Annotated in this window: 50 protein-coding genes and 3 tRNA genes (2 of these 53 only partly in view); 35 read left to right on the top strand and 18 right to left on the bottom strand. The window is 61.6% G+C overall.

Annotation, left to right across the window (positions count from 1 at the left end):
• The 3 genes from H3S97_RS01720 to H3S97_RS01710 all read left to right on the top strand — a co-directional run.
• Window positions 1-990, top strand: partial view of an ABC transporter ATP-binding protein gene (locus H3S97_RS01720; protein ID WP_198219444.1) — the 3' portion only. The gene continues 1,023 nt to the left of window position 1, outside the view; the window shows 990 of its 2,013 coding nt (coding positions 1,024-2,013); the start codon falls outside the window, past its left edge; its stop codon occupies window positions 988-990.
• Window positions 991-1,274: 284 nt separating this feature from the next.
• Complete coding sequence (locus H3S97_RS01715; RefSeq protein ID WP_198219443.1) at window positions 1,275-4,640, top strand: DUF5107 domain-containing protein; 3,366 nt, start codon at window positions 1,275-1,277, stop codon at window positions 4,638-4,640.
• A complete protein-coding gene (locus H3S97_RS01710) occupies window positions 4,637-7,315 on the top strand; it encodes a glycoside hydrolase family 2 protein (protein WP_198219442.1) in 2,679 nt (892 codons plus the stop codon). The genes H3S97_RS01715 and H3S97_RS01710 overlap by 4 nt, the downstream gene beginning before the upstream one ends.
• Before the next feature lie 89 nt (window positions 7,316-7,404).
• On the opposite strand, the gene gdhA is transcribed toward H3S97_RS01710, so the two are convergent.
• Complete coding sequence (gene gdhA, locus H3S97_RS01705; protein ID WP_198219441.1) at window positions 7,405-8,751, bottom strand: NADP-specific glutamate dehydrogenase; 1,347 nt, start codon at window positions 8,749-8,751, stop codon at window positions 7,405-7,407.
• A 384-nt stretch (window positions 8,752-9,135) separates the two neighbouring features.
• Between gdhA and H3S97_RS01700 the strand changes: the two genes are divergently transcribed.
• The 9 genes from H3S97_RS01700 (at window position 9,136) to H3S97_RS01660 (ending at window position 14,205) form a co-directional block, all read left to right on the top strand.
• Window positions 9,136-9,597: an Hsp20/alpha crystallin family protein gene (locus H3S97_RS01700; RefSeq protein ID WP_198182924.1), complete on the top strand. Its 462-nt coding sequence runs from the start codon at window positions 9,136-9,138 to the stop codon at window positions 9,595-9,597.
• A gap of 184 nt (window positions 9,598-9,781) precedes the next feature.
• On the top strand, window positions 9,782-10,000 hold the full coding sequence (gene infA, locus H3S97_RS01695; RefSeq protein WP_198187441.1) for a translation initiation factor IF-1: 219 nt from the start codon (window positions 9,782-9,784) through the stop codon (window positions 9,998-10,000).
• 25 nt (window positions 10,001-10,025) lie between these two features.
• Complete coding sequence (gene rpmJ, locus H3S97_RS01690; protein WP_015022330.1) at window positions 10,026-10,139, top strand: 50S ribosomal protein L36; 114 nt, start codon at window positions 10,026-10,028, stop codon at window positions 10,137-10,139.
• Window positions 10,140-10,271: 132 nt separating this feature from the next.
• Window positions 10,272-10,649: a 30S ribosomal protein S13 gene (rpsM, locus tag H3S97_RS01685; RefSeq protein ID WP_015022329.1), complete on the top strand. Its 378-nt coding sequence runs from the start codon at window positions 10,272-10,274 to the stop codon at window positions 10,647-10,649.
• Window positions 10,650-10,729: 80 nt separating this feature from the next.
• Window positions 10,730-11,128: a 30S ribosomal protein S11 gene (gene rpsK, locus H3S97_RS01680; RefSeq protein WP_015022328.1), complete on the top strand. Its 399-nt coding sequence runs from the start codon at window positions 10,730-10,732 to the stop codon at window positions 11,126-11,128.
• Window positions 11,129-11,203: 75 nt separating this feature from the next.
• Window positions 11,204-12,199 (top strand): DNA-directed RNA polymerase subunit alpha, encoded by a 996-nt coding sequence (locus H3S97_RS01675; protein ID WP_015022327.1) that lies wholly within the window; start codon window positions 11,204-11,206, stop codon window positions 12,197-12,199.
• 126 nt (window positions 12,200-12,325) lie between these two features.
• Entirely contained in the window at window positions 12,326-12,970 is a 645-nt protein-coding gene (gene rplQ, locus H3S97_RS01670; protein WP_198177326.1) for a 50S ribosomal protein L17, read from the top strand.
• A 78-nt stretch (window positions 12,971-13,048) separates the two neighbouring features.
• Entirely contained in the window at window positions 13,049-14,011 is a 963-nt protein-coding gene (locus H3S97_RS01665; RefSeq protein WP_232356205.1) for a tRNA pseudouridine synthase A, read from the top strand.
• A gap of 108 nt (window positions 14,012-14,119) precedes the next feature.
• Window positions 14,120-14,205: transfer RNA gene (locus H3S97_RS01660), tRNA-Ser, on the top strand.
• A gap of 183 nt (window positions 14,206-14,388) precedes the next feature.
• Here H3S97_RS01660 and H3S97_RS01655 read toward each other — a convergent pair.
• A complete protein-coding gene (locus H3S97_RS01655) occupies window positions 14,389-14,679 on the bottom strand; it encodes a hypothetical protein (RefSeq protein ID WP_198219440.1) in 291 nt (96 codons plus the stop codon).
• A 103-nt stretch (window positions 14,680-14,782) separates the two neighbouring features.
• A complete protein-coding gene (locus tag H3S97_RS01650) occupies window positions 14,783-15,595 on the bottom strand; it encodes a hypothetical protein (protein WP_198219439.1) in 813 nt (270 codons plus the stop codon).
• A gap of 140 nt (window positions 15,596-15,735) precedes the next feature.
• Here H3S97_RS01650 and nusA point away from each other — a divergent pair, with 140 nt between their 5' ends.
• The 5 genes from nusA (at window position 15,736) to ribF (ending at window position 22,677) form a co-directional block, all read left to right on the top strand.
• Window positions 15,736-16,794 carry a transcription termination factor NusA gene (nusA, locus tag H3S97_RS01645; RefSeq protein ID WP_198219438.1) on the top strand — a complete coding sequence of 353 codons (1,059 nt, stop codon included), beginning with the start codon at window positions 15,736-15,738 and terminating at the stop codon, window positions 16,792-16,794.
• A gap of 183 nt (window positions 16,795-16,977) precedes the next feature.
• Window positions 16,978-19,749: a translation initiation factor IF-2 gene (infB, locus tag H3S97_RS01640; RefSeq protein ID WP_198219437.1), complete on the top strand. Its 2,772-nt coding sequence runs from the start codon at window positions 16,978-16,980 to the stop codon at window positions 19,747-19,749.
• A gap of 129 nt (window positions 19,750-19,878) precedes the next feature.
• Entirely contained in the window at window positions 19,879-20,382 is a 504-nt protein-coding gene (gene rbfA, locus H3S97_RS01635; RefSeq protein ID WP_198219436.1) for a 30S ribosome-binding factor RbfA, read from the top strand.
• Window positions 20,321-21,424: a tRNA pseudouridine(55) synthase TruB gene (gene truB / locus H3S97_RS01630; RefSeq protein ID WP_232356204.1), complete on the top strand. Its 1,104-nt coding sequence runs from the start codon at window positions 20,321-20,323 to the stop codon at window positions 21,422-21,424. The genes rbfA and truB overlap by 62 nt, the downstream gene beginning before the upstream one ends.
• A gap of 119 nt (window positions 21,425-21,543) precedes the next feature.
• Entirely contained in the window at window positions 21,544-22,677 is a 1,134-nt protein-coding gene (gene ribF, locus H3S97_RS01625) for a bifunctional riboflavin kinase/FMN adenylyltransferase (protein WP_198219434.1), read from the top strand.
• Between the two features lie 21 nt (window positions 22,678-22,698).
• On the opposite strand, the gene H3S97_RS01620 is transcribed toward ribF, so the two are convergent.
• The 4 genes from H3S97_RS01620 to radA form a co-directional block, all read right to left on the bottom strand.
• Window positions 22,699-23,466, bottom strand: a complete 768-nt coding sequence (locus H3S97_RS01620; protein WP_198177332.1) for an amino acid ABC transporter ATP-binding protein — start codon at window positions 23,464-23,466, stop codon at window positions 22,699-22,701.
• A complete protein-coding gene (locus H3S97_RS01615; RefSeq protein ID WP_198177333.1) occupies window positions 23,463-24,320 on the bottom strand; it encodes an amino acid ABC transporter permease in 858 nt (285 codons plus the stop codon). Before H3S97_RS01615 ends, H3S97_RS01620 begins: the two co-directional genes overlap by 4 nt.
• Window positions 24,321-24,345: 25 nt before the next feature.
• Complete coding sequence (locus H3S97_RS01610; RefSeq protein ID WP_198177334.1) at window positions 24,346-25,209, bottom strand: ABC transporter substrate-binding protein; 864 nt, start codon at window positions 25,207-25,209, stop codon at window positions 24,346-24,348.
• Window positions 25,210-25,334: 125 nt separating this feature from the next.
• On the bottom strand, window positions 25,335-26,744 hold the full coding sequence (radA, locus tag H3S97_RS01605) for a DNA repair protein RadA (protein ID WP_198219433.1): 1,410 nt from the start codon (window positions 26,742-26,744) through the stop codon (window positions 25,335-25,337).
• 90 nt (window positions 26,745-26,834) lie between these two features.
• Here radA and H3S97_RS01600 point away from each other — a divergent pair, with 90 nt between their 5' ends.
• Window positions 26,835-27,485: a hypothetical protein gene (locus tag H3S97_RS01600; RefSeq protein WP_198219432.1), complete on the top strand. Its 651-nt coding sequence runs from the start codon at window positions 26,835-26,837 to the stop codon at window positions 27,483-27,485.
• A 67-nt stretch (window positions 27,486-27,552) separates the two neighbouring features.
• On the top strand, window positions 27,553-27,642 hold the full coding sequence (locus H3S97_RS01595) for a 30S ribosomal protein bS22 (RefSeq protein WP_004268639.1): 90 nt from the start codon (window positions 27,553-27,555) through the stop codon (window positions 27,640-27,642).
• A gap of 135 nt (window positions 27,643-27,777) precedes the next feature.
• Here the strand turns inward: H3S97_RS01595 and rpiA are convergent, their stop codons facing one another.
• The 4 genes from rpiA to H3S97_RS01575 form a co-directional block, all read right to left on the bottom strand.
• The gene (rpiA, locus tag H3S97_RS01590; RefSeq protein ID WP_198177337.1) at window positions 27,778-28,476 is read right to left on the bottom strand and encodes a ribose-5-phosphate isomerase RpiA; all 699 of its coding nucleotides are present in this window, start codon (window positions 28,474-28,476) and stop codon (window positions 27,778-27,780) included.
• A 107-nt stretch (window positions 28,477-28,583) separates the two neighbouring features.
• Complete coding sequence (locus H3S97_RS01585; protein ID WP_198219431.1) at window positions 28,584-29,579, bottom strand: ribonuclease H family protein; 996 nt, start codon at window positions 29,577-29,579, stop codon at window positions 28,584-28,586.
• 91 nt (window positions 29,580-29,670) lie between these two features.
• Entirely contained in the window at window positions 29,671-31,344 is a 1,674-nt protein-coding gene (gene pgm / locus H3S97_RS01580; protein WP_198219430.1) for a phosphoglucomutase (alpha-D-glucose-1,6-bisphosphate-dependent), read from the bottom strand.
• Between the two features lie 62 nt (window positions 31,345-31,406).
• Complete coding sequence (locus H3S97_RS01575; protein ID WP_198219429.1) at window positions 31,407-32,501, bottom strand: diacylglycerol/lipid kinase family protein; 1,095 nt, start codon at window positions 32,499-32,501, stop codon at window positions 31,407-31,409.
• 220 nt (window positions 32,502-32,721) lie between these two features.
• Here H3S97_RS01575 and H3S97_RS01570 point away from each other — a divergent pair, with 220 nt between their 5' ends.
• The 7 genes from H3S97_RS01570 to H3S97_RS01540 all read left to right on the top strand — a co-directional run bounded on the left by H3S97_RS01570 (window position 32,722) and on the right by H3S97_RS01540 (window position 38,886).
• Window positions 32,722-33,399 (top strand): serine dehydratase beta chain, encoded by a 678-nt coding sequence (locus H3S97_RS01570; protein WP_198219428.1) that lies wholly within the window; start codon window positions 32,722-32,724, stop codon window positions 33,397-33,399.
• 12 nt (window positions 33,400-33,411) lie between these two features.
• On the top strand, window positions 33,412-34,287 hold the full coding sequence (sdaAA, locus tag H3S97_RS01565; RefSeq protein ID WP_198219427.1) for an L-serine ammonia-lyase, iron-sulfur-dependent, subunit alpha: 876 nt from the start codon (window positions 33,412-33,414) through the stop codon (window positions 34,285-34,287).
• Window positions 34,288-34,457: 170 nt separating this feature from the next.
• A complete protein-coding gene (gene serS / locus H3S97_RS01560) occupies window positions 34,458-35,744 on the top strand; it encodes a serine--tRNA ligase (RefSeq protein WP_198219426.1) in 1,287 nt (428 codons plus the stop codon).
• 93 nt (window positions 35,745-35,837) lie between these two features.
• Window positions 35,838-35,922, top strand: a tRNA-Ser gene (locus tag H3S97_RS01555).
• Window positions 35,923-36,034: 112 nt separating this feature from the next.
• Window positions 36,035-36,589, top strand: a complete 555-nt coding sequence (locus H3S97_RS01550; RefSeq protein WP_198219425.1) for a hypothetical protein — start codon at window positions 36,035-36,037, stop codon at window positions 36,587-36,589.
• A 178-nt stretch (window positions 36,590-36,767) separates the two neighbouring features.
• On the top strand, window positions 36,768-37,199 hold the full coding sequence (locus tag H3S97_RS01545; RefSeq protein ID WP_198219424.1) for a YbaK/EbsC family protein: 432 nt from the start codon (window positions 36,768-36,770) through the stop codon (window positions 37,197-37,199).
• Between the two features lie 127 nt (window positions 37,200-37,326).
• Window positions 37,327-38,886, top strand: a complete 1,560-nt coding sequence (locus H3S97_RS01540; RefSeq protein ID WP_232356247.1) for a ClC family H(+)/Cl(-) exchange transporter — start codon at window positions 37,327-37,329, stop codon at window positions 38,884-38,886.
• 28 nt (window positions 38,887-38,914) lie between these two features.
• Here H3S97_RS01540 and H3S97_RS01535 read toward each other — a convergent pair whose 3' ends face one another.
• Window positions 38,915-39,526: a Type 1 glutamine amidotransferase-like domain-containing protein gene (locus H3S97_RS01535; protein ID WP_198219422.1), complete on the bottom strand. Its 612-nt coding sequence runs from the start codon at window positions 39,524-39,526 to the stop codon at window positions 38,915-38,917.
• 204 nt (window positions 39,527-39,730) lie between these two features.
• Between H3S97_RS01535 and H3S97_RS01530 the strand changes: the two genes are divergently transcribed.
• Window positions 39,731-40,408: an HAD family hydrolase gene (locus H3S97_RS01530; protein ID WP_198219421.1), complete on the top strand. Its 678-nt coding sequence runs from the start codon at window positions 39,731-39,733 to the stop codon at window positions 40,406-40,408.
• 8 nt (window positions 40,409-40,416) lie between these two features.
• Here H3S97_RS01530 and H3S97_RS01525 read toward each other — a convergent pair whose 3' ends face one another.
• Together H3S97_RS01525 and H3S97_RS01520 are read right to left on the bottom strand one after the other, a co-directional pair.
• The gene (locus H3S97_RS01525; RefSeq protein ID WP_198177349.1) at window positions 40,417-41,118 is read right to left on the bottom strand and encodes a LuxR C-terminal-related transcriptional regulator; all 702 of its coding nucleotides are present in this window, start codon (window positions 41,116-41,118) and stop codon (window positions 40,417-40,419) included.
• Between the two features lie 99 nt (window positions 41,119-41,217).
• Complete coding sequence (locus H3S97_RS01520) at window positions 41,218-42,531, bottom strand: ATP-binding protein (RefSeq protein ID WP_232340467.1); 1,314 nt, start codon at window positions 42,529-42,531, stop codon at window positions 41,218-41,220.
• A gap of 113 nt (window positions 42,532-42,644) precedes the next feature.
• On the opposite strand from H3S97_RS01520, the gene H3S97_RS01515 reads away from it, so the two are divergent.
• Complete coding sequence (locus H3S97_RS01515; protein ID WP_198180396.1) at window positions 42,645-44,570, top strand: PspC domain-containing protein; 1,926 nt, start codon at window positions 42,645-42,647, stop codon at window positions 44,568-44,570.
• Window positions 44,571-44,916: 346 nt separating this feature from the next.
• Here H3S97_RS01515 and H3S97_RS01510 read toward each other — a convergent pair whose 3' ends face one another.
• From H3S97_RS01510 to H3S97_RS01500, 3 genes are read right to left on the bottom strand one after another with little or no spacing between them, the layout of a single operon-like run.
• On the bottom strand, window positions 44,917-46,473 hold the full coding sequence (locus H3S97_RS01510) for an alpha/beta hydrolase family protein (protein WP_198180394.1): 1,557 nt from the start codon (window positions 46,471-46,473) through the stop codon (window positions 44,917-44,919).
• Between the two features lie 44 nt (window positions 46,474-46,517).
• Complete coding sequence (locus H3S97_RS01505) at window positions 46,518-47,174, bottom strand: DUF4125 family protein (protein WP_198180392.1); 657 nt, start codon at window positions 47,172-47,174, stop codon at window positions 46,518-46,520.
• A 12-nt stretch (window positions 47,175-47,186) separates the two neighbouring features.
• Window positions 47,187-49,220 (bottom strand): DUF4037 domain-containing protein, encoded by a 2,034-nt coding sequence (locus tag H3S97_RS01500; protein ID WP_198180390.1) that lies wholly within the window; start codon window positions 49,218-49,220, stop codon window positions 47,187-47,189.
• 404 nt (window positions 49,221-49,624) lie between these two features.
• Between H3S97_RS01500 and H3S97_RS01495 the strand changes: the two genes are divergently transcribed.
• The 4 genes from H3S97_RS01495 to H3S97_RS01480 all read left to right on the top strand — a co-directional run bounded on the left by H3S97_RS01495 (window position 49,625) and on the right by H3S97_RS01480 (window position 54,088).
• On the top strand, window positions 49,625-51,199 hold the full coding sequence (locus H3S97_RS01495; RefSeq protein WP_198219420.1) for a PTS transporter subunit IIC: 1,575 nt from the start codon (window positions 49,625-49,627) through the stop codon (window positions 51,197-51,199).
• 115 nt (window positions 51,200-51,314) lie between these two features.
• On the top strand, window positions 51,315-52,316 hold the full coding sequence (locus tag H3S97_RS01490; protein WP_198219419.1) for a LacI family DNA-binding transcriptional regulator: 1,002 nt from the start codon (window positions 51,315-51,317) through the stop codon (window positions 52,314-52,316).
• Window positions 52,317-52,328: 12 nt separating this feature from the next.
• Window positions 52,329-53,012: a ribulose-phosphate 3-epimerase gene (gene rpe, locus H3S97_RS01485; RefSeq protein ID WP_045935676.1), complete on the top strand. Its 684-nt coding sequence runs from the start codon at window positions 52,329-52,331 to the stop codon at window positions 53,010-53,012.
• 176 nt (window positions 53,013-53,188) lie between these two features.
• Window positions 53,189-54,088: a ribokinase gene (locus H3S97_RS01480; protein WP_045935675.1), complete on the top strand. Its 900-nt coding sequence runs from the start codon at window positions 53,189-53,191 to the stop codon at window positions 54,086-54,088.
• 122 nt (window positions 54,089-54,210) lie between these two features.
• Here H3S97_RS01480 and H3S97_RS01475 read toward each other — a convergent pair.
• Window positions 54,211-54,284, bottom strand: a tRNA-Pro gene (locus H3S97_RS01475).
• Window positions 54,285-54,412: 128 nt separating this feature from the next.
• Between H3S97_RS01475 and lysS the strand changes: the two genes are divergently transcribed.
• The 3 genes from lysS to menA (H3S97_RS01460) form a co-directional block, all read left to right on the top strand.
• On the top strand, window positions 54,413-56,041 hold the full coding sequence (gene lysS / locus H3S97_RS01470) for a lysine--tRNA ligase (protein ID WP_198219418.1): 1,629 nt from the start codon (window positions 54,413-54,415) through the stop codon (window positions 56,039-56,041).
• Window positions 56,042-56,062: 21 nt separating this feature from the next.
• Complete coding sequence (menA, locus tag H3S97_RS01465; RefSeq protein ID WP_198219417.1) at window positions 56,063-57,043, top strand: 1,4-dihydroxy-2-naphthoate octaprenyltransferase; 981 nt, start codon at window positions 56,063-56,065, stop codon at window positions 57,041-57,043.
• Window positions 57,044-57,109: 66 nt separating this feature from the next.
• On the top strand, window positions 57,110-57,671 hold the 5' portion of the coding sequence (gene menA / locus H3S97_RS01460) for a 1,4-dihydroxy-2-naphthoate octaprenyltransferase (protein WP_198219416.1). It continues 386 nt past the right edge of the window; the window shows 562 of its 948 coding nt (coding positions 1-562); the start codon lies at window positions 57,110-57,112; the stop codon falls past the right edge of the window.

The following is a 57,671-nucleotide window of genomic DNA, read 5'->3' as shown; positions in this document are numbered from 1 at the left end:
ATCTTCGACCTGATGGACCAGCCTGCCGAGTCCGACCAGGGTACGGTCAGATTGGTCAGTGTCGAACTGGCCTCGGACGGACGGACCATGACCCCAGTCGATCACGAAACAGGGCACTGGGCTTGGAAGCGCGAGGCGGATGACGACGGCAGGCGCTCGTTGGAGGCCGCCATGAAGCTTCCCGGCGATGCCCGTGATGTGGCCCTGAAGGCCAAGGATCAGGCCATCACCTCCCCTGACGGGAGATACACCCTCCTCCAGGGGGATGTGCGATTCACCGACGTCAGCTTCGGATACGACCCGAGCAAGCCTGTCCTGCACGATATCACCTGGTTCGCCAAGCCCGGGCAGAAGGTGGCGCTGGTCGGTGCCACAGGTGCCGGCAAGACCACAATCACCAACCTGATCAACCGTTTCTACGACATCCAGCAGGGGCAGATCCTCTATGACGGGATCGATGTGAGGAATATCCGCAAGCCTGACCTCCGCCGCTCCCTGGGCATCGTCCTTCAGGATGTCAACCTCTTCACGGGTACCGTCCTGGACAACATCCGCTATGGTCGCCTGGATGCTACGGACCAGGAGTGCATCGAAGCTGCCAGGATGACCAACGCCGACAGCTTCATCCGCATGCTTCCCCAGGGTTACCAGACCGTTCTTGAAGGTGATGGAAGCGGATTGTCCCAGGGTCAGCGCCAGCTGATTTCCATTGCCAGGGCGGCGGTGGCGGATCCTCCGGCCATGATTCTGGACGAAGCCACTTCCTCAATCGACACCCGAACGGAGGAGGTGGTCCAGCAGGGCATGGACGCGCTGATGCGCGGCAGGACGGTCTTCGTCATCGCCCATAGGCTCTCCACGGTTCGCAACTCCGATGTGATCATGGTCCTGGACCACGGGCGAATCATCGAGCGCGGCAATCACGATGAGCTGATAGCCAAACACGGCGAGTACTACCAGCTCTACACCGGAGCCCTGGAACTGGAGTAGGGTTCTCCGGGATTGCCGAAGGTCAAAGGAAGGCGCCGAAAGGTATGACCCGGCGCAAGGCGAATGCCAGCCTAGGGGGTCGGTCCTTGATGGGCCGACCCCCTTTCATGTGTATGTCCCCGTTCATTCTCAGCTGTCGCCCCGAGCTGAACAAGTGCCGGTCAGTCATAGGACTCAGTAGCAATTTTTTAATATTTTCAAACAATTTATGCAGTTCTGAGGGCCGATTCCGACTATAGACTGAGAGCAAATATATACAGTTTTGCTGAGCAGACAAGGGGCTGATGACCATGGGCGTCACAGTGAAAGTCACAGAGCTGACGATTCCAACCTACGGAATCGGAAAACCGGACAAGAATCCGCAATTTATTGAAAATCGAGTCTACCAGGGTTCTTCGGGTCGGGTCTATCCCTACCCGGTCATCGAGACCATCTCGGATGAATGCAAGGATCAGGACTACAAGGCGGTCATTCTGGAGAACGAATACCTGGAGGTGACCGTCCTGCCTGAGCTGGGCGGACGCATCCAGTATGCCCGGGACAAGACCAACGACTATGACTTCGTCTACCGCAACCGGGTCATCAAACCTGCCCTGGTGGGCCTGACCGGCCCTTGGATTTCCGGCGGCATCGAGTTCAACTGGCCGCAGCACCACCGGCCCAGCACCTTCCTCCCGGTGGACTGCACGCTCAAGGACCTACCGGACGGTGGCAAGGCGGTGGTCTGCCATGATACCGACCGCATATACGGCACCCAGGTCACCACGACCATCGCCCTGCATCCCGGGCTCAGCGTCATCGAAATCTCGGCCCGGCTCTACAACGGCACGCCTTTGCCGCAGTCCTTCCTCTGGTGGGCCAACCCGGCCGTGGCGGTCAACGAGCACACCAGGACCGTCATGCCGCCAGATGTCACTGCGGTCATGGACCATGGCAAGCGCGACGTCTCCCGCTATCCCATCGCCACGGGGACCTACTACAAGCACGACTATTCCCAGGGAGTGGATATCAGCCGCTACAAGAACGTGCCGGTGCCCACCTCCTATATGGCTGCCCATTCGGACTATGACTTCGTCGGCGGCTACGATTTCTCCCGGCAGGCGGGCATTCTGCATGTGGCTGACCATCACATCTCCCCGGGCAAGAAGCAGTGGACCTGGGGCTGCGGGGACTTCGGCCACGCCTGGGATCGCAATCTGACCGATGCCGACGGCCCCTACGTGGAGCTGATGACCGGGGTCTTCACCGACAACCAGCCGGACTTCACCTGGCTCAAGCCCTACGAGGGCAAGACCTTCACCCAGTACTTCATGCCCTACAAGCAGGTGGGGCTGGTCAAGAACGCCAGCGTGGATGCGGCCCTGAACCTGGAGGTCGGCCCCGAGCAGACCTTCGGAGCTGCCGGAGAGCATGAGGGGATCGAGGCCCAGGGGCTGAAGGCCGGGCAGGGGCGAGTCACCGTCTACGCCACACGGGTTCAAAAGGATGCGCGTGTCCAAGTCGCTGCAGATGACGGATCTATCCTCTACCAGTGGCAGGGCACCCTAGGCCCCGACAATCAGGTCAGGGCCGAATTCGAGACAGGTGATCGTCCGGCCACTGCGCTGACAGCCCGGGTGGAGGACGCTCAAGGACGGCTCCTGGTCAGCTATCGTCCACAGCCGCCCGCCGGCGGAAGGATTCCCGAGCCGGCACAGGCCGCCGATCGGCCGGAACGTATCGCCACCAACGAGGAACTGCTGCTGACCGGTCTGCACCTGGAACAGTACCGCCACGCCACCTACCGGCCTGATCCCTACTACCTGGAGGGGCTCAAGCGTGACCCGGGCGATGCCCGCATCAACAACGCCTACGGCCGACTCCTGCTTCGACGCGGCGACTTCGCCGGAGCCGAGCGGCACTTCCGCACGGCCATCAAGCGGTTGACCTGGCGTAACAGCCAACCCTATGATTCCGAGGCCCATTACAATCTGGGCCTCGCCTTGAGCTATCAGGGACGAATGGACCAGGCCTACGACGCCTTCTACAAGGCTACCTGGGATGATGCGCAAAAGGAACGGGCCTTCTTCTGTCTGGCCTGCATCACGGCATGTCGCGGCCAGCTGGAGCAGGCTCTGGACTTCGTCCAGCGTGCCCTGACCCGCAACACCGACAACATCAGGGCTCGTGGGCTCAAGGCCTATCTGCTGCGTCGGCTGGGCAGGAAGGATCAGGCGGACCAAGTGGTCCGCGAGAATCTTGCCCTGGATCGGTTCGACTTCGTATCCGGCTACGAGCGGGTCTTGGCAGGCGGTGATCCGGACGAGCTGTCCAGCCTGATGCGCGGGGATTACCTCAACCTGCTGCGGACGGCACGAGACTATGCGGCATTCGGCGCCTATGAGGAGGCGCTGCAGCTGCTGGGCCAGGCCGATCAGCAGCAGCCCATGGTCCGGTATTATCAAGGCTGGTATCTGCACCTGCTGGGTCGGAAGGATCAGGCCCTTCAGGCCTTCCAAGCCGCTGAGGCCGCGCCTTCGGACTACTGCTTCCCCAATTCCCTGGATGATATCGCCCCCCTGCGCACGGCCATGACCCTGGTCGACGGTCCCAAGGCAGCCTATTATCTGGGCTGCCTCTACTACGACAAGTCTCTGACTGACCGGGCCATCAAGCTCTGGGAGCACTCCCGGCAACTGGACCCCGACTTCGCCACCGTCCACCGCAACCTGGCCATCGCCTATGGCAACAAAAGACACGATTGGCAGGCCGCCGATCAGGAAATCGAGACCGCCTGCCGGTTGGATCCCGAAGACGCCCGGGTCTTTTTGGAGCGGGATCAGCTCCATAGGCTGATGGGCTGGAGCTTTGCCCGTCGGCTGACGGAATTTGAAAAGCATCCATCGGTTGTGGCCCGCAGGGACGATCTCTATATCGAATACCTGAGTCTGCTCAACCAGACCGGCAGCTACGAACGGGCCTATCGGCTGATGAGTGGTCGGCACTTCCACCCATGGGAGGGTGGTGAGGGCAAGATCACCGCCCAATACCGAATATCCCTGACGCTGATGGCCAAGGACGCCATGGCGGTCCGGGATTGGGATCGTGCTGCGGACCTGCTGGAGCGAGCCATGACCTATCCGGAGAACCTGGGCGAAGGCAAACTGGAAGGTCAGAAGGACAACGATCTGCACTACTACCTTGGGCTGGTCAGACGATCAGCAGGTGACCAGGAAGCTGCGGATCAGGAGTTCCGTCTGGCCTGCCTGGGCTCGGGGCAGGTGGGGGAGTCGCTCTATTACAATGATCAGCCCGCCGAGATGGTCCTCTTCCAGGGGCTGGCCCACCAGGCCCTGGGCGAGCAGGGTCCGGCCAACGCCTGCTATTACCGGCTGCTGGACTTCGGCGAGCAGCACTTGGACGACCATGTGGAAAAGGACTATTTCGCAGTCTCCCTGCCCGATTTCCTGACCTTCGATGCGGACTATACCCGCATGAACCGGGTCCACTGCCTCTACCTGATGGGCCTGGCACGCATCGGTACAGGGCAGATCGATCAGGCGCGGGAGTGCCTGAAGCAGGTGCTGGAACTGGATGCCGGCCATATTCAAGCCGGGTTGTTCACTGATGAATTGGACCACAGGGCAATTCTTACCGGGAGGAAGGCATGACCAAGGTGGCATTGACCGGTGCTTGGCGTGTTGAGTCCCCGCCTGAACTGCAGGGAACCGTCCTGCTGCCAGGCACGTTGGACACCAACGGACTCGGACATGATGATCAGGAGCTGTCTGCTGACTATGGCAGTGGCAAGCCCGGCCCCATCGGCTCTCGGCTGACCAGGCGGCACACCTTCGAGGGGACTGTCAGGCTGTCCCGGCAGATTCGATGGACCCCGCAGCCGGGGCGGAGGATCTTCTTCGAGGTGGAGCGCGCTCGCCGCCTGGAGGTCAGGGTGGGCGAACGTCTGGTTGAGCCCTATCGCCCCCAGACCTTGAACACGCCGCATGTCTTCGAGCTGACCGGGCTGCTGACGGGCGATGACCTGCTGCAGGTGGATTCCGACAACGCCTATCAGGGCATGCCCCACGACGCCATTCTGGATTCCTCGACCGCCACCGACCACACCCAGACCAACTGGAACGGGCTTCTGGGAGAGATTGGCCTGCGTGTGGAGGAGGATACCTTCCTGGACAGGGTTCGTGCCTACCCCCATGGTGATGCGCTGACCATAGAGGCCGATGTGGATTCGGGACAAGGATTCCACGGTCGCCTGAGGCTCTCTTCCGATGCGCTGGCCCAGCCTCTGGAGGTCGCTGCGGACCTGGAACCCGGGCGGCGAACACTGACCTGGTCCGATCTGCAGCTTGATGCCCGGGCGGATCGCTGGGACGAATACCAGGGCTGTCTGCATGGCATGACAATCGAGCTCCTGACACCGGACGGATCCAGGGTGCTCTCGCGGGTCAGCACGGACTTCGGCATCCGTGACTTCGCCGCCGATGAGCGGGGGAGACTGGCGCTGAACGGCAGGGCCTTCTTCTTGCGTGGCGAGGCCAATTGCGCTGAGTTTCCGCAGACCGGCTTCCCGCCCATGGACGTGGGCTCCTGGATTCGTATTCTGGAGGCCTACCGGTCATACGGAGTGAATGTGGTCCGCTTCCATTCGCACTGCCCGCCCGAGGCGGCCTTCATCGCGGCGGATCGGATGGGGATGATGATGCAGCCCGAGCTCTCCCATTGGGACCACCAACATGCCTTCCAGGAGGATGTCAGTTACCGCTACTATCGCACCGAACTGGAGCAGACACTGCTCTTCCTGGCCAACCACCCCTCCTTTGTCATGCTCACCCTGGGCAACGAGCTGTCTGCGGATGCGACCGGTCACCAGCGCATGGCTCAGCTGATCGAGGATGCCCGGGGCATCGACGACACCCGGCTCTATGCCAACTCCTCCAACCCGCACTATGGTCAGCTGGGCAGTGACGACTGCAACGAGGTCTACACCTCAGAGTCCTACAAGGACCATGACCTGCGCTGCTGCTTCGCCGACATGCGTGGGTCCACCAATGCGGTGCATCCGGGCACTGCCCACAATTTCGAGGACTCCATGCAGGCAGTCCGCAAAGAGTGCACGGTTCCGGTCTATGGATTCGAGGTCGGCCAGTATGAGGTGCTGCCGGACTTCCGGGAGATCGAGGAGTTCACCGGGGTCACCCGTCCCGACAATTACGCAATGATTCGTGACAGGGTTCGTGAATCGGGCCTAGACCAGCGTACCTGGCTGGATTGGGTGGCCGCTACAGGCGAACTGTCACGAATCTGCTACCGGGAGGAGGTGGAGTCCGTCCTGCGAACCCCTTCCATGTCTGGGCTTTCGCTGCTGGGTCTTCAGGACTTTCCCGGACAAGGCACGGCTCTGGTGGGCATGATGGATGCCCATCTGCACCCCAAGCGCTTTCCCTTCGCCCGTCCTGAACGTTTCCGGTCCTTCTTCACCGATCAGTTGCCGCTGGCAGTCATGGACCGTTACGCCTATACCAACCGGGAGAAGCTTTCAGGGACGGTCAAGGTGGCCAACTACGGCCGACGCACCCTTCGGGGTGATCTGCGGCTGCGGTTGCAGGGCCCGGGGGTTGATCTGGAACATGTCTTCCGCAAGGTCACCTGTCCGGTGGGCAAGCTGACCGATCTGGGAGCCTTCGAATTGCCTCTGGACGGAGTTGAAGGCAACCAACGCTGCCGTCTGAGTCTGGAGATCGACGGCGTGGCCAACGTCTATTCGGTCTGGGTCTACCAGGACAGCCAGTCTGATCGTCCAGACGGTCTGTACGAAGCCAGGAGGTTCGACCGTCAGGCGCGTCGGGTCCTGGATCAGGGGGGCACGGTCTATCTGAGTCCCGACTCCACACCCCAGTCCCTGCCCAGATCCGTTCAGGCCCATTTCTCCACGGACTTCTGGTCGGTGGGAACGTTCAAGGAACAGAGCGGCACCATGGGGCAGTTCATTCAGGCCGACCACCCTGTTTTCGCAGATTTTCCGACCGACTCGCACACTGACTGGCAGTGGTGGCCCATGGCCACCCAGCGGGCCATCATCCTGCCCGAGCGCTATCAGTCCATCATCACCGAGATGGACAGCTACGCCTACCTGCGACCCATGACGCAGCTGCTGGAATGCCGTTGCGGCAGGGGTCGGCTTCTGCTCTCCTCCATGGGCCTGCAGAATCTGTCCGAATATCCTGAGGCCAGGGCCCTACAGGCCAGCATCTACCGGTATCTGGGCTCCAAGGACTTCAACCCGCGCCAGCGGATCGATCCCGGGGTCATCGACCAGCTGGTCGCCTGAGTCCCGCTGTCCGCCAAAGTGCAATAAGGGGTCCGACCCGCAATTTCTGCAGGTCGGGCCCCTTCTGTCCGGATGGGCTGAGTCCTATCTCAGAGGATGCCTTGGGCCACCATGGCATCGGCCACCTTGGTGAAGCCGGCCACATTGGCGCCCAGCATCAGGTCGCCCTCATGCCCGTATTCCTTGGAGGCCTGGTAGGACTTCTGGAAGATCCCGGTCATAATGTCCTTGAGCCGCTGGTCCACCTCGTCGAAGGTCCACTGCAGGCGCAGCGAGTTCTGGCTCATCTCCAGACCGGAGACTGCCACGCCGCCGGCATTGGCGGCCTTTGCGGGCCCGTAGAGCACCTTGTTATCCTGGTAGACCTGGATGGCCTCGGGGGTGGAGGGCATGTTGGCGCCCTCGCAGACCACGGTGCATCCGTTGGCCATCAGGGCCTTTGCGGATTCCCCGTCGATTTCGTTCTGCGTGGCGCAGGGCAGGGCGATGTCGCAGGGTACGGTCCAAACGCCCTTGCAGCCCTCGTGGTACTCAGCGGAGTCCACGCGGTCCGCATACTCGCGAATTCGGCCGCGGTGACCCAGCTTGATGTCCTTGACGACGTCGAGGTCAATCCCCTTGGGATCGTAGACGTATCCGTTGGAGTCGGATGCCGTCACCACCTTGGCGCCCAACTGCTGGGCCTTTTCGGTGGCGAAGATGGCCACGTTGCCCGAACCGGAGATGACGACAGTCTTGCCCTGGAAGGAATCCTTGCGCAGCGTCTGCAGGGCTTCCTGGGTGTAGTAGCACAGACCGTATCCTGTGGCCTCGGTCCTGGCCAGGGAACCGCCGAAGGTCAGGTCCTTGCCGGTCAGCACGCCCGAGTACTCGTCGCGCATTCTCTTGTACTGGCCGAACAGGTAGCCGATCTCGCGCGATCCAACGTTGATGTCGCCGGCGGGCACGTCGGTGAACTGTCCGATGTGGCGCTGCAGCTCAGTCATGAAGGCCTGGCAGAAGCGCATGACCTCGGCATCCGAGCGGCCCTTGGGGTCGAAGTCGGATCCTCCCTTGGCGCCGCCCATGGGCAGCCCCGTCAGCGAATTCTTCAGAATCTGCTCGAAGCCCAGGAACTTGATGACCGACTCGGTCACGGTCGGGTGGAAGCGCAGGCCGCCCTTGTAAGGGCCGATGGCCGAATTGAATTGAATCCGGTAGCCGCGGTTGACCTGGACATGGCCTTGGTCATCGGTCCAGGCCACACGGAACTTGACTGCACGCTCGGGCTCGACCAGGCGCTCCAGAACGCCGTTGGCCTCATACTCGGGATGCCGCTCCACCACGGGCTCCAGGCTGGAGAAAACTTCACGCACAGCCTGCAGGAATTCCGGCTGGTCGCCGTCGCGCTTCTCAACCTGCTGGTATACGCGCTTGATGTATTCGTTGGTGAGCATCTGAGCTCCTTTGATTAGGAATGGCCGGTCCGTCCGGTCCACAAACGATTGGGTCCGCCCTCAAGAGCCTACGGGGGCTGGCGGAATCTTATCCTATGGTAAATGCCTCAAAGTTACGTCACAAGAATTTTGGCCCGTAATGTCTGACATGTGGTCGTTCAAAGGCCCGAACAATGAGAGAACAAGGAAGCGCAATCAAGGCCGCTAGCGAAAGTTGAGTCTCTATGACTCAACTTTTATTCCTTGGGTGAACATCGGGCATGGAACCCGGGGTCTGCGGTTTGGACAAAGTGAAGGGCAGGGAGCCCGGGTGGACAGGTCAGGATGTCCACCTGAGGTACCGGTCCGCAGCAACCATGACTTAAAGAATCAGGAGATGTGATTATGGCTATGTTTCCCGCATTGATGAACAATTCGATCTTCGGCGACTTCTTCGACGATCCCTTCTTCAACAACTGGCGTGACGGGCGCCGGCAGGGTCAGAGCGCCAAGAACGCGCTGAACAGCCCCTTGATGAACACGGATGTACGTGAGAAGGATGGACAGTACCAGCTAGCCATCGACATGCCCGGCTTCGACAAGAAGGACATCGGTCTGCGTCTGGAGGATGGCTACCTGATTGTCTCCGCCCAGAAGAACAGTGACCAGGGCGACAAGGATGACCAGGGACGGTGGATTCGGCGTGAGCGCTACACCGGGTCCTGCTCCCGCAGCTTCTATGTGGGTGACAAGGTCCGCCAGGAGGACATTCATGCCCACTATGCCAACGGCACCCTTGAGGTGACCCTGCCCAAGACCAGCATCGAGCCGGCTGACAACACGCAGAACATCGCCATCGAGGACTGAGGAATTCGGGACCTTATCGGACCGCCTGAACGACTGCTATACTGATTGAGCGGCAGCCGTTCGGACGGCCCTTTTGTCGTGTCAACACGCTATTGCCCAATTTTGGGTCTATCAATGCTATACTTGCCATTTGGCGTGTCTTTCGGCGCGCTGTGTAACCGGCCGAGGATCGGATAGAAGGCTTATGGCAAAAGATGGTGTGATCGAGATGGAAGGGCGTGTGGTCGAGGCCCTCCCGAATGCGATGTTCCGCGTCGAGCTCGAGAACAAGCACCTGGTGCTGGCCACCATTTCCGGCAAGATGCGTAAGAATTACATCCGCATTCTGCCCCAGGATCGGGTGGTGCTCGAAATGAGTCCCTACGATCTGAACCGCGGACGGATTACGTACCGGTACAAGTAACAAGGTACACAAGCAAAGGAAAACCATGAAGGTCAGCCCTAGTGTGAAGAGAATCTGCGAGAACTGCCGCGTGATTCGTCGTCACGGCCGCGTCATGGTGATCTGCAAAAACCCACGCCACAAGCAGCGCCAGGGCTGAGCGGATTCCCAGCGGCAACGAACACCAAAGGCGCTGAGTCACAGCCGACAGGCTGAACCCCGGGTGCGCAGGCCCGGGCCGGGAGACCGGAAGACTCGGTGCACGACCTGCGTAGAACAAAAAGGAATCGCAATGGCACGTCTTGCCGGAGTCGACATCCCCAACGAGAAGCGCATAGAGATAGCCCTCACCTACATCTTCGGTGTGGGCCGTACTCGCGCCAAGGAAACACTTGCCGCGACCGGAGTGAATCCGGACACCCGCGTCAAGGATCTCACGGACGAGCAGCTCATTACGCTGCGTGATTACCTCGAGGGAAACTACAAGATCGAGGGTGATCTGCGTCGTGAGATCGACGCTGATATTCGCCGTAAGATCCAGATCAATTGCTACCAGGGCCAGCGCCACCGCCGGGGCCTGCCTGTGCGCGGCCAGCGGACCAAGACCAACGCCCGCACCCGCAAGGGACCCAAACGTACCGTCGCCGGAAAGAAGAAGGCGACCAAGTAAGGCCGTATGCGAAGCGGGGATGAGGGTCCCCGATGGTTCGCACTAGCAATCAGTTATTCGTGACAAGGAAACGAGGATCAATGGCAGCAGCAAAGCAGGCCGCGCGCAAGCCTCGTCGTCGGGATCGCAAGTCGGTTCCGGTCGGGCAGGCGCATATCAAGTCAACATTCAACAACACCATCATCTCCATCACCGATCCTTCCGGTGCTGTAGTGGCCTGGGCTTCGGGCGGCGACGTAGGCTTCAAGGGCTCCCGCAAGTCCACTCCTTACGCAGCGGGCATGGCCGCCGAATCCGCAGCCCGCAAGGCCATGGAGCATGGGGTCAAGAAGGTGGATGTCTTCGTCAAGGGCCCGGGTTCGGGCCGTGAGACCGCCATCCGCTCCCTGCAGTCCGCAGGCCTGGAGGTCGGTTCCATCTCCGATGTGACCCCACAGGCACACAATGGCGTTCGTCCTCCCAAGCGCCGTCGCGTCTGAGCACTAGAAAACCCATGAATCCACCCGCGAAGACCGGTGAGTGCACCACCGGTCGGAGCTGAAAGGATAGCAACAGTGCTTATTGCACAGCGTCCGACTCTTACTGAAGAAGTCGTCAATGCCCAGCGCTCCCGTTTTACCATCGAGCCGTTGGAGCCTGGATTCGGGTACACCCTGGGCAACTCCCTGCGTCGTACCCTGCTGAGCTCCATACCCGGTGCGGCTGTGACCTCGGTCCGCATCTCGGGTGCCCTGCACGAGTTCACCACGCTGCCAGGTGTGGAGGAGGACGTCACTGAGATCCTGCTCAACATCAAAGGCATCGTGCTGACCAGCGAGTACGACGAGCCCGTGGTCATGTATTTGCGCAAGAGCGGCAAGGGCGAGGCCACCGCCGGGGACATCACCCCGCCGGCCGGCGTCACCGTGGCCAATCCTGATTTGCATATCGCGACCCTGGCCGAGGATGGCGAGCTGGAGATCGAGTTTACGGTGGAGCGTGGGCGTGGATACGTCCAGGCCCAGCTCAACAAGCAGGACAACGATGAGATTGGCCGCATCCCGGTCGATTCTATCTACTCTCCTGTGCTCAAGGTCAGCTACAAGGTCGAGGCCACCCGTGTCGAGCAGCGCACGGATTTCGACAAGCTGATCCTGGATGTGGAGACCAAGCCCGCCATCTCGCCGCGTGACGCGGTGGCATCCGCCGGGTCGACCCTGGTTGAGCTCTTCGGCCTCTGCCGCGAACTCAACACCCAGGCTGAGGGCGTGGAGGTCGGACCCGAGCCTGTGGTGGAAGAGGCCGATCCGCAGATGTCCGTGCCGATTGAGGACCTGAACCTGACGCAGCGTTCCTACAACTGTCTCAAGCGCGAAGGAATCCATACCATCGGCGAGCTGGTCTCGCATACCGAGCAGGATCTGCTGGACATCCGCAACTTCGGCATGAAGTCGATCGATGAGGTCAAGGAGAAGCTTGAGGGCATGGGGCTGTCGCTGAAGGCCTCTCCGCTGGGCTTCGACACCAATAATCTCGAGGGAGGCACCTTCTTCTCGCCTGATGACGAGTGAAGGATAGCAGCCTTCGTATGAGCGGGCGAGGGGGAAGGGTTCCGTCGCCTGCTGACAGAAATGCCGGGAAGTCGGATGTTCGGGCGTATGCCCACCTGTCCTCCCGGACCGTAAGGAGATAATCCAATGCCAAAACCTAGCAAGGGCCCACGTCTGGCCTCCAGCCCGGCGCACGAGCGGCTGATGCTGGCCAACATGGCCACAAGCCTCTTCGCCAACGGCCGTATCACGACCACCCTGCCCAAGGCCAAGCGCCTGCGTCCGCTGGCCGAGCGGCTGATCACCTTCGCCAAGCGCGGGGATCTGTCCGCCCGTCGCCGCGTCATGCGTGTCATCCGTGACAAGTCCGTGGTCCACATCCTGTTCACCCAGATCGCCGAACAGATGCAGCAGCGTGAGGGTGGCTACACCCGCATCACCAAGATCGCGCCCCGCCGCGGAGACAACTCCCCCCAGGCTGTGATCGAGCTGGTAACCGAGCCCCTGTCGGCCAAGAAGGCCGTCGTCAAGGAGGCTGAGTCCGCTGCCAAGGTGGCCGCCAAGGACGACAACGCCGAGGTGGCCGCAGCCACCGATGCCGCCGTCGCCGAAGGCGCTGCCAAGGACGCTGTCGACCAGGCCGTCGAAGCCAATGAATCCGATCAGGACGTGGCCCAGGCCGACAAGGCCGCCGAGGATCTGGAGCAGACCGCTGACAAGGCGGATCAGACCGAGGCCCAGGCCGAGGAAGATGCCGACGTGGCCGAGGATGCCGAGAAGGCCGCTGAGTAATCGGTTATTGCATTCGATGACGGGGTCGGGGAGCATGGCTCTCCGGCCCCGTTTGTCATTGGCGCCAGGGAGGTCTTGATGGAGGATCAGGAAGGGAAGATGACCCTTGTCAGGCTGCGCTTGGATCTGGCCTACGACGGCGGTGGCTTCCATGGCTGGGCCCGGCAGCCAGGACTCCGCACGGTCCAGGGCTGCATCGAACATGCCCTGTCCTTGATCACTGGGGTGCGCAGATCACAAGGCGGGATTGCCCACAGACAAGTCGTCTGGGAGCCAAGACTGGTTGTGGCGGGAAGGACCGACACAGGTGTCCACGCATCTCATCAGGTGGCGCACCTGGACATTCCTGAAGCTGTGCTGGAGGCCTGCAGAGGACATATGGGGGTCGATGGTGTTTCGGCCCTGGAACGCCGTCTCCGGCACCTGTTGCCTGCTGACATCGTTCTACTCGGTCTCAGATTGGCCCCTACCGGCTTCGATGCCCGCTTCTCTGCCTTGGAGCGCACCTACCTGTACCGTGTCAGCCAGGGGGGTCAGCCAGGGGATCCACGTATGCGGGGCTATGTGCTGGACATGGAGGGGAGCCTGGATCTGCAAGCTATGAACGAGGCTGCAGCGGAGTGCATCGGCTTGCATGACTTCGGGTCCTTCGCCAGACCAAACCCCGGCGGCACGACCATCCGCAAGGTCCTGGCAGCACACTGGGACCAGGTTCCCACCGTGAATCTGTTCGGGGCTGATCCAGGGCGGAGCGCCGTCGGATACCTTCCTCCCTTCATGGAATCCGGGCTTACCGTCTTTCGGATCGTAGCCGATGCATTTGCCCATAACATGGTCCGCTCGTTGGTCGCAGCCTGCATTCAGGTGGGCCAGGGACGTCGGTCCGTGCAATGGTTCGCCGACAAGGTGGCCCACCCCCTGCGTGAAGGCTCCACCGGTCCCATAGATGCTCGGGGACTGACCCTGGAACATGTGGCCTACCCGCCTGATGACCAGCTTGCTGAACGGGCGCAGGCCATCCGAGCCCGCCGTACACTTTGACATCAGGGTCGTTCGCGGTGACGGTTGACTGCGCCACGCCGCTTGCCAGGTAGGGACTCTGTGGCATAATAGAAAAGTTGTTGTTCGGCAGTGTCGGGCAACGACCATGGTTGAGTGTCCGAGCGGTCTAAGGAGCACGCCTCGAAAGCGTGTGAGGGCAACTCCCTCCGCGAGTTCGAATCTCGCCTCAACCGCCCTCATTGGCCCCGGCCCGACGGTCGGGGTCTTTTATGTTTAATCCTGTTGCCGCCTTGCACACTTGTAGTGGCTCACTTGGAGCATCAAGTTTCGTAATCGCTGCCGGTATGCAGTCCATGTAAGACCGGCTTTTTGCGGGGAACTGAGAAAATGACACCCGTCGTTTGATTTATGGACTGTCAGACGGGATTGGTCCTCCGTATGCCCTCTTTGGCTACTTGGTCCGGCTTGGCCATGAGCCGCGATACCGAACAGATGAAAAGACCGTCCAATGCAGAAGGCGATGTGGTGGCCAGCACCAGGTCGCCTCCTGCATTGCACGGGTTCATACCCCCCTGCGTTCCTTGGGAATGTTCCTGTGGAACACGTTCTATAATATCACCACCTGAGCCTTTGACGCCACCCGCAATGTTTTGTGAAATTTGCAGTAAGCAATAGTGAATCTGTTTTGTTTGATGGTCGATCTTCATGATTGGTCAGGTTTTGGGCATGAGTTGCCAGGGTTGCTCGTATATGCATATGAGAAAACTTGCGAGTGCGATCAGTGCACCCTACGGATGGGCTGGCCCGGCGTCAGTGCTTTGGTGTCTGCAGCAGGGCTGACGATGTGGCCGGGTAGCCGAGGTTCATGGCCATGGACATGTGGGCTACGATCATGTCGACCAGGGCCGATGTGGCCTGCTGGTGGCTTTTCGCGTTCTGGCTGGCATCAGTTCGTATGGTGCCTGAGGAGCCGTTCAGTTTCTTCCCCACGGCCAGGAGGGTCCGGGCCGTATCCATCTCGATCAGGGCAGGGGTAGGGGTCTGTATTCCGTTGGCGGGATCGGTGCACTCATCCGGGTGCGCCAGCAGATCAGTGGTGGGATAGACCCCCTGCCGGGGATCGTGCTTGGCGTGACCAACCAGAATCTGCGCGGCCGCAGTGTGTGCATCGGCCAGGGTGAGCATCCATGCGGCATCCGTCTTACGCGCTGCGAGCACCGAAAGTTCGAACCCGGAACGATCTTCGCCTGTAATGGCCTGATCGGCCAACTCGACTGGCAGTGCCTTGGCCAGTGGATCCAGCTGCTGTGCAGCCTGGACCAGCCTCAACGTGGCTGTTTGACGATTGGCCTGTCCGCCCTGGGAGGCTGCCAAAGACTGGGCTGCGTGTACCGTGGCTTCGTCCAGGCGAGCAGGGCATTCACGTGCCGCTTGGATCCAGACCTGGGCCCGACTGTTTGCCTGATCTTTTTGAAGTCGTTCCGACTGCCGGGCTCGCGTCCATGCCTGCTCACAGGCTGTGGGACGGAGATTGTCAGGGTCGTGCTGGCTGACATGCACCGCCGAGGGCGCGCATCCTGAGATGGTGACAGCCAGCAGAAGAACTGCGATGCCGGCCCTCATTTGTCTTGCCAGGATCGCTGGCCGACGACTCGCCCATCCGTGGTGTTCAGGAACCGGCAGTGTCTGCATGAAAGGCTAGAATAGTAGGCATTGCAGACTAAAAGAAGCACGGTCTGAATAACTTCATAGGAGGTCTTGACATGGAACTGGACCTGGCTGAAATTCATCAGCTGGCACACGAACAAGGGATTGATGCCGAGACCTTGGACCAAGCACTGGGCGAGGCTCTTCTTCTGGCCTACCAGAAGTCGCCTCATGCAGCCAAACACGCACGTGTGGAGCTGGACGAACGTGCGGGGACTTTTACCATCTGGGCGCAGGACGAGATTGCTCGCGAGCCCACGCCGGAAGAACCCGAACCGGGATACGATCTGGGTGAGGAATACGACGACACACCGAAGGACTTCGATCGGCTGGCAGCCTCCACGGCCCGCCAGGTCATCCGTCAGCTTTTCCGACAGGCCGATGATGAGCGGGTCTTCGGAGCTTTCTCGGGCCAGAAGGGCCATCTGATCACCGGAATCGTGCAGCAGGATGCCAGCGATCCCGGCAATGTGCATGTGGCCGTGGACAATGTCGAGGCCATTCTGCCCCGCCGCGAGCAGGTGCCTGGAGAGCATTACCGGCACGGCCAGCGAATCCGCGTCTACGTGGTCAATGTCTCCCGTGGGCTCAAGGGGCCGGAAATCATCGTGTCACGTTCCCACCCGGAGCTGGTTCGCCGCCTCTTTGAGCGGGAGGTGCCCGAGCTGGTCTCCGGTGCGGTCTCCATCATGGCCATTGCCCGTGAGGCCGGTGCCAGAACCAAGATCGCGGTCCGTGCCAACGCCAAGGGGGTCAATCCCAAGGGCGCGCTGATCGGTCCTGCCGGCGCTCGCGTCCGTGCCGTCATGGAGAACCTGGGGCCTGAGAAGATCGACATTGTGGACTGGTCCAAGGATCCCGCCGAGTTTGTGGCTGCGGCCCTGTCCCCGGCCGTGGTCCGTCAGGTGCAGATCGTCAGCGAGCCCAACCGCACGGCCATTGCCTTCATCAAGGATGCCCAGCTCTCCCTGGCCATTGGTAAAGAGGGCCAGAACGCCCGTCTTGCCGCCAAGCTGACCGGATGGAAGATTGGCATCGAGTCCGAGGAGGCCCACCAGCAAAAACTACGTGAACTGCAGGCGCAATCGGCTTCGGCTGCTGGTGAAGACGCCTGAGAGCAAACATCCGACGACGCGAGTATGCTGGACCCGGTATCCCGAGTCCGGAGGTTCATGCCGTCGGCCCCGGCACAGAGACGAGGTAACACGATCATGGTCGCACGATGAGACAGGATATGTTCGCCGTCATGAAAGAGTGATCGCGCCGGTCATATGCGCGGTCCGGTAAGGAGAAAGTAAGTGCCCAAAGCACGCGTGTATGAGCTGGCCAAGGAATTTGGCGTAGACAGCAAGACTGTTCTGGCGAAATTGAAGGACATGGGCGAATTCGTCAAGTCCGCATCCTCCACTGTCGAGGCCCCTGTGGTTCGTCGACTCAAGAACGCTTTCCCTCAGAAGGGACAGGGCGACGCCGGTCAGGCCGCTGCACGAAATGCCCGCCCCGGCAACCCTAATCATGGAAGCGGCCAGGGTCAGCATGGCCGCCCGCAGTCCGGCGGCACCCAGCAATCCACACCTGGGCCCAAGCCCGGACAGAACCGTAGGCCCTCGGCCGGCGGCGAGGCGCCACGGGGTCAGCAGCGTCCCGGTGGCCACTTCCCCAAGCCTGGTGCCCCTCAGGGCAACCGCAACGAGCATGAGCCGCGCAACCAGTCCCGTGGACCCAAGCCTTCAGCCATGGGCAGGCCCGGTCCCCAAGGCTCACGCAACAACGGTCGTCCCGGCGGTTCCAATGCTGCGGCGACGCGTCATGGTGCACGGCCGGGAGCATCCACGCCTCGTCCAGGCAACAATCCTTTCAGCCGCAAGCAGGGGATGAAGGCCCCCATGCCTTCGGATATCCCCAGGCCGCATCCTATGGCCCGGCCCACCGTCAACGACTCCCGCAGGGGCCGGGGCGGATTCCGTAACGGTCGTGGCGGCCGTTCCGGGCAGGGCGCCCGTCCAGGGCAGTGGGGCCATAACCGTCCAGGCCAGCAGACGCATCAGGGCGGCGGCAGTCGCTTCGGCGGCGCTTCGTCGGCACCATCAGGTGGCTTCCGCGGCGGTTCAGGCCGTGGTGGTCGCGGTCGCGGCGGCGCTGCTGGAGCATTCGGTCGCCAGGGAGGCAAGTCCTCCAAGGCCCGCAAGAACCGGATGGCCAAGAGGCACGAATTCCAGGAGATGAAGGCACCCGTCATCGGCGGCGTGCGCATCCCAGCAGGCAATGGACGTACCGTCAAGCTGCGCCAGGGCGCCACCCTGGCCGACCTGGCCGACAAAATCAATGTCAACCCCGCTGCCTTGGTCACGGTGCTCTTCCACCTGGGCGAGATGGCTACGGCCACCCAGTCCCTGGATGAGGCCACCTTCCAGATTCTGGGCGACGAGATCGGGTGGAAGATCCGCATCGTCTCCGCCGAGGAGGAGGACAAGGAGCTTCTTCAGCAGTTCGACATCAACCTGGACGAAGAACGCGAGGACCAGGACGACAAGAACCTGCAGCCCAGGCCTCCGGTGGTCACGGTCATGGGCCATGTCGACCACGGCAAGACACGGCTGCTGGACACCATCCGCAAGACCAACACGACCACCCAGGAGGCTGGCGGAATCACCCAGCGCATCGGGGCCTACCAGGCCACGGTCACCCTGGACGGGGAGGATCGCAAGATCACCTTCCTGGACACCCCTGGCCACGAGGCCTTTACGGCCATGCGTGCCCGTGGTGCCGAGCTGACCGATGTGGCTGTCCTGGTGGTGGCCGCGGACGACGGCGTCATGCCGCAGACCGTGGAGGCCATCAACCATGCCCAGGCCGCCCATGTACCCATCGTGGTTGCTGTCAACAAGATCGATGTCGAGGGAGCCAATCCCCAGAAGGTGCGTGGCCAGCTGACCGAATTCGGTCTGGTATCCGAAGAGTATGGCGGCGACACCATGTTCGTCGACATCTCCGCCAAGCTGGGCACCAACGTGGACAAGCTCCTGGAGGCCGTACTGCTGACCGCCGACGCCGATCTTGACCTTCGGGCCAACCCCGATATGGACGCTCGCGGCGCCACGGTCGAGGCCCGTCTGGACAAGGGACGCGGAGCTGTGGCCACTGTGCTGGTCCAGCAGGGTACCCTGCATGTGGGCGATGCCATTGTGGCTGGATCGGCTTACGGCCGTGTGCGAGCCATGCTGGACGAGAACGGTCGGCAGATGGATGCTGCCGGTCCTTCCACACCGGTCCAGGTGCTCGGTCTTACCTCGGTGCCCACGGCCGGCGACCTCTTCCTGGTCGCGCCAGACGATCGCACCGCTCGTCAGATTGCGGAGAAGCGCGAGGCCTCGGCCCGTGCCGCTCAGCTGGCCAAGCGCCGCAAGGTGGTCTCCCTGGAGAGCCTGAAGGAGCAGTTCGCCAAGTCCGAGGTGGACATGCTCAACATCGTCATCAAGGGCGACTCCTCCGGCTCGGTCGAGGCTCTGGAAGACTCTCTGATGAAGATCGAGGTCTCCGACGAGGTCGGGATCCAGGTCATCCACCGGGGCGTGGGCGCCATCACCCAGAACGACGTCAACCTGGCCACGGTCGACAAGGCCGTCATCATCGGCTTCAATGTCCGTCCCAACAGGCAGGTCCAGGATCTGGCCGACCGCGAGGGTGTGGAGATCAAGTACTACTCGGTCATCTACAACGCCATCGAGGACATCGAGGCAGCACTCAAGGGTATGCTCAAGCCGGAGTACGAGGAGGTCACCACCTCCCACTCCGAGATTCGTGAGATCTTCCGCTCCTCCAAGTTCGGCAACATCGCTGGCGTCATGGTCCAGGACGGCACCGTCAAGCGGGGCACCAAGGCTCGCATCGCCCGCAACGGGGTGGTCACCATCAACGACCTGGAGATCTCCTCCCTGCGCCGGTTCAAGGACGACGTCAACGAGGTATCCGAAGGATACGAGGCTGGCATCAACCTGGGCTCCTTCAACGACATCGAGGTGGGCGACATCATCGAGACCTACGAGATGCAGGAAGTGGAACGCAAGTAGAGCCTGTCGACCATCCGACCGCGCGTGGGATGGTCCGTGGCGATCCGCCCCGGTCCGGGTATTCCCTGGCCGGGGCGGATGTCCATGAATGCGAAGATTGGTCATGGACGGTTCGAGAAAGGAATCATGATGGCTGGAAATCCCCGCGCTGTACGCATAGCGGCCCTGATACAACGGGTCGTGGCCTCTGCGCTGGAGTCCCAGATGCACGACAAGCGCCTGGCAGGGGTCACCGTCACTGAGGTTCGGGTCACCAACGATCTACAGATAGCCAAGATCTACTGGACCCAGCTGGGCCGGTCCGGACACGAGGCCGGGGAACGCAAGCGAGCCCAGCAAGCCCTGCGGCAGGCCTCCGGCAGGCTGCGCACCCTGGTCGGTGCCCGGGCCGGTCTGCGGCTGACGCCTACGCTGCGCTTCATCTACGATGAGGTGCCTGCCGAGGCTACCGAGATTGAGGACGTGCTGACTGCAGCCCGTCGCCGGGACGAGGCCATGGCCAAGGCACGGGTCAATGCCAGCTATGCCGGCGATCCCGATCCATATCGGCATGACGACGAAGAAGAGATCGATGAGTCCGGCCCCGTCCCTGATGAACCTGCGGCGGAGGATGTGGATGAAGCCGACCGCTGAGCTATCGGACCTGGCGGATTCTGGCCATGATGAGCCAACCTCGGGCATTATCCTTGTTGACAAGCCGAGCGGTGTGACCAGCCACGACGTGGTGGCCGCCGTCCGCTCTGGCCTCGGCATGCGTCGCGTGGGCCATGCCGGGACCCTTGATCCCATGGCCACCGGCCTGCTGGTCCTTGGATTCGGCCAGGCCACGCGGTTGTTGACGGTCATCGTGGGCCATGACAAAACCTACCGGGCCACCATGCGCCTGGGACTGGGCACGACCACGGACGATGCGGACGGGGATTTGCTCCCGGTGCGTCCAGGAGCTGCGCAGGGGGTGGACGAGCTGACAGCCCAGGGTCTGCAGGATCTGATTGATCGCTGCTTCACCGGCTGGATCGACCAGGTGCCCGATGCCTTCTCCGCCATCAAGGTCAAGGGCAGGCGGGCCTATGACCTGGCTCGTGCGGGCCAGGAGGTCAGGCTGGAACCTCGCCGCATTCGGATTGCATCCTTCTGTCTGCTCGACTTTCGCCGTGTGGATCTGCCCGACCAGGGCGCCAGGGTGGTCGATGCGGATGTGGAGGTGACCTGCTCCAGTGGCACCTACATCAGGGCCCTGGCTCGCGACCTGGGCGAGCGGCTGGATTTGGGTGGCCACCTGACCGCCTTAAGACGGATACGTGTAGGTCCGTTCGATCTGGAGGATTCCGACCTCAAATCTAAGGTTGTGGGCGGTCATGTGGTCCCCCATACATACCGGAACCGACAGGGTCAGACGATTGTCCGCAGTCGTATGGTCCCTGACCGCGACAGGGAGGGGATGTTGGATGGCTCCCTGAGTCTGGCGCAGGCGGCACGTATGAGCATGCCTGTCCTGAACCTGGATGCCGACCAGGCCGCCAGAGTGGCTAACGGAGGATTCTTGGATCTGCCTGTCGCCGGACCCACGGCCGCCCTGGCCGGGCCAGAGGACAGGCAGCGGCTGGCCGCTATCCTGGTGCCCGGTTCACGAGGTGGGGCCAAGCCGGATGTGGTCTTTCACCCCGGGGCCTGAGTGTGCCGGTTCGGGTTTGGTCTCAGGGTCTTGCCAGGGCGCGACTGTGGGAATACAGTGCTTAAGGAATTTTCGGCGCCCGGGTACGGGTGCCGTCATGGCTAAGTGATGGGAAGCGGATGAAGGTCAGCCAGGTCAGCCCGGATGAGTCGGGCATTGTCAGGTGGCCGGGAACCTTGGGGGCCCGGTCCAGCGTGATTGCCATCGGTGTCTTCGATGGTGTGCATCGGGGGCATCAGGCCCTCCTGCGCCGGGTGGTGGAGCTGGCTGCCAAGGGCCAGGACCGGCCTATGGCTCTGGTATTCGACCCCAGTCCCAAACTGATTCATAGCTACGCCGACAGCCATGACATGACTGAGCCGTCCCTGGACTTGATTCGCCATGACCCTGATCAGATCATGCCTCTGGAGGAGCGTCTGCGACTCATGGCCCAGCTGGGGCTGGATCAGGTTGTGGTAGTGCGATACACGCTGGCCTTTGCAGCCAAGTCCTATAGGTTCTTCCTCAAGCAGGTTACCGAGCAACTGGCCATGCGGACGCTGGTCCTGGGCCGCGATGCGCAGATGGGCGCAGGGCGGGTCGGTGACATCAAGGCCATTGGTGATCTGGCGGTCACTGGACTGTTCAACCTGGAAGTTGTGGACGACCAGGGCCCAGGCGATTGCACCCTGCCTGACGCTGACGGTCTGGAGCGACGTCGGGTGCGAGCCTGGAGCAGTTCCCACCTTCGGCGGTTGATTCTGGACGGCGATGTGGATGCGGCCATGGAAATTCTGGGTCGGCCGCACATGGTTCAAGGCACGGTGGTCCACGGGGAGCAGCGGGGCCGCCGCTTGGGATTTCCGACTGCCAATCTCGCTCCCGACAGCCAGGGGATGATGCCCGCGGATGGAGTCTATGCAGGCTGGCTGGTCGACCTGGGACTGCCTACGGATCCGATGGCGACGCCGGAGGGCCGGGAGGGTCGGCTGGCTCAGGGTTCGCCCTGGCGGATGCCTGCTGCCATCTCCATCGGCACCAAGGAGACCTTCCTGGCTCCGGGAGAGCAGATGCCGAGAATCCTGGAGGCCAATGCCGTCCGGCCGGATTGGGTAGACCTGTACGGTCACCGGGTACGAGTGGAGTTCCTCAGCCGTCTGCGCGGTCAGAAACGGTATGCTGGCGAGGAACCCCTCAAACGACAGCTGGCCTTGGATGCCGATCGCACCCTGGAACTGACCAAGGCTGCAGGAAGAGCGTTTTCCGCCAACTGAAAGCTGAAGGTACTTGGGAAGTCACAGCCCTCGGAAGTGGCTGAAGAACTCCCTGGTGCGCGGATTCTCCGACTCGTCCATGACCTCTTGCGGAGTTCCGTTCTCAGCAATGACACCGTCCAGCAGCAGAACCACCCGGTTGGCTGCGTGATGGGCGAAACTCATTTCGTGGGTGGCCATGAGGATGGTGGTGCCGCCGGCGGTCAGCTCCGAGACCATGGCCAGTACCTCGCCCACAAGCATGGGGTCCAGGGCTGAGGTGATCTCATCCAGCAGGAGCAGCTCCGGGTCGGTCATCAGGGCTCGGACGATGGCCACCCGCTGCTGCTGGCCGCCGGAGAGCTGGTCGGGGTATGCTCCGGCCTTCTTCCTCATGCCGATCCGGTCCAACAGTTCCAGGGCCCGCTCCCTGGCCTGGTCCTTGGGCATGCCGTGGACCTTGATGGCTCCCAGCGTCACGTTTTTCAGAACGTTCATGTGCGGGAAGAGGTTGAACTGCTGGAAGACCACGCCGATTCTGGCCCGGCAGGCATCCTGGTTGATCCTGGGATCGGTGATGTCGGTGCCACCCAGCCAGATTCTGCCGTCGTTGACGGTCTCTAGCAGGTTGATGCACTTCATCAGGGTGGATTTGCCCGACCCGGACGGGCCCAGCAGGGCCACGGTCTCATGGGGCATGATGGTCATGGAGATGCCGCGCAGGACCTTGTTGCCCCCCGGGTAGGTCTTGCGCACATCCTCCAGACGGAGCACCGGCTGGTTCTGATTGGCGCCTGCCTGTTCGCTCATACCATGCCTCCGCTCTGTTCGCGCTTGCGCAGCCGGTTGGAATACCAGTCGTTGAGAAGAATGAAGGGGACCGAAGTGGCGATGAAGAGCACCGAGGCCACCACGTAAGGGGTGAAGTTGTAGGAGGTGGCCACGATGATCTGGGCCGCCCTGACCGCGTCGACGGCACCCAGAACAGAAATCAGCCCTACGTCCTTCTGCATGGAGATGAAATCGTTCATCAGTGCCGGAGCCACCTTGCGCAGGGCCTGGGGGATGACTACCAGACGCATGGTCTGCCCCGAGGTCAGGCCCAGTGAGCGTGCCGACGCCCTCTGGGAGGGGCCGACATCCTGAAAGCCGGCCCTCAGCACCTCGGCGATGTAGGCCGAATAGGAGAGGATGATCGCCACTGTGCCCAGCAGGGCTGCCGGGATCCGGTTGAAGATGGCCAGGCCGGGGATGCCGAAGCCGATCAGGTAGAGGACCACGATCATGGGGATGCCCCTCATGATCGTGGTGTAGACCTGGGCCAGCACCCGCAGGGGAAAGAGCAGCGGGTTCCGGCTGGTGCGGATCATGGCCAGCAGGGTGCCCAGCAGGGCCACGCCGATCACCGCGAAGAAGAGAACCTCCAGATTGAGCCAGAGTCCCTGGAGGACCTTGGGGAAGGCTTGGGCGAAGTAGGCTCCGGAGAAAAACGACTGCTTGACTCGGGGCCAGCCGGGTGAGGCGTGCAGCCCCAGAGCAATCAGCAGGGCCAACACCAGTGTGCTGGCGATGCTGATTCCCACTGAGCGCAGATTCTGTCGACGGCCGTAGCGTTCCCGCTCCCGTTGGATATCGCTGACCGCGTCCTGTGCCGAGGTGGCCATGAACGACAAGGTTTCCTTTCTTCTCTCAGCCCAGGATAGGCAGGGAGGTGTAGACGTGCAGCCACTGCTTCTGCAGCTTGTCCAAGGTCCCATCCTTCTTCAGGGCGGTGACGGCCTTGGAGGCGGCCGGGGTCAGCTTGGAACCCTTGGGCAGGACTATGCCCATGCCCTCCGGGTCCTGCGAGCCCTTGATCTGCCCGAGGATCTTGGCGTTCTTGACCTGCTTGGAGTCGACCATGGTCACGGCCGAGGGGGTGTCCACGACAAGCGCGTCGATCTGATTGGCGTCCAAGGCCTGGGATGAGGCCACGTCGTCGTTGAAGGTGTCGATGTCGGGCTTGACCAGCTTGTGGGCCATCTCGTAGGAGGTAGAGCCGACCATGGCTCCTATCTTGGCGTCCTTGATCTGGGCAAGGGAGGTGGCGGAGGCGTATGGGGAGTCGTTTCTGACCACCAGAGACTGGGTGGAGTTGTAGTAGCTGGGAGTGAAGTCCACAGCCTGCCGACGTTCCGGGGTGATGGAGAACTGCTGGATGTTCAGGTCGTAGTCCTTGCTTCCCGGGGCGATGGCGGCGTCGAAGGTGGTCCTGGTCCAGGTGACGTGCGCCTTGTCGAAGCCCATTTTCTCTGCCACTGCATAGGCCACGGCCGCCTCGTATCCCTTGCCGGATTCGGGCTTGTTGTCCTGCACGTAGGGGGCGTAGGCCGGGTCCCCGGTGGCAATGGTCAGGGTGCCGGGATTGATGGTCTGCTGGGTGATGTCCTGCTTGTCTGCCGACTGCCCGCTGCTGCTCGATGAGGAGCCACAGGCCGCGCCGGCCATGAGCGTGACTGTCGTGAGTGCGGCCGCCGTCAGCCTGCGTATGGTTTTCCTGGTGAAGATGGTCATGCTGATCTGCTCCTCGCGATGGTGATGGGTGTCGGTCTTCCAGCGACTCCATCCTAGTCCGGCAGGTTAACGAGTCGGCAGGTGAGCGCCATAGGGTGCGATCGGGGGACCAGCGACCACCGGGTTCAGACCAGTCCCAGAGCCTCCAGGGCCTCGGCCAGATAGGTGACTTCGACCACCTCCAGTCCCTGGATGGGTTTTCGGCCTCCTGAATGCCGGTCGGGCGGGACCAGCGCCCGGGTGAATCCCAGACGGGCGGCCTCCTGCAGCCGGTGGTTGAGCTGAGGCACAGGCCTGACCTGCCCGGTCAGCGAAATCTCGCCCATGGCACAGGTCGTGCGCAGGATGGGCCGGGACTTGGCTGCACTGGCCAGCGCGGCCACGATGGCCAGGTCACATCCGGGTTCCTTGGCCAGTCCGCCGGCGATGGTGGACACATACAGGTCCCGTGTCAGCAGGTTGACGCGGCCGTGACGGTAGAGCACCGCGGCCAGCATGGCCAGACGGTTGGCATCGATTCCGTTGGTGTTGCGTCTGGGCGTGGGCAGAACAGATGAAGTGACCAGGGCCTGGATCTCGATGGGCAGGCTGCGGTGGCCGTCCAAGGTGAAGGTCACGCAGGTACCCTCCACCTCCTGTCCGGTTGTGGACAGGAAGAGCCCCGTGGGGTCGCTGACCTCCTCGATGCCCTGCTCGCCCATGTCGAAGCATCCCACCTCGTCGGTGGGGCCGAAACGGTTTTTGACGGCTCTCAGCAGGCGCAGTGCGGTCTGGGAGTCGCCCTCGAACTGGCAGACCACATCGACCAGATGCTCCAGGGTCCGGGGCCCGGCGATGGAGCCGTCCTTGGTCACGTGGCCGACCAGGAGGATGGGGATGTCGTGCGATTTGGCCATATCTATCAGGCTGATGGCCACCTCGCGTACCTGGGTGGAACCCCCGGAGATGCCGTCGACCTGGCTGGAGACGATGGTCTGGGCGGAGTCCACAATGGCCAGTGCCGGCTTTTCGCGCTCGATCAGCCCGAGCACCGTGGCCAGGTCGGTCGTCGAAGCCAGCAACAGCGAATCCTTGAGCGCTCCCACCCGACTGGCCCGCATCCGCACCTGGGCCTGGGACTCCTCGCCCGACAGGTAGAGCACCTTGCCTTTTTCACCACCCCGGTCGGCCACGCGGCCGGCGGTCTCCAGCAGGAGGGTGGACTTGCCTATGCCCGGCTCGCCGGCCAAGAGGATGACCGACCCGGGTACGATGCCCCCGCCCAGGACCCGGTCGAATTCCTCGAATCCTGTGGGAATGCGCTTTACCTGGTCCGTGCCCACCCGTGTGATGGGCCGAGCCAGGCCGCTCTTCGGGGGTGCAGGTGCCGTATGGCTGCCGCCGGAGGAGGACAGACCCCCGCCTGCACCTACGACACGGGCTTCGTGGAATTCCTCGATGGTTCCCCACTGGCCGCATTCCGGGCAGCGTCCGAACCACTTGCCGCCGGTCCACCCGCACTCCGTGCACACGTATTGCGTCGTCGTCTTGGCCATACCTGCACGCTATCGGGATTCAGGGACGAGGAACCGGGCTTTTACGGCATCTTCGCAGTGCCGACACCCTGCCCATGAGAGAATGGAGGCATGGCTGACAATCCTTCTGCACCCGTGTCCTCCTCCGACTCCTCCGCGCACGCCAGGCAACGCCGTCGACGGATCGGTCTGGTCATCGCCCTGGCGGCGGTGGTGGTCCTGGTGCTCCTATCGGCTTTTGTCTGGCCTCATTGGGCGGTGCGCAGCCCAGAACCCGTCGCCCAGGCCTCGGCCTCCGCATCCTCACAACCCTCGCAAGCCAGCAGCCCCAAGGCCACGGCGGTGCCCCTGCCTGATTCGGCTTCCGAGCTGCTCAAGGCCATGCCCGATACGGTGGGAGAGTTCGCCCGTGTCAAAGCGGATTCTGACAGCGAGTGGAGCACCCGTACGCCCATCGAGGAGTACAACCTGGTCTATTCCACCGGCAGGTCGGGCGGGGATGTGACCCTTCACCTGGCTCAGTGGTCCAGGAGCGAGGATGCCAAGGCGCTCTATGACAGCCAGTCCACGGGCATGTCCGGCAAGGAGCTGGCCGCGGGCAATGTTCGCAGCGGCGGCACGGTCACCGGATCCTACCTGGAGAAGGCGGATGGCGACGACGAGCACAAGGTGCTGGTCATTTGGCAGAATGATACCGTGGTCTTCCGTGCCCAGGGCCAGCGGACTGCGCTGGAGGCCTTCTACAAGGCCTTCCCGCTCTAGTCGTCCCGTAAGCGGTGTACGATAAGCAAGTTGGACACTTCCAGGTAACTAAGGATCGGAGGCTCGGATGGGTTCTGTCATCAAGAAGCGCCGCAAGCGGATGAGCAAGAAGAAGCACCGCAAACTGCTGCGCAAGACTCGTCACCAGCGCAAGTAGCTTTATGACTTCTGGCCCATCAGGGCCGACGAAGCCCCCCGCATCGAATGGACGCGGGGGGCTTCATGTATATCATCGCCGGTCGTCTTGGGCAGTCGGAAGCTTCCAGCCGGGAGGCAAGAGGTTCGCTGACGATTACTTGTTGGCGTTGGTCATGACCCGGGGTCCGTTGGGATCGCCCACGATGACCGTGTCGACCATGTTGAGGAAGAGGCCGTGTTCCACGACGCCCACGGTGGTGATCAGGTCCTGGGCCAGATCCTGCGGGTGATCAATTCGATCCAGATGCAGATCAATGATGTGGTTGTGCTCGTCGGTCAGAACCGGCTGCCCCTGGCCGTCCATCCGCAGGACTGGGTGATAGCCGCGCTCCTTGAAGCGATCCAGAATGTGGCGCTCGCCGAAGGGGATGACCTCCACTGGCAGGGGGAAACGGCCGATGGTGTCGACCACCTTGGACTCGTCCACGATCCAGACGATCCTTCGGGAGTTGACGGCCACGATTTTCTCCCAGAGCAGGGCAGCGCCGCCGCCCTTGATGCCATTGAAGTCCTTGTCGACCTCGTCGGCCCCGTCGATGGTGACATCGATGTGGTCCACCTGGTCGATGTCGACGATGCGGATTCCGTAGCCTTCAGCCTGTTCCTTGGTCCTCCGGGAGGTGGTCACGCCGGTGAACTCCAAGCCCTCTTCCTTGACGCGCCGTCCCAGTTCATCCACGAAGAACCGGACCGTGGATCCGGTGCCCAGCCCGGCGGTCATGCCATTCTCGACCAGCTTGGCTGCTTCGATGCCGGCGGCCTTCTTCAGTCTGTCCTGCTCGGTCTTGTCCATACACGCTCCTTCATGCCCGCCATGCGCTCAACAGCTGATGTCTGCGGGTCTTGTTGGTTCAGGTTCACTCCAGTGTAGACGATGGCCCCTGACGGTCCAGGAGCCGCTCAATCCTCCACTTCGATGGCGTGCAGGCGGAAAGGCGCCTCCTTGATGGTCACGTAGCCGTCAGGGTCGATGTCCGCATCTATATCGATGCTGCCGACGATATGCAGGTCCTGCCCGGTGAACATGCTGCTGCCGGATGGGGGCGGCGTGATGCGGATGCGGCCGCTGGCTCTCAGTCCCCGAGCCCCGGAGTTCCTGGTCTCCCGGTCAACCGTATCGGCGTCCGAGGTGTCCTTGGAAGCCGACGCGACTTCGTCTTCCTGACCATCGGCCATGTCGGGGTCGGGTGTGCCATTGCCTGCGGCTGCCGTTGCTTCCACAGATTCGGCCTGCTCCGCATCCACAGCCTCGGACTCGACGGCGGTTTCGGCCAGGTCCTTCTGCTCCTCCTGATCCAGGCGGGCCTTCTTGCGACCCAGCTCGTCCAGAACTTGGGGCCCTCCGTCCAGCTCATCCTTGACTGCGGGCGGTACCTGCGTGCCTTTGGCGTAGGGGGAGGCCAACAGTGAACGCCAGCCTTCGATAGGCAGACAGCCTTCCCGGTTGCCCTTGCCTGCAGCTGTGGCGTAGCCGCGGGCCAGAGTGTCCACTTTCTCGTTGAAGGTGTTGCCGGCGTGGCCCTTGACCCAGACAAACCTGACCGATCCCTGCCGGGCCTGGATCTCCCGGTCGATGGCTTCAATAAGCGGGCGATTCTTGACCGGCTTTCCCTGGGAGTTCTTCCACCCCTTCTTCTTCCACCCAGGCACCCAGGTGGTGGAGCAGTTGATGGCGTATTGTGAGTCGGTTTCGATGACCAGAGGGCGCTCGCCTGGGTGGGCGCGCAGGGCCTGCAGGACGGCGCACAGTTCGCCGATCTGATTGGTGCCGTTGCTGGCGCCGCCTGCATCCGCGTCGCCGCCCTCCTGATCGGCCCAGGCCCAGCCCATGGGGCCGTTGGGATTGCTCAGTGCGCTGCCGTCGGTCGAGACGACCAGATTCGTGTCATTGGTCATGGTTCCAGTCTAAGCAGAAAAATAGAGAACCCCCGCGCCAGTGATGACTGATGCGGGGGGGGGGGGAAAGACGGGTGATCTTGTCTGCGGTTCAGCCCAGGGCCTTGGCGACCACCTGGTCGGCGTCGTCCAGAACCTGGTCCAGGGCTTCAGGTGAAACGAAGGATTCGGCGTAGACCTTGTAGATGTTCTCGGTGCCGGAGGGGCGGGCGGCGAACCAGTTGTTCTGTGTGGTCACCTTGATGCCTCCGATTTTCGCCCCATTGCCCGGGGCCTCGGTCAGCTTGGCGGTGATGGGCTCGCCGGCCAGGGTGGAAGCCGTTACATCGTCGCCGTTCAGCTGGGCGAACTTCTGCTTCTGCTCCAAGGTGGTCGGGGTGTCCACCCGCTTGTACCAGCTCTGGCCGAAGCGCTCCACCTGCTCCTGGTGGAGCTGGGCCGGGTTCTTTCCGGTCTTGGCTGTCATCTCGGCAGCCAGGAGGTCGGGGATCAGACCGTCCTTGTCGGTCGTCCACACACGGCCGTCCCGGCGCAGGAAGCTCATCCCTGAGCTCTCCTCGCCACCGAAGGCCACCTCGCCCTTGAAGAGGGGGTCGACGAACCACTTGAATCCCACGGGCACCTCGATCAGCCTGGCGCCGATGGAGGCAGCCACGCGGTCGATCAGGGAGGAGGAGACCAGGGTCTTGCCGATGCCGGCGCCCTGGGGCCATCCGGGTCGGTTACCGGAGAAGAGGTATTCCACGCAGACGGCGATGTAATGGTTGGGGTTCATGACGCCGGTCCCAGGGCAGACGATGCCATGCCGGTCGGCATCCGGATCGGTGCCGCCCACCAGATCGTAGGAGTCCCAGGCCCCGGCGTTGAGGCGATCCACCAGCCCTTTCATGGCATAGGGGGAGCTGGGATCCATGCGAATCTTCCCGTCGTGGTCGATGGTCATGAACCGCCAGGTCGGATCCACCTCCGGGTTGACGACGCCGATGTTCAGTCCGTACTTTTCATTGATCAGCGGCCAGTAGTTGACCGAGGCGCCGCCCAGCGGGTCGATGCCCAGACGGACCCCGGAGGATCTGATCAGGTCGAAGTCGATGACATTGCCCAGGTCGGCCACGTAGTGTTCCCGGTAGTCGAAGCGCTCCACCAGCTCGGATTTGATGGCATCCTCAAAGGGAATACGCTTGACCCGCCTGTAGTCGCCCAGAAGTTCATTGGCCCGTTGCGCTATGGCGTTGGTGGTTTCGGCCGGAGCCGGACCACCTGTGGGCGGGTCATACTTGAATCCGCCGTCGGTGGGCGGGTTGTGGGAGGGGGTGACCACGATGCCGTCAGCCAGGTCCTTGCCGGAGAAGCGCTGGGTGCCGTCGGCCGCCCGATTGTGCGTCAGGATGGCCTGGGATACGGTGGGTGTGGGTGTGTAGTCATCATTGGCATCGATGCGCACCCGTACCCCGTTTGCGGTCAGGACTTCGATGGCCGTCTTCCAGGCGGGCAGGGAGAGGGCGTGGGTGTCGCGGCCCAGGTAGAGCGGTCCGGTGACCCCGTCCTTGGTCCGCTGTTCGGCTATGGCCTGGCTTATGGCCACGATGTGGGCCTCGTTGAAGGAGGTGGTCAGGGCGGAGCCACGATGCCCGGAGGTGCCGAAGGACACCCGCTGGGAGGGTGTGGAAGGGTCTGGGATGGAATCGTAATATCTGCCGATCAGATCGTCGACGTTGATCAGATCTTCTGGGCTGGCAGGCTTGCCCGCATTCTGTGCTGTCATGGCTCCCATCATGCCACCCCGGCATGAGAAAGCAGACAGAGGGGCAACAGGCTGTTTCGGTCTCAGTCGGACTGGGGTACCCGCACGTCCAGGGCCTGGCGCTCAACGCTGAGTGCTATGTGGCAAGTCTCGCCCAGAATGTCGCCGTCCACCTGAGCCAGGGCTGGTTTCTCCAGGCGAATCTCCGCCTTTGTCCCCTGCAGCTGGACAATGGTGGAGTTGGTCGACAGGGGGCTCTGATTGGACTTGCGGGTGATGGTCTGATGCATCACATCCCCGAAGAGGTTGGCCCAGCCGATCAGGCCGGCGGAGGTGTCGATGATTTCGAAGTCCAGGATGCCATCGTCGTAGGAGGCGTCGGGCATCAGGGAGAATCCTGGAATCTCCCCGCAGTTGCCGGCCATGAAGGTGCGGAAGGTCACTGAGGTGTTGGTCTGTATGACCTGGTCGGGCCGGGTTATGGCGATGTCGGCCGTGTACTTGGGTGCGAACAGATGCTTGGCGCCACTGATGAAGTAGGCCAGCCAGCTGACCGTCTTCTTCAGGTTGGGGTCGGTGTCGTCAATCATCAGGGCGTCGAAGCCGATGCCGGCGATGATCAGGAAGGCGTGACCATGGCCTTGTTCCTCACCTTCTGCGTCGAGCAGGGCCATACGGCCCACATCCACCTGGGTGGATCCGTGCGATGTGGCCACGGCCAGGGCGGCGTCCAGATCGCCTACGGGAATGCCCATGTTCCGTGCGAAAAGGTTTCCGGTACCGATGGGGATGATGCCCATGACATGGTCGCTGGAGGCCATGGCGCTGGCTACGGTGCGTACGGTCCCGTCCCCGCCCACGGCAACGACTACGTTGGCCCCACGCTCCAGTGCCATGCGTGCACAGGCTCTTCCATCCCGATCCAGCTGGGTTTCGATGAAGCTGAATTCGCGGATGCCCTTGTCCCTGCAGTATTGCTGGATGCGCTCGCGGGCGGCGGCTGCCTGGGGTTTGGAGGGGTTGATAACGAAAGCGTAGCTGAGCTGGTCGTCGTCCCGGGCCAGGATCTGCATGGCGAACTTGTGCCGTCTTTGGGCGCGGACAATCAGCACCACCGCAGTGACGGCAATGGCCGCCGCAGCCAGGATGGCGAGGATAACGACCGCTGGAATTGGCATGACTCTATTTTGCGCGCCGTGCCGACCCGAAGCCCCTGGGCGTGTCCGACGTGAACGAACCCTCTACAGCAATCACGCTGACAGTATGAGCTGATTGAGTTATGAAAATCGCAAAGTTATGATTGCACTCGGTCCATGTGGTCCCCTCGGTCTGGAGCTGCAACGGCTTCGTGCGCTGGAAGTCTGGGAAAGCCAGGGGGTATGGGGAGAGGAGGCAGGCATGGATAAGTACAAGAGCGTGTTCGACATCATAGGGCCCATCATGATCGGACCTTCAAGCTCGCATACAGCTGGGGCAGTGGCCATTGGCCGGGTTGGGCACATCCTCGCCGGGGGTGTTCCAAGCCGTGCTGATATCCATTATTACGATTCTTTCGCTCGCACACACAGCGGCCACGGCACCGACTATGCCATCATCAGCGGCCTGCTGGGTTTTGCGCCGGATGATCCCCGGGTGCCTGATGCCATCGGCATCGCCCGCAGACAGGGTATGGAGCTGACCTTTCACGAGGAGGACGAACCCAGCCCCATCGACCATCCGAACACCGCCGTCCTGGACCTGCAGGGCCCAACCGGTCGGGTGATGTATGCGGCTTGTTCCATTGGGGGCGGGACTATTGAAGTGCGGCGTATCAACTTGGACGGCTGCCTGATCACTCCCCCGGGGCTTCTGCCCATCCTGCTGGTGGAACTGGATGAATCCGAAAACGACGCCGGTCGGCGATTGGAGCGCATACGCGATCTGCTACGGGAAGAGGGCGTGACCAAACAGACCAGGTATGAGCCCGAGGGGCCGGCCGGCACGGCCGTGTACGAGTTTGATTTGGACAATCCGCTTTCCACGCAGCGGCAGAAGCAGATCGCTGGTCACTCGTCCCGGATGATTTATATCGACTAGGAGGCATGGCGCATGTTCACTTCGATCGCTGAACTCGTGAGTATGGCCGAAGAGCGCGGCTCGTCGATATCCGAAGTGGCCATCGACGAGGAGGTGCGACGTTCGCACCAGACCCGTGAGCGGATCTGGGCAAGAATGGCCAGGAACCTGCAGGTCATGCAGGCTGCCGTGGCCAGGGGGTCCCAGGGCGATGGCGTGTTTTCCAAGACAGGGCTGAGCGGTGGCCAGGCTGCGCTGCTGGAGCATTACCGGAAGACACGAACCAGCCTGAGCGGCGATGCCATGTTGCAGGCCGTCGAGGCCGCCATGGCTACCAATGAGGTCAACGCGGCCATGGGCATCATCTGCGCGACGCCTACGGCCGGCTCCTCCGGGACCCTGCCCGGAGTACTCACCGTGCTCAAGAACCGACTGAGGTTGGATGATGATGGACTGATCCGCTGCCTGTTCACTGCAGGGGCTTTCGGACTGGTCACGGCCAACAAGGCGATGATCTCCGGAGCTACAGGCGGCTGCCAGGCCGAGGTGGGCAGCGCATCCGGCATGGCTGCCGCTGCGGCAGTTGAGGGCGCAGGGGGCGATCCCGATGCCTGCGCCCAGGCCTTCGCCATAGCCATGAGCAATCTGTTGGGCCTCGTCTGCGATCCCGTGGCCGGCCTGGTGGAGGTGCCTTGCGTGAATCGGAATGCCATCGGAACAGCCAACGCTTTGATCGCTGCTGACATCGCCTTATCGGGTGGCGTCAGCAGGATTCCGCCCGATGAGGTCATCGCAGCCATGAAGTCCATCGGCGAGAGCATGCCCTCGTCACTGAGGGAGACCGGCATCGGGGGACTGGCGGGCACTCCCACCGGCAAACGGTTCCGCAAGACTGTGTTCGGCAAGTGATGCAGGGCAGCTGTATATAAAAGGCGGACGGTTCCTGTCCGCCTTCCCGTCGTGATTGCTCTTCTCGGCTGGTCGGCGGCGGTCGGACCGGTTGCGGCAGAGGTCATAAGGCTCGGAAAGGGGTGTGCGGGGCCGATTTTCGTGTCCCCTGAAAGTCATACAATTCAGATATGCTAGATATCAGGTTCATTCAGGAGCATCCGGATGTTGTCCGTGAATCACAGCGCAAACGAGGCGAATCGGTCGAACTCGTCGACGAAGTGCTGAAGGCGGACAGCGAGCGCAGGGCTGCACTCCAGGATTACGAGAGCTACAGGGCCGAGCAGAAGTCGCTCGGCAAGCGCATGGGCTCGGCGTCTCCTGATGAGAAAGCCGACCTTCTGGCCCGGACCAAGAGCCTGTCGGACAAGGTGAACGCCTGCAAGGCAGCCTCCGACGAGGCCAACGCCAGATACGCCGATCTCATGTGGAAGTTCAGCAACGTAGTGGAGCCCGAGGCGCCCGAGGGTGGGGAGGACGACTACGTGGTGGTCAAGAAGGTCGGCACCCCGCGCGACTTCGCCAAGGAGGGTTTCGAACCCAAGAACCACCTGGACCTGGGCGTGGGCGTGGCTGGCATCGACATGCGCAGGGGCGTCAAGGTCTCCGGTTCCCGCTTCTACTTCCTGCGCGGGGATGTGGCCCGGCTGGAGATTGCCATGTTGACCATGGCCGTGGACCAGGCCATGGAGCATGGATTCATCCCTACCATCACACCAACATTGGTCCGCCCTGAGGTCATGGCCGGCACCGGCTTCCTGAATGCCCATGCCGACGAGATCTATCGCCTGCGTGAGCCTGACGACCAGTATCTGGTGGGCACCTCCGAGGTCTCCCTGGCCGGCATGCATGAGGACGAGATTCTGGACCTGAGCAAGGGTCCGCTGCGTTACTGCGGCTGGTCCAGCTGCTACCGGCGGGAGGCTGGCTCCGCCGGCAAGGACACCATGGGCATCATCCGTGTCCACCAGTTCGACAAGGTTGAAATGTTCGTCTACTGCAAGCAGGAGGACTCCCGCGACCAGCACCAGCAGCTGCTGGCCATGGAGCAGGAGATGCTGGCCAAGGTGGATGTGCCTTACCGGATCATCGACACCGCCGCAGGAGACCTGGGGTCCTCGGCAGCGCGCAAGTTCGACTGTGAGGCCTGGGTGCCCACCCAGGGTCGCTACCGCGAGCTGACGTCAACCTCCAACTGCACCGAGTACCAGGCCCGCCGCCTCAACGAGCGCGAGCGGTTGGAGGACGGCTCTACGCGTCCTGTCAGCACCCTGAATGGGACCCTGGCGACCACCCGTTGGTTGGTCGCCATCCTGGAGAACCACCAGAACGCCGACGGCTCCATCGTCATTCCTGAGGCCATGCGCCCCTATGTGGGCGGCAAGGAGGTCATCGAGCCCAAGACCTGGGAGGCCTGAGCCGCCTCTGCTGGGATCGACCGACATTCCGTTGGTGGTCGGCCCAACCTTGATGTCGTATGATGAGTGACGTGCCTGATCGGCACGTCTTTTGGACAGGTGTCTGAGCGGCCGAAAGAGACGGTCTTGAAAACCGTTGTGGCGTAAGCCACCGCGGGTTCGAATCCCGCCCTGTCCGCCTGGCTGATGCCCCGGAGCTATATCCGGGGCATTCTTGTAAGCGCTGGAATCTTATGTTTTGCAGAGCGGTTTGGGCTGGAACTTGGTGCCTACAATGATGGATGGTAGCCATGCTTATCGCGCGAGCCGACCCTTGGGCGCCGGCTCTGCAAGGGAAAGGTCGGGTCGTGGATCAATTCATCGCCATTGTCTCTCTGATCGGAGATTGGTTGCTTTTCACATTCCCACTCTTCCAGGGGCTGATGGAGCTGCAGGAATATCAGGAGCTCCTGGACGACTTTGATCAGCTCAGCAAGAATTGGGATGAGGTCTCGCCCTGGTGGTGGCTGGTGCCCATCGTCAAGATTCAGCTGGAGCGCAAACGCGGGCACGAAATTCTCCGTCAGGCTACCAGGACCAGATCAGAACGTCGACGGGCGCTGAGCTTCCTCGACCAGGCGACCGCCTGGTACTTCGTGTCGGTCGCAGGCTGGCTGAAGATGATCTCCTCCTCTTATGAATTGCTTGAGAAATACGATGCCGAAGAGAACATATGGCTGCTGGTCCTTCTGATCGTTCTGCTGACCTCCGGCGGTCTCTTCAACGCTTACTATCGCATAGACAGAAAGCGGATAGGCCAGAAGGAGAAGGAGCTGAAGCCCGACTCAGAGGTGGCCAACGACTGACGAGGCGTCCATGAGACCAGGCAATGGCAGCACCGATCCTGCAGCCAGAGCAGAGCTTGACGCCTCAGCCGGTATGGATAAGGGGTCATTAGGCTCGGGGGACAGGATGGTTCCCCAGCCGGTGCGAGCGCTTCTGGATGGTTTGAGAACAAATTGGCGAGTCGCTCAACACCCGCCCTTGGACACCATTGACCAGGGCATGGAGCTGGGCATTGCTGACCTGCTGGGGCTTTCTATAGAAAACCTCTCCAAGTTCTTGCTGCTGGAGGATGCTGGAGGTCTGCTGATACTCCTGGTGGCCAAGGGCATAGAGCGGCCTGATCTGCGCCAGGTGCGGGCAGTGGTCGGATGCCGAAGGCTGCACATGGCCTCGGCCGCCACCCTGCGCCAGTGTCTGGATACGGTGCCGGGTCGGGTCTCGCTGCTGGATCTTGTGGGCCATCGCGGCCAGGTGGACACCGTCGTCCTGGACGGTAATCTGACGGCAACAGACGAACAGACAGCACTGCCTTTGGGCTCTGACTATGTGTCCGTCTGCTTGCCCGGCTCCTGCCTGGCGGATCTTGCTCGGAAGCTGGTATCCCGGGTGTTCATAATGTCTGAGAGTTGAAGCCGTCGACTCAGCCATTGCTCCTGGTCTCTGCCCTGAGAGAAGCTGGAAACCGTTGTGCGCAAAGGAGGGAAGGAGCAGGCCTGTGAGGCTGAACCTGTCTTGGAGAAAGCCGTCGGCAGATGAGATGGATCAGACCCATCGTTCCGACCCTGTGCAGGCGACCAGGCCGGGTCGAGCCAGCCGGTGGCTGGTGGCTCTCAGAGCTGCCTGTTGCGGGTTGCTGGTGGGATTGCTGGTGGTGCTCTACCGGCAGGGCATCGGTTATGGCACAAGGTTCGCTCGATGGGCCTACGCGCAGATGCGTGACCAGCCCCTGATGATTCTTCCTTGGCTGCTGGCCGCCCTGCTGGTAGGACTGGCCCTGGCCTGGATGGTCCACCGGGTTCCTATGGCCTCGGGCTCCGGCATTCCACAGGTGGAGGGCGTGGTCATCCACGGCATGCGCATGTCTGCCCTGCCTGTGCTGGGTGTACGGTTCCTGGGTGGTCTGGCCTGCGGCATGTTCGGCCTGTCTTTGGGGCGCGAAGGGCCCTCGGTGCAGATCGGCGCGGCCGGTTCCCAGCTCGTTTCCCGAGGATTGCGCCGAGACCGTGTGGAGGAGACCTGCCTGGTTACCTCCGGCGCGGCTGCCGGTCTGTCTGCGGCATTCAACGCGCCCTTGTCGGGGATGGTCTTCGCCCTGGAGGAGATCCACAGGTCTTTTTCTCCCATGATTCTTCTTTCGGCGGCCATGGCCTGCCTGAGTGCTGATTTCATCGCCAAGAACCGCTTCGGCCTGCGTCCGGTCCTGGACTTCACCGCTATGCCCCAGCTGACCATCGCCCAGTATCTGCTGATGATCCCCCTTGGGCTGGTGGCCGGCCTGGTGGGAGCTGCCATGAACCGTCTGCTGCTGGGCGCGCAGAGCCTTTACAGCCACCTGCCCTCGAAGCTGGGACCGGTGATCTCCCTATTCCTGGCCCTGCCGGTAGGATTGCTGCTGCCTGCCGTCCTGGGTGGCGGCGAGGACCTGATTGGCAAGGCGGAAGGCGTTCGCGAGGTGGCCTGGTCGGTGGCCGTCAACCTGCTGGTTCTGCTCCTGGTCAAGATGCTCTTTACGGCCAGTTCCTTCGGCAGTGGCGCCCCCGGTGGCATCTTCATGCCCATTCTGGCTGTCGGTACGCTGACCGGGTCCCTGTGCGGGATGGGTGCGGCCGCCCTGGGAATGCCCGCTCGAATCATTCCGGTCTGCGCGGTCTGTGCCATGGCAGGCACCCTGACGGCCTCGGTCAAGGCTCCTATAACGTCCATTCTGTTGACGGTGGAGATGTCTGGCTCTCTGGTTCATATGCTGCCCGTGGCCCTATGTGCTTTCACGGCCCTGATGGTGTCCGATTTGCTGCGTGTCGAGCCCATATACGAGGCTCTGCTGGAGCGTTACCGCCGGGGGCATGCTCCAGATGTCCAGGTTCCTGACAGGGTTACTGTGGAGTTCCCCATAGAGCATGGCAGCCCAGCGGCTGGTCGTCTGCTGGGGCAGGTCCCATGGCCGCACGGATGTGCTGTGGTCGGTCTGCGCAGGGGCGAGCATCGGCTGATTCCCGCAGGCGACCTGCGGCTGCTCGCGGGAGACGGTGTCATCCTGCTCTGTCCGGGCGATAGCTTGGATCAGGCCCGCCGGGTCATGGAAGGCCTCTGTCGCTAACAGGTACTTTTCTAAACTGGAGTTTTCTCTAAAGAATGGTCAGGCACTGCCCGTGGACAGCCACGGCCTGGCTGTTGCTGATGGCCACCATGGGACCATCATCGCCGTAGTGGTCCAGAATTTTCCTGGTCACCTCGGCGAAGGGCTCGGAATCAAGGTGGGGGAGGAGGCGGAAGTCCACTAGACCCAGCCCAGTAGTGGAGTCCAGATCCGGGGCGGCCGAGCGTGGATCCATGGCATCCAGGAAGCCGATATCGGGACCGGTCACCACAGCGCCAGCCGATTCGCCGATATAGGGTTTGCCCTGGTTCACCTGCTGTCTGATCAGATCCGCAGCGCCTGAGCGACGCAGCTCCTGCAACAGGAAGAAGGTGTTGCCTCCGGACAGATAAATCAGGTCGTCCTCCTCCAGGCTCCGGCGTATGGTCTCCGGATCGGCGGTCGAAACTTCCAGATCGTCAATCTGACAGCCCATGTCGGTGAAAGCCCGGCGAGCATCCTGGACATAACCATCCGAACGCTGGGGAAGGTTGGCCGTGGGGATGAAGGCCACCGTATGGTTCTTGGGCGAGCCTTCGAGGAAGGTGGGCAGCCTGCCAGCGGTAGCGGAGAATGAGGACGTGAGCAGCAGCCGACGCATGACGGCTCCTTTCGTGACGGGCGGGACTTCCGCCCAGGGCAGGTTATAAAAGGTAAGATCCGATCATTGCTGGCTTCAATATATCCATGCCATGGCCTTCGCCTGGTGATTGACCACGTTGTAGGCTCGGATGCCTAGTCTGGGGGCATGGCAAGGCAGCATCAGGAGTTTCGGCAGAAATCGGGTCAAGACGTCTCGAGTGACATGTCTGGTTATGATTTCTCCGGCAACGACAGGTTCAGCGATGACCGCCCCGATCCTGCGGCCCCCGGCGGCAGCATCATCTTCGCGTTGCCCGGGACCTTGGTGGATTGGGATCCGCGCAGAGCCCTGGTCGGGCAGTACCCTGACGGGGTGATCGATATGGTGCTGGACCCGGAGGAACCTTGGGGCTTCACCTGTGTCAGAAGACAGGTCAATCTGGGTGTGGACCCGCAGCAGGCACTGGCCGACTATGAAACCACCCACGGGCCTGCGGTCGCCTGGGTGGTTCGCGTCTGTCTGGAAAACTACACCCTGGCAGTGAACGGTCTGCTTCCCGGAGCATCGGATCTGCTGGGGGATCTGGAGCGGGCTGGCCTGACCCTTTGGGGTCTGGCGGCAGCGACCGGTCAGCTGATTGAGTCGGTATCCGAGGTACTTTCGCCGCTCTCTGCCCTGAAGGCCGTCCTGATTTCGTCAGAGGAGCATCTGGACCTTTCCGATCCGCTCTTCTATCGTCTGGCCCTGCGCCGCTTCGCCATCAGCCCCGGGCATACGATTTTCGTTGATGCGGACCCTGAACATGTGGCTATAGCTGACAGGCTAGGCATGGATGGAATTCTTGCCCAGGACATCAGCAGCCTGCGTCAGCTCCTTCGTCAGCGGGGCATCGCCTGCTGAGCGGACGTTCAGACGATGCGGCGGTCTGCAGCCCAGCGGGTCAGTTCGGTTCGGTTGGATAGCTGGAGTTTGCGCAGGACGTTGGAGACGTGGGTCTCAACCGTCTTGATGGAGATGAAAAGCTCGGAGGCCACCTCGCGGTATGTGTAGCCCCGGGCGATCAGGCGCATGACCTCCTGCTCGCGCGCGGAGAGCCGGTCCAGTTCGTCGTCTTCTGCCAGGCCGGCATCTGCGACCTCGTCCTCCTGGAAGGCGGAGAGCACGAATCCGGCCAGCTTGGGTGAGAAGACGGCGTATCCTTCGTGCACCTGGCGGATTGAAGAGACCAGATCCTTGGCGGAGATGGTCTTGGTCACGTAACCACGGGCTCCGGCACGGATGACCGAACCCACGTCCCTGGGTGAGTCGGATACGGAAAGGGCCAGAAAGACCGACCGGGGGGAGAGGGGATGGGAACGGCTCAGAATTTCGGCACCTCCACCGCCCTGGCCACCCGGCACGTGCACATCCAGCAGAACCACGTCGGGACGGGTCTGCCCGACCATGAGGATGGAGGATTCCACGTCCGCCGCCTGACCCACGATGTGAAAATGCGGCTGTAGGGTGGTGATGACGCCGGTGCGGAACATCTCATGGTCGTCGACGACGGCTACGCGGATGTTTGCGGACCCATCCTTGGCTTGATGGAGCTCTGCTGCAGTCGTGGTCATGGGCGTGGTTCAGCCCGCCTTTCCCGACGCGGGGTCCTCAAGTGTGGGTGGGATCGGACCGGCATGCGTCTGTGAATGAATGGTTCACCATGCATCCTATCATTGCTGGGCATCGGTCCCTTTTTCACGCTGACCAACCTTGCCCTCCTGATGCTGGCTGGCCTCGGACAGCGGCATGTGCATTCTGACCTCGGTGCCCCAACCAGGACGGGAGACGATCTCGACCCTGCCACCACGTCGCCGAATCCGGCCGATGATGGACTCGCGGATTCCCAGACGGTCAGCCGGAATCGCATCCACATCGAAACCCGAACCGTGGTCGCGCACGTAGACCTCAACCTGATTCCTGCGGGCCTCGCAATATAGGGAGATGGGTTCACCGCCGTGGGTGACGGCATTGACCAGGGCCTGTCGGGCCGCGTTGAGCAGGGCATCGGTCTGGGCGCAGGGCATGGCGTCCCCCACGGTGACCACCTCGATTGGCTTGCCTGAATCGTCCTCCACCTGTGCGGCTATCTGGCTCAGCCCGGTGCTGACGGACCGGTCTGAGGGGGTGCGTTCCTGGTAGAGCCAGTTACGCAGATCTCGCTCCTGGGATCGGGCCAGGGTGAAGACGGTATGCGGGTCGTCGGCATGCAGCTGAATCAGGGCCAGGGTCTGCAGAACGCCATCGTGCAGATGGGCTGCCATATCGGCCCGCTCCTCCTCGCGTTCCTTCATGGCGCGTTCATCCCCCAGCTGGCTAATGATTGAGCCGACCCAGGGCACGACCACCGCGGTTACGCCTACAAGAAGCAGGCCGGCCAGGACTATCAGGGTCAGCGCCCAATGCAATTCCTGGGTGGACAGCAGGAAGATTACCGCAGCCGACAGGATCAGGGCCAGGCTTCCGATCAGGGCCGGCAGGTGGTAGCCGGTTCCTTGGTTCTCCGGCCTCACCCAGGCCAGGACAAGTCCGGCGCAGAAAAGCAGGCAGGGGACGACAAAGGCGGGGCGCATACCGCTGCTGAGCAGAATGACCGCGGTCAGCAGGAGGATGATGCCCAGGCCTGCCAGCAGTCTGGTTACCCGCCCGGGAGTGATGCTGTGATCCTCCTTCTGACCTGGTTGCCCAGTAAGGATGCTGGGCGCCAGCGGGGCTGACCGCGGATCATGCGGTTGGACTCCCTGGGTGGGATCGCCCTGGGGAAGTGTCAACCAAAGAAAGCAGTAGACCACGCAGGTGATCATTTTGGGAGCCAGGAGAACCATGACCAGGCGTATCCAGAAGACGGGGATACCCAGGTGCAAACTGACGCCCTTGCAGACTCCGCACAGGATCCTGCCCTTGTGCGGCCTCATCAGGGGCATGCGCGCAGGGTGCAGAGGAGGCGGTTCCTTCAGCGTTTGTTCTTCCTGCATGGTTGCGTTCATGCTTCCATTATCGTTTTCGGACGGTGCCGATAAGGCAGTAAGGGGAAGAAATCAGGGTTGAATCAGGGTGTTCCCCCATAAGATTTGCGCTCGCTGGGTGTTGTAATGAAGACATGAGTAGCGACATGAACGGCAATGGCCCTGATAACGGCTGGCGGTGGAAGTCCGACAAGTTCTTCCGCGCCTGCAGGGAGTCCTATCTGATCCGCGACCAGGGATGGATCGGCGGCGTCTGCGTAGCCTTGGCCCGTCGGCTGGGCTGGAGCGTGACCCTGGTCAGAGCGCTGATGATTTTGGCGGTCTTTCTCTTCGGCACCGGTGCTGCCTTCTACGGTTTTGCCTGGTTCGTCTTGCCGGACCGGCGTGGGGTCATTATCGCCCAGGAGCTGATTCACGGGATTTGGCACGCTTCCATGGTGGGCATCATCATTTACTGGCTGCTGGCAATCCTGATTCCTGGAGTCGGAATCTTTTCCCTGGGAGTCGGAATCTTTTCCCTGGCTTTGGGTGCGTTGATCCTGTATCTGCTCATCCGGTGGAGCCGCAACAAGGCCCTGGAGTATCAAAGAGGGTACTGGGCTGGGCCGGATGCCGGCAGGCCGGTTTCGGGCGATCCGTGGGTGATGGGATCGCAGTATTCGGAACGGCCGAATGGCACAGGTTCGCAGCGGTATTCGAATCAGCCTGAGTACCCTAGCTTTTCGGGGTATGAGGGATACCAGGATTACACAGGGACGCGAAGCAATGCACAGACAGCAAGTGATGCGAGCTCGGAAGGACTCAAGGATCAGCCAGAGCATTCCGATTCGTATGGAACTTCGGAGCAACAAGGGGAGGTAGCCTCTCCTGGACCCATCTCTGAGACAGAGGATTCGGCAAACGCCGGCAGCGATTCGAATAATACGCAAGATGGGGGCAATCCCAGCGCTGGTGCAGCTCCCGGAGGTTGGACGGGGGCAGAAGGCCCTGCAGAACCTGCTGGGAACAAGAATCAGTCGTATGGATTCAGTGCCTGGCCGGGCTATGGCACAGCCGGGTCATTCTCGACAGGGCCGGGAATAGCCCGTCAGGGTCCGTCGGTTCCGCCCCGGCTGAGGCGTCGTCCCGCCGGACCTATGCTGGTCAGTCTTCTGTCGGGACTGATCCTGGTCTCCGGAGCAGGGGTCTGGTGGATGGCCACGAACCCCTATCGCGGATTGAATGCGACCTTGGCCTACGCTCTAATCTGGGCTGGAGGCGTCACGCTGGCACTTGGCGTGGTCATACTGATCCTGGGCTTGATGGGCCGCAGGTCTGGAGGGTTGACCCCCATTGCCTTGATGGCCTGCCTGGTTGTCCTGATTCTGGCTACCGGTTCGGCCATACCAGGCATTGAGCAAACCCAGAACCGCAGGGTCTTGGCCGACTACGCCACAGTTCAGGTTAACGGCAATAACCACGGGCGTTTGTTGGGGGCGGACAGTGCGGACATGAGGCGTTATCGCCGCGGCACCGCGCTGGTCGGAGACCCGCAGGATCAGGGAAGTGCCGTCATTGACCTGACTGGTTATGAGCGGGAACACGGCACCCATCGTGTTCAGATTATGGATGATGCGGTGAGCACAGTCTCAGGCTGCCCGACGGGCACCGTCCGCCTGGCTGTGGCCTATGCTGACGTTCGCCTGCTCATACCTAAGGGATGCAGCTTGTCCTATAGGGAACACGCCGACCTCTACAGGGTCTTAGGATCAGGGGCGGCTGACTGGATAACCGAGACGGAACAAGGAAACTGGATGTGGTGGGGCAATACGTCGTCATCAGCTGAACGACGCGATTGGGAGGAAGCCCTGCGAGCGTCCAAGGAGGATCAGTGGCATATGCCCGACGAGCCCGAATTGATTGTCGAAGCCAATCTCATGGCCGGTGCACGGGTCACCGTGCAAGCCCAGGGGAGTGCTACCCAGCCAAAGCGGGCGCAGCTCTACAGCGGCTTGATCAATGATTATTGGGATTACAGCTACAATCCATGGCAGTTTGGGGAGGATCAGGAAGATGACTGATACGCAGCAACCAGATGGAGACCAGCCGATGGATCGTCAGGAACGCATCACCAAGGCCATGCCGGTTGAATCCCCACCCCCGATATACCAGGTTCGGATGCAGCCGCCGGAGCCGGTCCGTCCTAGCGGGCCCAGCCTACCTACCATCATTTTTGGCGCCCTGGTTGGACTTTTGGCTCTGACCATGTTGGCTCTAGGATTGGTCTTTCTGCGTTACGGTACGGATCTGACCATAGTCGTACCCTGGCAGCGGGTTATCCCATTGATTTTTGCCGGCCTGGGCGTAGTGCTGATTGGCGCGTCTGTATTAGCCTGGCTGGCATCGGCAAGGCGCACCCGCTCTATCTCAAAAGACCAGGATATTCCAGAAGATCAGGCTGCCAAGGATGGCCAGAGACCCCAGCAGGGTCAGGGTCAGGGTCAGCCAGTGGCCAGCCCCGGCGACAGCCGGCTTGCCGTCAGCTCGGTTGAAGATAGAGGTCAGGGTGCTCGCCAGGAGCAGGATGAATACCAGACACAGAACGGACAACAGGGACCAGCATGATGCCGTCATCGAGGACAGATGCATAAGGCCAAGCGCCTTGCGGACCACAGTAAAGGCATAGGTCAGCAGGCCAGTCATAAGTCCTGCGGCTAGCAGGCCTAACGACCAGAGCCGTCCGGTCAGGCCTTTGCTGAAACCTGATTGTCGGCCGTGATCGCCTCGAGCACGCAGATGTGAGCCCAAGGCTCCAATCAGGGCAGAGACCAGGGCGGCAGCCAGCAGAATGGGGCCACTGGCCATCAGGGTCAACAGGGCGGTCAGCGAAGGTATCAACCCTGTATTCGTGTGGTCGGGCACTTGATTGAGCTGATGGGGCTGGCTGCCGGCGATCATGGGAGTGGACCACTGGTTGGCCTGGGTGCCCAGTGCCACGGCGTTGATCCAGTCTTCCAGATTATGGGTGTATCTGGGTTCCAGGGGCAACCCGGCCTTGGCAAGCCTGCTGCCGGTGCGGATCTGATGGTTGGTGGGGTAGTAGCGCAGGGTCACGTTGTCGTTGCCGCTTTCATGCGCCCTGCGGATGATCTCGCGAGCACCCTGTTCGACTGGCATGGAGACATCCATGGTGCCGAAGTTGACCATGACTGGCATCCGCAGCTGATCCAAATAGGGCAGGGAGGGAAAGTCGGCGTACTCCAGGCCCAGCAGGGACAGGTCCATGCCCATGAGCCGCGGTATCACCTTGCGGATCCCCTTGGGTGCGCCAATCAGATCCAAGTAGCTGGTGGCCGCCATGGCCATCTGCCGTCGTCCCGGGTAGACGGGGGGCGAAGTGAGGATGGAGAAGGCGATGCTTGGGTCCTTGGCGGTCATGATGGACGATATCCAGGTGCCCTCGGACTCGGCGTACAGGCCCACCTTGGTTGGATCCACACCGGGCCAGGAGCGCAGACGGTCAAGGGAACGCCCATAGTCGGCGGCCATGGCCTGATAGTCGCGGTGGAAGGTTGTGTAGGTGTCCAGACGTTTGTCAGGCACCAGGGTGGTGATGCCGGCTGAGGCCATGGCTGAAGCCAGGTCGCCGTAAACCTCGGAGGATTTGCCTGTTCCGGCGCCATGGATGAACAGGCAGGCTGGTCCGGTGCCCTTTCGGTCGCCTGGCTCTCTGATGATGGCCTGGATGCGAACCCCGCCATCCAGGGTGATGCCGATCTTCCGCTCCCTGACGGGGTGGGTGCCCTCAGGGGTGGTGGCTCCAAGGCTCGAGGCGATGGCAGTGGACCGGGTCGGGACCTGCAGATGGTCGCGGTAGGGTTCCACCTGCCAGCCCGGCGTCATGGCTTGACCCAAAAGGAGCATGACCAGCAGGATGACCACAAAGGAGGCGGCGGTGAAACCCGCCCGTTTCAGCTTTTGCACCCGTCAACTCTACCCGACCGCGCGACTGGTTGGTCAGATGGGCCTCATGATTGTGGTTCAGGTGCTCTGTCCTGGGCCTGCTCGGCTTCGTCCAGGGTCTCAAAGCCATTCATTTGCACCGTGGCCAGGATGGTTTCCTCGGTAAGGTTGCCGCCCCGGGCCGCGATCCGGTCCACCATGGACTGGTAAAGATCCAGCGTCCGTGCCGAATAAGTGCCCAGTTCGCCACGCAGATAGGTCTCAAAGGAGGTGGCCTCCGGCGTGTCCTCGCTGGTGCGCAGGACCCGCATCTCCTGGCCCAGGCGGGGGTATCGCTCGCGAAAGTCCTTGGCCCAGGCCACCTGCCGGTCGATGATGCGCTCCTGGCGCTCCTGGCGCTCCAGGCCCAGCCTGGGCAGGTAGGGGGCGATGCTGCTGTGGTACTGGTCCGGGGCTGTGGACTCCATCATCCGCCCGTACTTCTCGGTCAACAGGTTGCGCCCCGTTTTGTCGGCCTGGTCCAGGTCGTCCGCATAGCTGGTCAGCAGGGGGTGCGGCCAGGTCAGAAACTGGCTCAGACGCATCTGGTGGAACATGGGCCAGTTGCCCTGACAGTTGGCTGGACCACCCTCGTTGTTGACCTGCTGGAACTGCTCCCATTCGTGGCGGACGATCCGCTCGCGCAGGGATTCCTCATCCTGACATTGCTCGTCGTTAGCCATCCTTGGCTCCTTTCAGATGCTGTGCAGAACCGGATCGTCGCTGGAGATGTGGGCCTCGACATAGGGGCGCTGCCACTCCAGGAAGGTTTCCGGGCTGTTGGTCAAGCCCTCCGCCTGCAACTCTTCCACGATTCTTGCGCAGATGGACTCCACAAGCTTGGTGACGCGTTCGGCGGCCGGCCGGGCTCCCTTGCCGCCCTCGCCAAAGCCTTGCCCTCCGTAGCAGGCAGCCGATGCCAGGCGCAGGATGTCCTCCAGCTGCTCGGTCAGGTCGGCCAGCCTGGTGGCCATTCGTCTGCTCAGCCGCCGCAGGGCCGCGAAGGTCCACTTGTAATAGGGCAGATACCCGACGGTCAGCGGATTGTTGATCAGGAAGATCAGGGAGGCGCAGGCCTTGATGAATTCGTTGATCGACAGCATGGCTGCAGCCCCGTCGCCACGCTGCAGGCTCCGCGGCAGGTTGTACTGGCCTGCTTGGGCGATCATGCCCAGCCGGCGGGAGATCAGGCAGAAGCGCACATCGTCGGGCATGGCCTTGAACCCCTGCCGGGTGGCCAGCATCTGTCCCAGAGGATCCGCGAAGATCCTGCCATTGGTGGCCGCCGCCAGCGTGGCCTCGTCCAGGAGCAGCCACTCGTGGGGGTGATCTTCCGGGGGCGCCTGCCGGTAGCCGGTCAGGGATTCGAAGAAGGCGCCGATCTCGAAGACACCCACGCGGCGGTCGGCTCCCTTTGCTCTGACGCTGTCGGTTCGTGAGCCGAACCCCATGAATTCGGTGGGCAGGGCCTCGTATTCCTTCTGCAGCTGATCGCCAATGGCCCGATAATCCTCGCTGGTCAGCCACAGGCAGAAGCCGGGGCCGAAATCATGATCCCGGGAGATGGCATCGTCAAAGCCGTAGCAGTCCGATCCATGGCCCATCAGGCCTACGGCGATCCGGCCGCGATATTGGGGGTAGCGTTCCTCCAGCATGGGACGGCCCACCTGCTCCCAGTAGGCCTTGGCCAGGTCCAGTCCCTGAATATCCGGATGGGAGCCATGCCGATCGTTGTCACTGCTGTGATTTCTGGCCGGGGTCCGATCTGAGCTGGCTTTCGGCTGGCTGGATGCTGCTTCGTCGGCCTGCTTGGATTGGTCCTTGTCCCCGGCTTCTTCCGCGGCGGCCTGGGCCTGGTCCAGATTGGCCTTGGTGATCTGGTAATAGTCGCTGCCCTTGCCGTACCGGTCCTCGATGATGGCCAGGGCCCTTCGGTAGGTGTCTGCCGACTGGCCGAAGCGCCCGGTCATGTAGCAGACCTGGGCAAAGCCAGCCAGGGCCGAGGCATAGTGTGCGCTATTTTCCAGGTGGCCGGTTCGATAGATGTCCAGGGCTGCGCGGGCCTGGTCCCAGGCCTCTCGCAGAGCCTGCGGATTGTCCTTGCGCTGCATGAGCAGGAGGGCAAGATTGGTGTGGGTGGAGGCCAGATCCAGATCCCGGGAAGGATCAGTACTGGAAGTCTCCAGGATGTCCATGGCCTGGCGCAGCTCCTGTTCGGCCTGGTCGGGCCGGTCGGTTTCGCTGTAGAGCATGGACAGGTTGTTGTGCAGGGCGGCCAGCCGCCGGTCCTTGGGCCCAAGGGTTTTGGCTGCGGAGGCAAGCGCCTGCCGGTAGAGGTCTTCGGCCTGGTCGTACTTCTTGGCCGCCCGCAGACCTGTGGCTGCATTGATCAGGGTGGTCGTCCAGGCCTCGGACCCCTCGATGCGCATGCGCGAGGCCAGTTCGATGGCGCGCTGGATCATCCACATATTCTCCTGGTGGCGTCCCTGGGACCGGTAGAAGCCCATGGTTTCGTTCAGCACGGTCAGTAGCCCGGCGTCGTCGCCCGCATTCTCCGCATCCACCAGCGCCTGCTGCAGGTAGGGTTCGGCCTGATCACGGGCCTTGCCGGCGTTGAAGATGGCATCCAGTCCGTCCAGGAAGGCTTGGGTGCCGAAGCTGCCGTCCGGTTGCATGTAGGACTGTTGAGGCTCTTTCGGCTTGCTGTCCTGCCAACCGACCTCGTCCATGTGGCCTCCGCTCGTCATCAATGATGGAATCGTGATGCACGCGATCATACGATGCGTCGATTATTCATATCCATTCTACGGCTTGAACTTCTGCGGGGAACTGCGGGTCCGGGTCGGCTTGCTCACAGTCAGTGACATCGGTTATCCGTGGACGAAGAGTAATCGGTTTCGTAATCTAGCGGGATAAGCAATGACGTCAAAGGCGGAAACGACGGTTTGTCCAAATGGTGTCGCGATTTCCTGAATATCCATAAAACATTGCAATGACAATGAAAAATCAAGTGCAGAGCCTGTCGTGATTGGCATTTTTACCAAGCAGCTGCTTGCACGATCGCGACGAATGGTATAAGACTTTGAGTAACCGGTTACGCAATCGTTGTCGTACAAGGAGGTATTGCAGCACCATGAATCTCGATCCAGTTGTGCAGGCCCTGGACCATGGTTTCAATTGGTTCATAGGTCTGGGCGGCGCGGCCATGATGTTCTTCATCATCACCCTGTTGTCGCTGGCCTTCGGCGTCAAACTGTCCAAGGCGTTTGAAGGCGGTTTGAGAATGGCCATGGCCCTGACCGGCATGAGTGCGGTCATTGGGCTGTTGACCAACACCTTCAGTCCGGCTCTCAAGGCTTTCGTGCGTTATACCGGCCTTCAGCTGTCGGTCACGGATCTGGGATGGGCACCTATCGCCGTCATCACCTGGAGCTCGTTGTACACGCTCTATTTCGCTCTTATCTGCATCGTGACCAACCTGGTCATGCTGGCCTTGAAACTCACCAACACCCTGAACGTCGATCTGTTCAACATCTGGAATGTATCCATACTCGGCCTTCTCATCAACTGGAGTGCCGGCGGGAACTTCTTCCTCATGTCCGTTTTCGTGGTCTTCATCTACGCCTTGATGCTCTTCAACGCTGATGCCATGAAGCCCACCATTGATGATCTGCTTGGCTATGATCAGGACAACATCACCACCACGGCACACCCTGCCCTGCTTGTGACTCCAGTGGTTGTCCTCCTCGACCGTCTGATCAGCAAGGTCCTGCCTTTCATCGATCGATTCGACTTCGATGCCGAGACCCTGAACAAGAAGATCGGATTTCTGGGAAGCAAGGGGGCCATAGGCGCATATTTGGGCGTATTCGTGGGTCTTCTGGGTCGCCAGGATGCCGCCCATATCTGCGCACTGGCATTCTCCTCCGGTGTCTGCCTGGAGCTATTCGGAGTCGTAGGGGACTGGTTCGCTCCCGCTATCGGTCCCCTATCCCAGGGGGTCACCTCTTTCATGGAGCGTCGCATGAAGGGGCGCAAGCTGTATATCGCCATTGATTGGCCCATCCTGGCCTCCCGGGCCGAGCTCTGGGCTGTGGCCAATATCCTGGCGCCCATCCTGCTCCTGATTGCCATGATCCTTCCCGGCAATTCGGTATTGCCTCTCGGAGGGATTATCCTCACCGTACTGGCGCCCTCGCTCCTTATCGGAGCCAGGGGCAAGGTGGTGAGAATGACCCTGATAGGAACCATCATGATTCCCCTCTTCCTTTGGGCCGCAAGCCTGATATCGCCCTTCCTGACCCAGACTTCGAAGGCTATGGGAGTCTTCCCCGCCGGGCTGGGCAAGAACGAGATGTTCTCGGCCGTGGATTCAGATCCGCTGGAGAAGATGCTGGCCATGCTGATCGGCAATGCGGTTCGTACCCTCGATCTGAAAACCATCGGTCTGGCTCTGCTGGCTCTGTTGGCTTACATTGCACTTTTCGCCTGGTATATCAGGAGGCTTCGCAGGGAGGCGGCAGCAGGAATCAGTGTCGGTTCGGTTGCTGTTGACCAGCTCGATGCCGCCTCTGGGGCTGGTTCGGTTTTCGCACAGAGTGGAGTAGCCGCAGCCGAGGAATCTTCATCACCTTCTTTGCCTCCTGCCGGCAAGCGCTCGGGCGAGCCGGAAGGAGCTGGAATCGGGGGTGATGCCTCCGGTCTATAGAAGTCCTGGAAACCTCGCTGAAATCACGTCTCCGGTTTAACCTGAAGTAACCGGTTAGGCCCAGGGAATCCATCCCATGCAGGGCCCTCCATCGCAAAGATATAAGGATCGACTGATGGTGACGATTAGGGATATTGCGGAGCTGAGCGGTGTTTCCACAGCAACCGTGTCGCGCATTCTCAACAAGAAAGGAGGGGCCAGCGATGCGACGGTAAGCAAGGTCAACGCCATAGTCAAAAAGCTTGGATACCAGCCGAACTTCGTGGCAAGGACCCTGTCCGAGCAGTCATCGGATTTGGTCGCTCTCTTGGTTCCCGACCTGGGCAATCCCTACTTTGCTGATTTGTCAGGGAGGATAGAACAGGCCGCTGACCGGCGGGGACTCCATATATATCTATGCAACAGCAGGGATGAACGCGATAAGGTCGATTATTATCTGCGGTTTATGGAGGGCATCCGAGTCCGCGGGGCCATCATCAGCTCCTTGTTTGTTGATGAAGAAGACCTGACCAAGCTCAATAACCAGGGTATCTATACGCTCACGATGGATCGGGCATGCTTCTCCCATCCGTATTCGGCCTTATATGTGGACCACCGAGCGGGAGGGTACAAGGCCACCAGGTATCTGATCCAACAGGGTTCCTGCAGCCATCTCATGTTCATATCAGGACCTGAGCAGGAAAAAAGTTCTGAGGATCGGTATGCCGGGTACCTGAAGGCGATCACCGAGGCAGGGGCCAAGCCGGTTGCCAAACTGACGACTTCCTTCTCCCTGGCCGGAGGGTACCAGGCAGCAAAGGGTTTCCTTGAGGATCACCCAGGGTCCGTGGATGGCATCTTCTGCTCTGATGACATTATGGCCATCGGAGCCATGAGGGCCTGTACCGACCTGGGAATCCGGATACCCCAGGATATGCGGGTCTTTGGCTATGACGACATTGAACTGGCTGAATATTCCGTGCCGCGTCTGAGCACGGTCAATCAGCTTCCCGAGGACATAGGCGAGCAGATCATGGATTTGTTCGAAAGCATAGTGTCCAGCAAAGGGAAGCCGCAGAAACGTTCAATCGAACCGCACCTTGTCATTCGTGACAGCTCACAGACAAGGGGCGCGTAAATAGGAGATGTAATGCTGGAAATAGGGCCATCGCTCATGTGCGCCGATCTGGGCAATCTGGAACGTGATGTCAGGGAGCTCGATGCGGCGGGTGTTGATTTCTACCATATCGATGTGATGGACGGATCGTTCGTTCCGAACTTCACCCTTGGTCCCGACTTCGTACACAAGGTGCGGGCCATTACCGACAAGCCGCTGGATCTGCACATGATGGTGGAGCGGCCGGAACGCTATATTGACATGTTCGCTCTGGCCGGGGCTTCCGGAATCGCCATTCATGCAGAGTCCACCAGAAACCTGCAGGGGACTCTGACGGCAATCCATAAGGCAGGTCTCAAGGCCGGTGTGGCCATCAGCCCGGCTACGCCGCTGGACGTGTTGGACTACGTATACGACGTCACGGATTATGTGATTCTGATGACGGTCAATCCCGGCTTCGCAGGGCAGCGATTCATCGAGCCCATGTACGGCAAAATCAGTGATTTGGCCGATCGAATCCGCAACAGAGGCATGAATATCCCCATTGAGGTGGATGGGAACATCGGCCGGCAGACCATTCCTGAATGCGTGCGCAGAGGAGCCACCAGATTCATCGGAGGCACCAGCGCCATATTCCGCGAAGGCCGCAGCCTGGCTGAGAATGTCCGCGCCACGCGCGAACTCTTCAAGGAGGCGGTGGGCCCGCAAGAGGTCTGACATCCGTTTCTTGTTCTCGATCGGTTACTGATGAGCCGATTATTGCGCATCAGCATGCTTGCCGACTGAGCCCAAACCAGTTGTAAAACACATCACACGCTAAGGCCGAGAGCCGCTGCGTGAGGCGAAGCCTTGCCTGATAGCGGCAAATTCATACCAATTTTGAGGAGATTATCATGCATTATGACGTCATAGTACTGGGCAGCATCAATCTGGATGTCAAGGCCCTGGTGACCAGCTATCCCAGACGCGGGGATACGGCTACAGCAAGGAGCATCACCATGCTGCCGGGCGGGAAGGGTTCGAATCAGGCCGTGGCTGCAGCCAAGTTGGGAGGCAAGGTGGCCATGCTGGGCGCGGTCGGTGAGGACGGCGCAGGCAAGCAGATGCTTGACAATTTAAGCGATTGGGGAGTCGATACCCAGTTCGTCATGCGCAATGGCAATGAGGGGACCGGAACATTCATCGTCCAGGTCGATCAGACCTCCGAGAACACCATGGTGGGAACGCTTGGCGCCAATGACACCATCACGGCCGCAGAAGTGGATACAGCCTTGGATCAGATGGAGGCTCCGGTTCTGCTTATGCAGCTGGAGACCAGTCGCGAGTCCGTCTTGGCGGCCCTGAAAGCCGGCAGACGCAAGGGCATGTACATCATCCTTGATCCCGCTCCGGCTGACGGTTTCTTCCCCGAGGCGCTCGCCTATGCTGATTGTGTCACGCCCAACCAGCAGGAGACCGAGCGGATCACCGGTATTCATGTGACCGACAAGGTGGAGGCGGTCAAGGCTGCCAAGGCCATAGCCGGCATGGGGCCGAAGACCGTCATCGTCAAGCTGGGTGCCGATGGGAGCGTGGTTTTGCATGAGGGGGAGATCTACGAAATCGACTCAGTCAAGGTCCACGCACTGGACTCCGTCTGTGCCGGTGATGTGTTTGCCGGCGCCCTTGCGGTCAACTATGCCCAGCATGGGGATTTTCTGAAGGCGGTGAATTTTGCCAACAAGGCGGCCGCCATCAAGGTCAGTCGTGTGGGCAACCATCAGGTCTTCCCCACCTTGGCCGATATGAGCTGACCGAAGTCAAGCACAGCTGCATGCAGTTTGGCGAGTAATCACGCGCAGTGAAAAATGCGGTAAGAAAATTAAGAGGGATAAGGAAGAGGCCGGCATTATCTGCCGGCCTCTTATCGCATTTGTCGGGGTAGGGGGATTTGAACCCCCGGCCTCTTCGTCCCGAACGAAGCGCGCTACCAAGCTGCGCTATACCCCGTGACAACGTTCTATATAGTACACGTACCGTCGGCCAAACGCCATCGTCTGCGCGGCGCGACCGTTCAACCGCTTGCCCCTCGGCGGTACCCCGGGCCAAGTACTGGCTCATGCGTAAAATAGCGATTTATGAATGACTCATCGGAAGAAACCCCTCGCCTGACGACGGTCGAACGCGCTCAGGCGCTGCTTGATCAGGATATGGCCATTACCGAGAAGATCGATCAGGGCGCCCAGCTGGATGACGCCATCAATCCCGGCAACCTGACTGACGGCGTTGAAGGCCATCCTGAACAGGTGCGCATGCGTGTGGCCAAAAGGGCGCTCATGCTCAAGGAGGGCATCGAACCATACCCGGTCCATCTGGATGTGACGGATCGCATCGAGGATGTGCGCCGCAAGTACCAGGACCGCCTTGAGCCAGGCCAGGAGACCGAGGACGTGGTTGGCATCGCCGGCAGGGTCCTCTTCCTGCGCAACGGCGGCGGCCTCTGCTTCGTCCAGCTGGCGGCGGGTGACGGCACCCGCATCCAGGGCATGATCTCCAAGCGTGAGATTGGCGCTGATTCCCTGAAGCGGTTCAAGCAGCTGGTCGACTTGGGCGACCACCTCTATCTGCGCGGCCGCGTGGTTGCCTCCAAGACCGGCGAGCTCTCCGTCTTCGCCACCGAGTGGAACATCGCGGCCAAGGCCCTGCAGCCCCTGCCCGCCCTTCACAAGGAACTGACCGAGGAACAGCGCACCCGCAAGCCCTACCTGGCCATGATCGCCGATGAGGATGTGCGGGCCATGGTCCGCCGCCGTTCCAAGGCCGTCTCCTCCCTGAGGCGTACCTTCGAGGACCACGACTTCATGGAGGTCGAGACCCCCATGCTCCAGACCGTGCATGGCGGCGCCGCGGCCCGGCCATTCACCACGCATATGAACGCCTTCGACATCGACCTCTACCTGCGTATCGCCCCTGAGCTCTTCCTCAAGCGCTGCCTGGTCGGCGGCATTGAGCGGGTCTTCGAGATCAACCGCGACTTCCGCAATGAGGGCGTGGATGCCACCCATGCTCCGGAGTTCACCATGCTGGAGGCCTATCAGGCCTACGGCACCTATGACACCATCGGGCAGCTGACCAAGGAGTTGATCCAGAAGGCTGCACTGGCCACGTCGGGATCGCTGAAGGTAACCCTGCAGGATGGCAGCCAGTACGACTTCGGCGGGGACTGGCGCCAGATCAGCATGTATGAGTCACTTTCCGAGTCCCTGGGCGAGGAGATAACCCCGCAGACCGGCGTGGACCATCTGCGGACCATCGCTGACAAACTGGGCCTGGAGGAGGAGCCTGCCGAAAACCATGGCAAGCTGGTCGAGCACCTCTGGGAGCACTTCTGGCAGGACAAGCTGTATGAGCCGACCTTCGTGCGTGATTTCCCGGTCGAGACCTCGCCCCTGGTCAAGGCCCACCGCACCAAGCCGGGTGTGGTCGAGAAATGGGACCTTTACGTTCGCGGGTTTGAGTTGGCGACGGGCTACTCCGAACTCAATGATCCGGTGGTCCAGCGTCAGCGGTTCGTCGAGCAGGCCAAGATGGCCAGCCGCGGCGATGTCGAAGCCATGGACATTGACGAGGACTTCCTGGAGGCCCTGGGCGTAGGCATGCCTCCGGCTGGGGGCATGGGCATGGGTATCGATCGTCTGCTGATCGCCCTTACCGGTGCATCCATCCGCGAGACCATCACCTTCCCCCTGGTCAAGCCGTTAGTCTGAAATAACAGGGGAGGGACGGTCATGAATATCAGGCTGTGGATGGATGGTATGCGTCCCCGGACACTGCCCGCCTCGGTGGCACCTGTCTGTGTAGGCGCTTCGGCTGCACTCTTGGAGCGGTCACGGCTTCTGGAACAGTGCACCAGCTCGTGCTCGCCCACGCCTGTCGATCCCGCCCTGAAGGCTGCCACGCCTGGACGGCTGGCCCTGATCGTGGTCTTGCTTGTCCTGCTCGCCCTATCCATGCAGATCGCAGCCAACTTCGCCAACGACTATGCCGATGGTGTTCGCGGCACCGACTCCGGCCGTGGAGGCGATGAGGCCGCCTCCGGCAGACCGAGGCGTTTGGTGGCCGCCGGTGTGCCGCCCAGGAAGGTGCTCTACGCCACCATGATCTCGGCGGGCTTCACCTGTCTGATGGGTCTGGCAGTCATGGCACTGACCGGTCACTGGTGGATGATTCTGGTCGGGGTCTGCTGCCTGGTTGCCGGCTGGTGTTACGTGGGCGGCCCGCATCCATACGGCTACCACGGGCTGGGTGAGGTCAGCGTCTTCATCTTCTTCGGTCTGGTGGCCACCTTGGGCACCGAGTACTTCCTCATCAACAGGGTAGACGTTGCCGGCATCCTGGGTGCCTGCGTCTGTGGGCTCAATGCCGTGGGCCTGCTCATGCTCAACAATTACCGGGATCTGGAGGACGACCGCCGTGCCGGCAAGCACACATACGCGGTTCTGGTGGGAGCGCGCGCAGCGGCTATTTCCATTTACTCGGTCTACATCCTGAGCCTGGTTCTGGGCCTGATCCAGTTCGTTCCGGCTGTCATGCGACGTGGCCTGCCTGGCTTCCCGCTTGTGCTGGTCCTCCTGCCTGTGGCCGCTGTCTTTCTGCTGATTTGTCGAGCCTTTGCCCGTGGCCAGGTGCCCAAGGCTTTCGGTATGGCAGGCAAGGGCACCCTGGTCTCCGCCCTATGCTGGTCGGCGGGCCTGCTCCTGCAGCTGTGAAAATCCTGATACTCTCCTAATAGAGCAGTCCGACTTTCGAGCGATTTGGTGGATAATCAGGCAATCATGTTCATCACACTTCAGGAATACAAGGACGCACTGCGACCCTCGGCCTTGCTCTGCTCGCCCACGCCGGTTCTGATCGGTACGGCGGTGGCCCTGCGGCAGCTGCTCAGCCAAGGACTTGGGCCGGATGCGCGCTTCTGGCTGATAGCCCTCTTATGCTGTCTGACGGCTGTGTTCATCCACAGCACCTGCAATCTGGCCAATGACTACTTCGACGGCATCAGGGGTACCGATGAGGGCCGGAGCAGCCTTTCGGGCACCGGCGCTGACGGCTCGGTGCCTGATCTGCCCAGAAGAGGGGTGGCCGGCGGCGTGGAGCCTCGCAAGGTCCTGCTGTCTGCCTATCTCAACATCCTTATGGCCTGCATATCCGGTCTGATCCTCTGTTGGGTGACTGGCCACTGGTGGATGATCCTGGTCGGCATCTTCTGTCTGCTGGGAGCCTGGTTCTACACGGGAGGCAGGCATCCTTACGGCTATAGGGCCATGGGCGAGCTGAGCATCATGATCTTCTTCGGGCTGGTGGGCGTGCTGGCCACCCAGTACCTGGAGACCGGCGGCA

The organism is Bifidobacterium choladohabitans (assembly GCF_016102005.1).
Taxonomy (GTDB): Bacteria; Actinomycetota; Actinomycetes; order Actinomycetales; family Bifidobacteriaceae; genus Bombiscardovia; species Bombiscardovia choladohabitans.
Note: the sequence above shows the minus strand (reverse complement) of the source record. Positions and strands in the feature narration are given on the sequence as shown.

Coding starts and splice junctions, on each gene's coding strand:
- H3S97_RS01710 (WP_198219442.1), top strand. CDS start 4,637: ATGACCAAGGTGGCATTGACCGGTGCTTGGCGTGTTGAGTCCCCGCCT.
- pgm (WP_198219430.1), bottom strand. CDS start 31,344: ATGACAGCACAGAATGCGGGCAAGCCTGCCAGCCCAGAAGATCTGATC.
- lysS (WP_198219418.1), top strand. CDS start 54,413: ATGAATGACTCATCGGAAGAAACCCCTCGCCTGACGACGGTCGAACGC.
- rplQ (WP_198177326.1), top strand. CDS start 12,326: ATGCCAAAACCTAGCAAGGGCCCACGTCTGGCCTCCAGCCCGGCGCAC.
- radA (WP_198219433.1), bottom strand. CDS start 26,744: ATGGCCAAGACGACGACGCAATACGTGTGCACGGAGTGCGGGTGGACC.
- rpsM (WP_015022329.1), top strand. CDS start 10,272: ATGGCACGTCTTGCCGGAGTCGACATCCCCAACGAGAAGCGCATAGAG.
- H3S97_RS01585 (WP_198219431.1), bottom strand. CDS start 29,579: ATGACCAATGACACGAATCTGGTCGTCTCGACCGACGGCAGCGCACTG.
- H3S97_RS01505 (WP_198180392.1), bottom strand. CDS start 47,174: ATGGCTAACGACGAGCAATGTCAGGATGAGGAATCCCTGCGCGAGCGG.
- H3S97_RS01575 (WP_198219429.1), bottom strand. CDS start 32,501: ATGCCAATTCCAGCGGTCGTTATCCTCGCCATCCTGGCTGCGGCGGCC.
- H3S97_RS01655 (WP_198219440.1), bottom strand. CDS start 14,679: ATGAAGATCGACCATCAAACAAAACAGATTCACTATTGCTTACTGCAA.
- nusA (WP_198219438.1), top strand. CDS start 15,736: ATGGAACTGGACCTGGCTGAAATTCATCAGCTGGCACACGAACAAGGG.
- rpe (WP_045935676.1), top strand. CDS start 52,329: ATGCTGGAAATAGGGCCATCGCTCATGTGCGCCGATCTGGGCAATCTG.
- serS (WP_198219426.1), top strand. CDS start 34,458: ATGCTAGATATCAGGTTCATTCAGGAGCATCCGGATGTTGTCCGTGAA.
- H3S97_RS01570 (WP_198219428.1), top strand. CDS start 32,722: ATGGATAAGTACAAGAGCGTGTTCGACATCATAGGGCCCATCATGATC.
- H3S97_RS01540 (WP_232356247.1), top strand. CDS start 37,327: ATGGATCAGACCCATCGTTCCGACCCTGTGCAGGCGACCAGGCCGGGT.
- H3S97_RS01515 (WP_198180396.1), top strand. CDS start 42,645: ATGAGTAGCGACATGAACGGCAATGGCCCTGATAACGGCTGGCGGTGG.
- rpiA (WP_198177337.1), bottom strand. CDS start 28,476: ATGGACAAGACCGAGCAGGACAGACTGAAGAAGGCCGCCGGCATCGAA.
- sdaAA (WP_198219427.1), top strand. CDS start 33,412: ATGTTCACTTCGATCGCTGAACTCGTGAGTATGGCCGAAGAGCGCGGC.
- truB (WP_232356204.1), top strand. CDS start 20,321: ATGAGTCCGGCCCCGTCCCTGATGAACCTGCGGCGGAGGATGTGGATG.
- gdhA (WP_198219441.1), bottom strand. CDS start 8,751: ATGCTCACCAACGAATACATCAAGCGCGTATACCAGCAGGTTGAGAAG.
- H3S97_RS01665 (WP_232356205.1), top strand. CDS start 13,049: ATGGAGGATCAGGAAGGGAAGATGACCCTTGTCAGGCTGCGCTTGGAT.
- rpsK (WP_015022328.1), top strand. CDS start 10,730: ATGGCAGCAGCAAAGCAGGCCGCGCGCAAGCCTCGTCGTCGGGATCGC.
- ribF (WP_198219434.1), top strand. CDS start 21,544: ATGAAGGTCAGCCAGGTCAGCCCGGATGAGTCGGGCATTGTCAGGTGG.
- H3S97_RS01480 (WP_045935675.1), top strand. CDS start 53,189: ATGCATTATGACGTCATAGTACTGGGCAGCATCAATCTGGATGTCAAG.
- H3S97_RS01620 (WP_198177332.1), bottom strand. CDS start 23,466: ATGAGCGAACAGGCAGGCGCCAATCAGAACCAGCCGGTGCTCCGTCTG.
- H3S97_RS01610 (WP_198177334.1), bottom strand. CDS start 25,209: ATGACCATCTTCACCAGGAAAACCATACGCAGGCTGACGGCGGCCGCA.
- rpmJ (WP_015022330.1), top strand. CDS start 10,026: ATGAAGGTCAGCCCTAGTGTGAAGAGAATCTGCGAGAACTGCCGCGTG.
- H3S97_RS01650 (WP_198219439.1), bottom strand. CDS start 15,595: ATGAGGGCCGGCATCGCAGTTCTTCTGCTGGCTGTCACCATCTCAGGA.
- H3S97_RS01525 (WP_198177349.1), bottom strand. CDS start 41,118: ATGACCACGACTGCAGCAGAGCTCCATCAAGCCAAGGATGGGTCCGCA.
- H3S97_RS01500 (WP_198180390.1), bottom strand. CDS start 49,220: ATGGACGAGGTCGGTTGGCAGGACAGCAAGCCGAAAGAGCCTCAACAG.
- H3S97_RS01495 (WP_198219420.1), top strand. CDS start 49,625: ATGAATCTCGATCCAGTTGTGCAGGCCCTGGACCATGGTTTCAATTGG.
- H3S97_RS01550 (WP_198219425.1), top strand. CDS start 36,035: ATGCTTATCGCGCGAGCCGACCCTTGGGCGCCGGCTCTGCAAGGGAAA.
- infA (WP_198187441.1), top strand. CDS start 9,782: ATGGCAAAAGATGGTGTGATCGAGATGGAAGGGCGTGTGGTCGAGGCC.
- rbfA (WP_198219436.1), top strand. CDS start 19,879: ATGGCTGGAAATCCCCGCGCTGTACGCATAGCGGCCCTGATACAACGG.
- H3S97_RS01530 (WP_198219421.1), top strand. CDS start 39,731: ATGTCTGGTTATGATTTCTCCGGCAACGACAGGTTCAGCGATGACCGC.
- H3S97_RS01535 (WP_198219422.1), bottom strand. CDS start 39,526: ATGCGTCGGCTGCTGCTCACGTCCTCATTCTCCGCTACCGCTGGCAGG.
- menA (WP_198219417.1), top strand. CDS start 56,063: ATGAATATCAGGCTGTGGATGGATGGTATGCGTCCCCGGACACTGCCC.
- H3S97_RS01615 (WP_198177333.1), bottom strand. CDS start 24,320: ATGGCCACCTCGGCACAGGACGCGGTCAGCGATATCCAACGGGAGCGG.
- H3S97_RS01595 (WP_004268639.1), top strand. CDS start 27,553: ATGGGTTCTGTCATCAAGAAGCGCCGCAAGCGGATGAGCAAGAAGAAG.
- H3S97_RS01600 (WP_198219432.1), top strand. CDS start 26,835: ATGGCTGACAATCCTTCTGCACCCGTGTCCTCCTCCGACTCCTCCGCG.
- H3S97_RS01700 (WP_198182924.1), top strand. CDS start 9,136: ATGGCTATGTTTCCCGCATTGATGAACAATTCGATCTTCGGCGACTTC.
- H3S97_RS01520 (WP_232340467.1), bottom strand. CDS start 42,531: ATGAACGCAACCATGCAGGAAGAACAAACGCTGAAGGAACCGCCTCCT.
- H3S97_RS01490 (WP_198219419.1), top strand. CDS start 51,315: ATGGTGACGATTAGGGATATTGCGGAGCTGAGCGGTGTTTCCACAGCA.
- H3S97_RS01715 (WP_198219443.1), top strand. CDS start 1,275: ATGACCATGGGCGTCACAGTGAAAGTCACAGAGCTGACGATTCCAACC.